Origin of the sequence: Oscillatoria salina IIICB1 (assembly GCF_020144665.1) — a bacterium.
Lineage (GTDB): Bacteria > Cyanobacteriota > Cyanobacteriia > Cyanobacteriales > SIO1D9 > IIICB1.
In genome coordinates, this window is the sequence record NZ_JAAHBQ010000035.1 from 1 (window position 1) to 57,671 (window position 57,671).

Sequence of the window (57,671 nt, forward strand, 5' to 3'; positions counted from 1 at the left end):
GACAACAACTAGGATTAAAAGGAAAAGAGCAACTATTAGGAGATATTCAAGATGGAAAATTAATTCTCCAACCTGTATCTGAACAAGCAAAAATTATTGAAGAAAATGGCTTATTAGTTGTTGAATCAGAATCAATCGACAACTTAGAAAATATTATCGAACAATTACGAGAAGAACATCTCGACCAATTCTTGTCGTGGTAAAAGTTTTATTTGATACTTACTTATTCTGTTCTCACTCGCATATTTGTAATACCAATTTACTTTAGCTGCACTAAATGAAATTGTGTAGAGACGTTGCATTTTAGTCTCTACAGATGTTCTGTAGCATTCAACCCTAATTACTCTTCGCAAACAAACTACATCAAACCATACTCAAACGACCTCTTTGGGCTTATCATGTTGCCTGACCTTATTTTTAGTAAAATAAACTATGGCACTACCTAACGGCATTGCCTCCGGCGATACAACGCAGAATTCCACTATTCTCTGGACTCGTAGCGATCGCCTCGGCGAAGTTTCCTTTGAATATTCTACCGACCCCAACTTCGCTACCATCATTGGCACAGCAATAGCAAATGTCACCGATACCGACGTTCCTGTCAAGGTAGAACTAACAAATCTTAACCCTGGAACCCAATATTACTACCGCGTTACCGACGCAGACAACATTACCCTCATCGGTGAATTCGATACCGCCGCCGAAATCGGCAACAACGCAGGTTTACGCTTCGGCGTATCGGGAGACTGGCAAGGCGAACTTAGCCCCTACGTCTCAATTCTCAACGTTCGCGATCGCAATTTGGACTTTTTCGTACAAATGGGCGATACCATCGAAGCAGACAGCGAATCTCCCATCTTACCCGGAGTCACCCAAGCCCAAACCTTAGCTGAATTTCGCACCAAACACGAAGAAATCTACTCAGAACGCTATGGCTTAAATCCTTGGGTAGATTTACGCGCCTCTACTACAGTTTACGGCACTTGGGACGACCACGACCTCACCAACGATTTTGCCGGGGGTTCAACTCCGCAACTATCACCCCAGAAACAAGACATTTTCCGGAATGACGCAGGTGCAAATGCCGATTTTGTCAACGATACCCAAGTATTTGACGACGCTTTAGAAGCATTTCAAGACTACAAACCTTTACGAGATGAATTTTACGGCGAAACAGGCGATCCGCGCACAGCAAACGAACAAAAACTTTATCGTTACAACACCTTTGGTAGCGACGCAGCGAGTTATGTTTTAGACGTTCGTTCGTTCCGCGACCAACCCTTACCATTTTTACCAGAAACAGCTTCCGAAGAAGAAATAGAAGCTTATTTACAAGCAGCCTTTGAACCAGGAAGAACCCTTCTCGGAGAAGCCCAAAAAGAACAGTTTAAAAACGACCTTTTAGCTGCCGAAGAATCTGGGATTACCTGGAAATTTGTTATGTCTACTGTCCCGATGCAAAACTTCGGAATTCCCACAGCCGGAGAACGTTGGGAAGGTTTTGCGGCGGAACGAACCGAAATCCTGAGTTTTATCGAAGAAAATGACATTAATAACGTAGTTTTTATTACAGGGGATTTTCACGGTCATGTGGTTAATAATGTCACCTATCAAGAAGAATTTGGCGGCGAACAAATCGAAACTGGCGTATTTGATGTAATGATTGGACCAGTTGGCATACAGCTAACAGTTCCTTTCCTCGAACCGCCGTTTAATGAAACATTTGCGGCACCTTTTGGCGTGGCTACGGTAGGATTTACTCCCGCTTCTTTACTAGCAGAACAAGGTAAATCTAGAGAAGAATATTTAGCTTTAACCGATCGCGATGCACAAAATCAATATGTACGGGAAATCTTAGATTATCGTACCGAAACTTTATTCGGTTACGACCCAATTGGGTTGGAAAATTCACCCATTGATGCGGAGTTATTGCAAGGTTCTTATATCCAAGCACATAATTATGGTTGGACTGAGTTTGAAATTGACCCGCAAACCCAAGCTTTAACTGTAACAACTTACGGAGTTGAACCTTATTCCCAAGCAGAATTAGAAGCAAATCCAGAGACGATTACTTCTCGCGAACCAGAATTATTAAATCAGTTTCAAGTGTTTGCGACTGAGGAAACAGAAACAGTTTTTGGGAGTCCGGAAGCTGATGAATTAGATGCGGCAATTGATGACAATTTTGATGGTAATTTAGACTTAGTTTTTACTGGTGGTGGTGAAGATTTAGTCGATGCGTCGCAAAATGGTACGGGTAGGAGTCGGATTTATAGCGGTAGCGATCGCGATGAGTTAATTGCCGGAAGGCGCGATCGCCTTTTTGGTGGTGAGGGTAACGATATTCTTGATGCTTCTGTGGGTGAAGGGGGAAATCGTCTTTATGGTGGTGTCGGAGATGATGAGTTAGTTGTTAAAGTTAGCGATCGCGCTTTTGCTGGTGAAGGTGACGACACTCTCGAAGCTTCCCTTTCTGAAGGAAATAATCGACTTTACGGTGGTGATGGCGATGACAGCTTTTTCCTCGGTACCGATGATATTTTAGCAGGTGGCGCAGGCGCAGATAAATTCTTCGTCCAAACAGGTGGCGGTAACACTATTACTGGTGGGGAAGACGCAGATCGATTTTGGATCGCTACAAGCGGAACTTTACTCGATCTTAGCGAAGATCCCAACACTATTACTGACTTTGAAGTGGGAACTGATGTCATTGGTTTTGGCGGTGTCTTTGACAATCTTAGTGGTTTCGATGACTTGACTTTTAGCGAAAATAATGGTAATACAACCGTGAGTTTTGGCAACATCAACCTAGCCATTTTAGAGGATGTAACTGCCAACGAACTCAGTGCCGCTAATTTCGTTTTCGACCCAGGTTTAATTGTTTAAATTCCTAATTTTCTAGTTAGAGATGTAGCAATGCTACGTCTCTAAAATTTTGCTAATTTTTCCTAACTTTTTGACTCTACAAAGAAATAAAAAGAGAACTATTTGCAATAGACTGATATCCAGCCAAATTTTATTGATAAAAATTATTATTTAGATATCATCAAACTACAGAATTAGGCAAATTATTATTAATTCTTAACAAGTTAGTTAATTAACAGAACCATAAACAAAATTAAGTATTTTTTTAATTTCAAAATAACTTGTTATTAAACTAACCCTGAAACACTGTTGATGGCAAAAACACAGACGGTAGGTTATTGTCGGTAAATCAAGATCGAACAAATCATCTTGGTAGTTTTTCACAAAAAACTGACTAAACACAGAGGATTTACCGAGCTAAAATCTCCAAAAAATAATTCTACTTGTAACTTTTTTGTCGCCCTAGAATAGTCAGAAAAATCTTATTTCCCGAGATAAAAATATGGTAATTAGCGGCAAAACTTCAGCAGAACAATACGTTGTCAACATCAACGATATCGATCCAGTAACAGGTAAAAATCCCCAATACGATTACATACCTTTACTAACAGTAGGAGACGAAATACCCTTACTAGAAGGAGAACTTGGTAACTTCACCACCAGCGCCACAGAAAATTATGCGATCGCCGGAATTCCAGACGGTTTAGGACATACCCAAATCAACGGACTTAACTACGTCTGGATGAACCATGAAATCTCCTCTGGCGTATACTCTAGTATCACCAGCGATATTACCGTTAATGATGCCAACGGAAATGGCAGAATTGACGCAGGAGAAACCGAAGGTGAAGTCATCAACGGTGCGCGGGTTTCCTTATTTGTTTTCGACGAAAACTGGGACATTGTTGGCGGGAAAAACCTCATCGAAGACGTTGATGTAGACGGAGTTATTTATTCCTTAAATACCGACACTGGTAACTACGAAGATAGCAACGGCAACGTTTTAGAAATGACAGGACACGAGAACTTCTCTCGTTTCTGTTCCGGTTATTTAGCCACCCAAGGTTTTGTAGACGAAAACGGCACTTCTATTCCTCTTTATTTCGCACCAGAAGAAACAGACGACGGTCTAGGAATTGCCGTTTATCCGGATGGAAATGCCAGCCCAATTCTCGGACTTGGAGTATATTCTAAAGAGCAAGTATATGCGGCTTCTGAGTATCGCGCCACCAATTCCGATACTACCGTAATTCTTTCCACGGAAGATTTCAGCAACGGCGAAATCTATATGTATGTCGGCGAACAAACCGCAGCAGATCCTAATGGTTTGAACGACACAACCGACAGTTTGTTTGTACTGCAAGTGGTAGCTCCCGACACTGGGGAAGCTTTCCCTTTGTCGGATATGCCAGAAAACGAAGAATTAATTGCTCGTTGGGTTCCCATTCCCGATGCAATTACCCTCAATCCCGACCCAGAAATTCTCAGCGATTATGTCGATAACGAAGCCGCATATAATAGCGATTTTGATGGAGACGGAACGATCGATGGTCCGGGAGACATCAACAACGATGGAGTCGTCAACGCTTTAGATGTAGTTTCCACTAATTTCCGCCGTCCCGAAGATTTACACGAAGACCCCAATAATCCAGGAACATTTTACTGGGTTAGCACGGGAACCGAGGAAATTGCCGATCCGAGCGATCCTTTTAGGGAAACAGAAGATATCTCGCTAACTGACGATCCTTTTGGTAAATTATTCCGTTTCACGCTTAATCCAGAAGATCCTACTGGTGATGGAACCTTTGAGTTCTTATTAGAAGGCGGACCCGATACTGGAGTCAGCTACGATAACATAGTCGTCGATAACAACGGGAACGTAGTTATTCAGGAAGATCGGACAGCTTTTGGTGCAAATGTCTTATTTGGAGAACCGCCAGTCGGTCGTGAAGGAGAAGAACGCAATGCTCGGATTCTCTCCTACAATATTGCTTTCAATGAAGGTAAACTAGACGACGAAATCACCTTTATTGGCGAACTCAATCAGATCGATCCGGCAGTTGCGACAGATTATGGTGATTGGGAGTCTTCGGGAATTATCGAAATTGACTCTGATGCTTTACCAGGTCGCAGTTCTTACCTCCTTGACGTGCAAGCGCATAGTATTCGGGACGCGATCGCAGAAAATGGTAATATTGTCGGTCGTGGAGACGATGGCGACAGTGTAGAAGATGTTTACTATGATGGCGCTTTCGTTCAAGGCGGTCAGTTGCTTTTAGCTGTACCCACAGAAGAGAGTGAAACAGTTTTCGGTAGTACCGAAGACGATCGAGTAGACGTGGCTGCGGGCGATGCTGATGGTACCAAAGAGTTAATCTTCACAGGTTTGGGTGAAGATCTTGTCGATACTTCTCAAGTTCCTTTTAGCGGTCAAGGTCGTAACCGAGTGTATGCTGGTAGCGATCGCGATGAGTTATTTGCCGGAAGACGCGATCGCCTTTTTGGTGGTGAGGGTAACGATATCCTTGATGCTTCTGTTGGTAGTGGGGGAAACCGTCTCTACGCAGGCGCTGGCGATGACGAACTTTATGCTGGAACAGGAGATCGTCTCTTTGGTGGCGAAGGTGATGACACTCTCGATGCTTCTCTTGGTGGCGGCGATAATCGTCTCTACGGTGAGGAAGGCGACGATACTTTCATCCTCGGAACCGGAGATGTTTTAGTTGGTGGTGACGGCGCTGACAAGTTCTTTGTTAGCGAAGGCGGAGATAATCAAATTACAGGTGGCGAAGGTGCTGACCAATTCTGGATCGCTACTAGCGGTACATTTGCCGACGCTGAAAACGAAATTACCGACTTTGAAGCAGGTTTAGATGTGATTGGTATTGGCGGTACATTCGCAGGTTTGGATAGCTTTGATGATTTTGACCTGAGCGAAGCTGATGGTAACACAACTGTGAGCTTTGGCGATCGCGACTTAGCTACCTTCCTGGGTATCGGTGAAAATGAGCTTAGTGCAGCTAATTTCGTGTTCGATCCCTCTGTGACTGTTTAAATTTCAGTAAACAGCACATTTCCTTATAGTTTAGAGACTGCCTGGGCAGTCCCTAAACTAATTTTATTTTTCACCTAGATCGAGAATCATCTTTTGCTAACTTTATCCAGTATATTTATTTACTTAACTATGTGAAAATAATTACCCAAATAGCCAACCAAGACCAGGAAAACCAAAATCGAGTCAAAAATCTCATTTTTGTTGAGAAAGAAGCAACTGCGACTTGGCGTCAGGGTCAAAAATTAGTTACTCTCTACCAATAGTGAGTGTATTTTGCTACCACTAACAAGCGATCGCGCGAACTTGCTCCGTAATATTTCAAAGTTAGCGAGAAGATATTAAGGAGTGGGAGTAAGCTTAAACACGGACAAATCAAGAATCTTACTCTTACCACAACCGATCATTTTCAGCAAGAGAGGAGAGAAAACTAAATGGCAATTATCAACGGTACTGCTAACGGCGACGAACTATTTGCCGAAAGTACAGGTGACGAATTATTTGGCTTGGGAGGAGACGATACCTTAGATGCCGCAGGCGGTTCCGGCAATAATACCCTGAGAGGAGGTGCAGGTAACGACGAGTTATTTGCAGGGGTAGATGACTTTTTATTTGGCGATGAAGGTGATGATACCCTCGAAGGTAGGTCGGGTTCGGGAGGAAGTCAACTTGATGGAGGAGAAGGTAACGACTTTCTCTTTGCGGATAGCGACGACGAATTAATTGGTGGAGACGGTAACGATCGCCTTTTTGCTGGTTCTGGTGATGCTACACTCACAGGTGGTACGGGTGCTGACCAATTTTGGCTGGCGATCGCCGAATTACCAACTTCTGCTAACATCATTACCGACTTTACCCCAGGTGAAGATGTTTTGGGAATCGCTGGGTTAGAACCAGATTTAGCTGAGTTTGACGACCTGAATATTACTCAAGAAAATGGTAATACTGTCATCTCTACAACTGGTGGGACAGAATTAGCGATCCTCGAAAGTTTCACCGACGAACTCGACGCAACCGACTTTGTTTTCAACAATCAAACGGCTGAAAATCAACCACCTGTAGCTGAAGATGCGACTTTTACCGTCGCCGAAAATAGCGCCGTAGGAACCTCAGTAGGAACAGTAACGGCTGAAGACCCCGATTTACCGCCTGATGCGACTCTCAGCTACGCAATTACCGCCGGAAATCTCGACCCCGACGGAGATGGAACTGCTGCTTTTACAATTGACCCAGATACAGGTGAAATTACCGTCGCTGATGCAGGAGATTTGGACTTCGAGACTACTCCCAACTTCGATCTAGAAGTAACAGTCACCGACCCAGAAAACTTAACCGACACCGCCGACATTACCGTTAATCTTACCAACGTTGTCGAAACAGTTACTCTCGAAAGCCCTAGCGAGAACAATATTTTCAGCTTCGCTGGTGACGAGGAAGATGTGAACCTGAAATTTACTGTTTCCGGTGATGCCGGATTTGTCAACGAAGTTGGTTTATACTTTGTGGACGATGCTGAAGGTACGATCGATGGTATTGCCCCAGGAGAAGCAGGTTATACCCAAGCAGCCTTAGAAAGGTCGCAAACTATTGCTTCCTTACTCGACAATAATTCTAGAGACTTCTTTAACGGAGACATCTTCAGCGAAGCACAATCTCGTATCCTCAACCTAGACAGCGATCGACGCTTTGGCTTCTACCTCGTCCAAAATAGCGATACAGATACCGTTTTAAACGCCCTAGAAGCAGGTACAACACCGCCAAACGTTTATTTTGGTGCCGCCGACAATGCAGACGGCTTCTTGCAGCTAGACGACTTAACTGCTGGCGAATTTACCCTTAATTGGGACGACTCACCCCTCGGAGGTGACGCAGACTTCGACGACGTACAAGTCAGTTTTGAAATAACTAACGAGGAAGTCCCCCTAGGTAGCGATTTACAAGGTACTCTCGATTTAATTGACTTCCGCTCCCAAGCAGGTGAATTACTTAGGACAGATATCGTCGCTTCCCAAGACGCAGCCCTCAACAACCGAGGCGGTTTATATATCGTTCAAGATACCTCTGGTAGCGTCTTAGACCCCGTTACAGGTCAATTAATCGCCCCAGGACAAGCAGGATATCGCGAAGCCGCTTTAGCCAACAGCGCTATCGAATTTGACCGTATCGACCCCGATACAACGATCTTACCTGGAGGTTTCTTATACGCACCTTATTTATTAGCTGGAGGTGACGAAGAAGCTGCTTATTTTGCATTCGCAGAAGCTAACCCAGGTGGTATTGACCATGTCCGCTTACTCGATGACAATACCTTTGGCTTTGAAGATACTGCTGGTGGTGGAGATTTATCTTTCAACGATTTTGTCTTCTCCGTCGATGCTTCAGTAGTTTAGAGGGAAAATCTTCCGGGGATTGGGGAAAAAGGGGATTTTTGCTTCTTTGCTTAATCCAACCTTAATCCCAAATCTCCACTCATCAACCTAAAATATTGGGGACTGGTGATTGGGGATTGGGGACTGGGGACTGGGGACTGGGGACTGGGGACTGGGGACTGGGGACTGGGGACTGGGGACTGGGGACTGGGGACTGGGGACTGGGGACTGGGGACTGGGAAACTGGGGACTGGGGACTGGGGACTGGGAAACTGGGAAACTGGGGACTGGGGACTGGGGGACTGGGGACTGGGAAACTGGGAAACTGGGGACTGGGAAACTGGGGACTGGGGACTGGGAAACTGGGAAACTGATAACTGGTAACTGATAACTGGTAACTGATAACTGGTAACTGATAACTGGTAACTGGTAACTGTTCACTGATAACCCCAATCCCGTTAATAGTGTGAGGAGTAAAAATAATGGCTACAATAACTGGAACTGCTAATAATGATGAATTATTTGCCGAAAACACGGGCGATTTATTACAAGGTTTAGCTGGAGATGATATTTTAGATGCTGCCGGGGGTTCGGGAGATAATACCCTTAGCGGTGGTGTTGGTAACGATGAGTTATTTGCGGGGACAAATGACTTGTTACAAGGTGATGAGGGTGATGATACTCTCGAAGGTAGGTCGGGTTCGGGAGGTAATACCCTTGAAGGTGGGGATGGTGACGATCTTCTCATTGCTGGTAGCGATGATGTTTTAATTGGTGGAGAGGGTAGCGATCGCCTTTTTGCTGGTTCTGGTGATGGCACTCTCACTGGGGGTGCAGGTAACGATCGATTCTGGCTTGCAACTGCGGAATTTCCTTCGTCAAGCAACGTTATTACAGATTTTGATTCAAATGAAGATATCTTGGGTATCGCTGGTTTAGAGCCAGATGTGACGAGTTTTGCTGACTTGGATATTACTCAAGAAAATGGCGATACTATTATTAGTGTTGATGGTGTTGAACTCGCTACTTTAGAAAATTTTACCGGACAATTAACCGCAGATGATTTTGTCTTTGGAAATGAAGAACCAAATGAGGAAAATAATCCTCCCGAAATTGAAGATGCGAGTTTCTTTATTTCTCCTGATGCAGAAGAAGGGACAGTTATAGGAACAGTAATCGCAACCGACCCCGATAACGACGAACTTACTTACGAAATTACGCAAAATACTGACCCCGATGGAGATGGAGAAAATACTTTTACAATTGATGCTGACACAGGGGAAATTACGCTTCTCGATCCTGGCGATCTGAGTATTAATCCTAACAGTAATTTAGAGTTAGAAGTAACTGTAACTGACCCTGACGGTGCTGACGATACAGCGACGGTGACAATTACCACTTCGACAGCACCTCAACCCAGTAATGCAATTACTTTAACACCAATTGGCACTTACGCCACGGGAATTTTCGACGAAGGTGCAGCCGAAATTCCTGCTTATGACCCAGAAACACAAAGATTATTTGTTGTCAATGCTAATAGCGCCACAGTTGATATTATTGACATCAGTAATCCGAGTAATCCCAACTCAAATCCCCTCGAAGAAACGCAAGAAGTACCACCAATTGCTGATACTCCTGCAACCGGGGATGTAGTTGCGACAATTAACGAAAATAACGTCCTCAAAGTAACAGGAATTTATCAGAATTTATCTAGCGATTTATTCTTTGTGGGTGGAGAAGATGCGCTAGGAAATCCCGAAAGTGCAATTCACATTCACTTAGGAGAAGCGGGGGAAAATGGACCAATTGTTTTTAACTTAAATATTGCAGATAACGAAGACGGTTCAGGTACATTTAGCGGAGAATTTGAATTAACCAACGAACAAGTAGAACTATTCCGCGAAGGTGGTTACTACGTTAATTTACACACAGAAAACAATCAAAGCGGAGAACTGCGATCGCAACTAACTCAGTTCTCAATTGATGTTACCTCTTTTGGTGCAGTCGCGAATAGCGTCGCGGTACAAAATGGTATTGTGGCTGTAGCGGTAGAAGCTGAGGATAAAACTGAACCAGGAACGGTAGTTTTCTTAGATACCGATGGAAATTTCCTCAACTCGGTGACAGTGGGTGCATTACCAGATATGCTCACCTTTGACCCCACGGGAACCAGGGTATTAGTAGCTAACGAAGGTGAACCTAACGATGACTATAGCATCGACCCCGAAGGTTCAGTAAGCATCATCGACATTTCCGGTGGTGTGGAAAATCTGACTCAAGCAAATGTGATTACTGCTGACTTTGGTGATTTTAACGACCAAAAACAAGCTTTAATCGAGAAAGGAGTCCGGATTTTTGGACCAGACGCTACCGTAGCCCAAGACTTAGAACCAGAATACATCGCAGTTAGCGAAGATGGTAGCACCGCCTACGTTTCCCTGCAAGAAAATAATGCCTTAGCAGTAATTGAAGTAGCAAGCGGTGAAGTTCTCGAAATTGTCCCTCTGGGATATAAAGATTACAGTAAAGGACAACCGAGTTTAGAAACCTTCGCTTTTGATAACTTACCCACACTGGGAACAACCTTAGATGGGGAATTTATTGACTTAAGCGGATTTTCCGGCTTATATTATCTTGGCGAAGATAACGAAGGTAACTTAGAATTTATTACAGTCGGCGATCGCGGACCCGATGCAGGAACCGCAGATGTAAATAATGATGGTCAAGAGGAACGAATCTTCTTACTCCCAGACTATCAGCCTCGCGTCGTTCAATTTACACTAGACCGAGACACCGAAGAAATTACCATTACCGACCAAATTTTCCTCACCCGCGAAGATGGAACCACACCAATTACAGGTTTACCCAACATTCCCGGTGTAGACGAAATCCCAGCCGACCTTGACGGTAATTTACTTGATTATGACCCATTCGGAGCCGACTTAGAAGGTATTTTAGTCGATCCGGCTGGCAATTACTGGATGGTAGACGAATATCGTCCCGCAATCTATCAATTCGACGAAAATGGTGTACTTTTAAATCGCTACATCCCCCAAGAAACAACAGGTGGAGAAGAAATAAGCGAAGTCTTCGTTTTCGGTGACAGTCTTTCCGATACCGGAAATTTAGCCGATTATCTAACCAGCATTGGTGGAGAAGTTCCCCCAAATTACACCAACGGACGTATTTCTAACGGACCAATCTGGATCGATCTTCTCGCATCAGAATTAGATATCCCCGACGAAGATATTACTAATTATGCCGTTGTCGGAGCAACCACAGGACGAATTAGCACTGATTTCACCGATGGAACTCCCAACTTAGAATACGGTTTACTCGACCAAATTGACGACTTTGTAGCAGAAGTTGGTACAGGTGCAGATCCAAATGCTTTATATTTTATGTGGATTGGTGCTAACGATTTGTTAGGACTACCATTTAATCCGACTGTTGACCCAGAAGTCGCAATAACTCAAAGTGTAGATAATATCGAAAATGCGATCGCAACTCTGACCGCAAATGGCGCAGAAAATATTATCCTAGCTTTAACCCCCAACACCGGACGCTTACCATTCGCAGCGCAAAATAACATTACCACCGAGTTAGCTCAATTGAGTGTTGCTTTCAACACCGAACTAACCGCAGAATTCGCAGACAACGAACAAGTCACCCTCATCGACTTATTCATCCCCATCGAAAACGTCGCTGCTAACCCCGCAGCTTTCGGCTTTTCTAATATAACCGACCCCCTCTTTTTCACCGAAAATCCCACCTCTCCCCCCGAAGAATACTTTTTCTGGGATAACGTTCACTTTACAACTCAAGGTCACGCAGTTTACGCCGATCTTTTTCAGCAAACACTAGCAAACTTGGGATTTGGTGATTACGGAAGCGAAACTTTACCCCCAGAATACGCTAATCGTCGGGAAAATCGGGGTTTTGAAGCAGTAGCATTAGACACGGATGACAACATTCTCTATGCTTTCATTCAAACACCTTTAGCCAATCCCGATCGCGCAACTTCTGACGAATCTCAGGTAATTCGCATCCTCGGTATCGATCCTACCAATGGAAATCCGGTAGGTGAATACGTTTACCTCCTCGAAGACCCAGAATTTCGCCCAGGCGGTCGAGTTGATAAAATAGGTGATGCTGTCTATGCTGGTGACGATACTTTCTTCGTCATCGAACGAGATGCAGATTTTACCGAGACAGCGAAGAAGTTTGTCTTTGAAATTGACCTTGAAGGTGCAACTAATGTTCTGGGAATGGAGTTTGAGAATGGAGAAACCCTCGAACAACAAACTCCCGATGAGTTAGCAGAGTTGGGAATTAACCCAGTTAATAAGGTAAAAGTCACCAATTTACCGAGTCTCGGTTATTTACCCAGCGACAAACCAGAAGGATTAGCATTATTAAGCGATGGTACTCTTGCTGTTCTCAACGATAACGATTTTGGTCAAGTTGAAGGAACCGAAGCAATTGAACTCGGTTTGATTTCCTTCCCCTTGGGAAATACTCTCGATGTCAGTGACGAAGATGGGGAAATTAACCTCGCTAATTATCCAATTTTCGGGATGGTACAACCCGATGGAATCGATACTTTTGCAATTGGGGGACAAACTTACATCATTACTGCGAACGAAGGTGACGCTCGCGATTATGATACTTTTAGCGAAGAAGCACGAGTAGCGGATTTAGTTTTAGACCCCGAAGCGTTTCCTAATGCGGCTGAATTACAGCAAGATGAAGTATTAGGACGATTACAAGTTACCACCGAATTAGGAGATATTGACGATGATGGTGACTATGACGAACTGTATGCTTTTGGTGGGCGATCGTTTTCAATTTTCGACGAATTTGGTAACTTAGTCTTTGATAGTGGTGATGATTTTGAGCAAATTATCGCCCAACAGTTACCGGAATTTTTTAATAGCGATAACGACAATAACGACTCGTTTGACAGTCGCAGCGACGCAAAAGGACCCGAACCTGAAGGAGTAGTTACTGGAGAAATTGAGGGTCGCACTTTTGCGTTTATTGGTTTGGAACGAGTTGGTGGGGTAATGGTTTATGAAGTTACCGACCCACAACAGCCGGAATTCGTCCAGTATATCAATAACCGTGACTTTAGTGTTGATGCAGAAGCATTTACTGCTGGCGATTTGGGACCCGAAGGTTTACTATTTATTTCTGCTGAAGATAGTCCCAATGGTGAACCTTTGTTAGTTGTCGCTAACGAAATTAGCGGTACAACTACGGTATATGAAATTGCTGTGGATGGGGAAGGAAATCAACCCCCAGTTATTACTGAAACAAACTTCACAGTTGCCGAAAATAGCGCTGTTGGTACAGTTGTGGGAACAGTAACCGCAACTGACCCTGATGTTGATGATACTTTAACTTATGAGATTACCGACGGAAATCTTGACCCCGACGGTGATGGAGTAGATGCTTTTGCAATTGATGCAGATACGGGGGAAATTACCGTAGCTGACGCTGACGACCTTGATTTTGAAACCACACCTAACTTTGAATTAGAAGTAAGCGTCACCGATGTAGGAGGTTTAAGCGATACTGGTGAAATTGACATCAATTTAACTAATGTAGTCGAACCAGTTACGCTAAACTCACCTAGCACTAATAATATCTTTAGCTTTGCTGGGGATGAGGAAGAGGTTAATTTAGAGTTTACTGTTTCTAGCGAAGCCGGATTTGTCAACGAAGTCGGTTTATACTTGGTAGACGACGCGAATGGTACAATTAATGGGATTGCACCAGGAGAAGAGGGTTATTTAGAAGCAGCGATCGCATCCTCCCAAACCATCGCATCGTTACTCTCCAAAAACTCCCAAGACTTCTTCAACGGAGACATCTTCAGCGAAACACAATCTCGCATCCTCAATTTAGATAGCGACCAACGTTTCGGTTTCTACCTCGTCCAGAACAGTAGCACCGATGAGGTGATTAATGCTCTAGAAGCCGGAACAACGCCTCCAGATGTCTTTTTTGGCGCGATCGAGGATTCAGACAGCTTCCTGCGCCTAGAAGAGTTAACAGAGGGGACATTTGGTTTGTCCTGGGATGATATTCCTGATGGTGGTGATAATGACTTCGATGACGTAGAAGTAAGTTTTGCGGTCACTGATGAAGAAGTACCATTAGGTAGCAATCTGCAAGGTAATGTCGATTTAATTGACTTACGCGATCGCGCAGGTGAATTAGTCACCGCAGATATAGTCGCTTCCCAAGATGCAGCCTTGAATAACCGAGGTGGATTGTATATAGTTCAAGATACCTCTGGGGCTGTTTTAGACCCGATTACAGGTGAATTAATTAACCCAGACGAAGCAGGTTACAGCGAAGCGGCGATCGCTAATAGTGTAGTAGAGTTTGACCGTTTCGATCCCGAAGCGCTAACCTTACCAGGAGGATTCCTTTTTGCACCATACTTATTAGCAGGAGGTAGCGAAGAATCAGCTTATTTCGCTTTTGCTGAAGCTAATCCCGATGGTATTGACCACGCACGCTTACTCGATGACAATACCTTTGGGTTTGAAGATACTTTTGGTGGTGGAGATTTCTCGTTTAACGATTTTGTCTTCGCTGTCGATTTATCTGTAGTTGCTTAAATAGGGACTAGGGACTGGGGACTGGGGACTGGGGACTGGGTAACTGGGGACTGGGTAACTGGTGAGTGGGTTATCAGTTATTACATTCAACAGTTAAAACCTTATGAGTCGATGTTTCCCAATCACCAATTCCCAATCCCCAGTTAGCAGTTAGCAGTTACCAGTTACCAATAGATATTGGAGACAAAAGCAATTAGGGAATAAATTGTTCACTGGTCACTGTTCCCTGGTCACTGTTCACTGGTCACTGTTCCCAATCCCCATTCCACAATATCCCAGGTTGTAGAAAATGTTACTAGAATGCTCTTGTCACTGTGGTGCCGTAAAGTACAAAGTACGCAGTTATCATCCTTATCCATTTATGCAATGTTACTGCGAGATTTGCCGCAAAACATCAGGTTCGGGTGGTTATGGAATTAATTTAGCAGGCGATATTCGGACTCTGGAAGTAGAAGGTGAAGAAAATATTACAATTTATCGGGCTAAATTTCAAAATCCCGAAGATCCCGAACCGCAGCAAAGCAACTTAGAACGTCGTTTTTGTAAGCATTGCGGATCTTGTTTGTGGGTGTATAGTCCAGATTATCCAGAATTAATGCACCCGTTTGCGTCGGCTGTAGACACCGAACTACCCAAACCGCCACAGCATACTTATATGATGCTTGATTTTGCTCCTAGTTGGGTAGAAATCCCCGAAAACAGCAGCGATCGCTATCATCAAAGATATCCTGAAGAATCTCTGGCTGAGTGGCATGAAAGAATGGGTTTAGTAGACAATTAGTTAGGTATTGGGGACTGGGTAACTGGGGAGGTGGGTTCAGTTATCAGTGAAAAGTAAACAGTTTATCCTTTTTGTCCTTTCCCTTTTCCCCCTCTTGCTTGCTTGTCTCCAATCTCTACTCTCTACTGATAACTGATAACTGTTCACTGAAATCCCCAATCCCAAACAAGTTAAACTGGGAAATGGTGTGTAGTTGCTGAAGTTAGTTAAGACTGTTAGCAAATTATCTAACGGCGGTATGTGAGAGCGATTGAGTAAAGATGACTCCTATTTTTAAGGTTGGTGACAAAGTAATAAATGCGCATGAAGTTGTCCCTTTACTAGCTGACTATCAACTCCTCCCCCAGCTAATTAGGGAAATAGTCATCGATCAGGCGATCGCGGAGGTAGAATGTACTCCTCAAGAGATCCAATCGGTTTATCAACAATTTTTTCAACAAAATCAACTTACCCCAGCAAATTTACCAGTTTGGTTACAACAAAATAAAATCTCGAAAGAGCAACTTGAAAGTAAACTGTTACGAAAATTAAAGCTAGAAAAATTCAAGCGTCTGACTTGGAGCAATAAAATAGAATCTTACTTTCTCAAAAGAAAAGGACAACTCGATCGCGTGGTATATTCTTTAATCAGGACGCAAAATCCGGGTATCGCTCAAGAACTGTATTTTCGGATTGCGGAAGGAGAAAAAAGTTTCGCCGAACTAGCTCAACAATATTCAGAAGGTTCGGAAGCACAAACTGGTGGTTTAATCGGACCTGTGGAAATTAATACTCCTCACGTGAAGATAGCACAAATGCTCAATTCGGGTAAGCCAGGACAACTTTGGCCCCCGACGCGAGTGGGAGAATGGTTAGTAATTGTTAGGTTAGAAAAATTGTTGCCGGCACAATTAGACGAACCAATGAGACAAAAGTTGCTCAATGAGCTATTTGAGGGCTGGCTATCAGAACAAGTTCAACAAAAAGTGTCTTTTCCACCGTTTAATGGGCAAAATGAAGAAGAGATTGCTAACCAAAGCAGTTAATTAAGCAAAAAAATTGCTGTTTTGTTGACGCATAAATTAACAGTGATGTCTACAAAACAAGGAAACAGGTGTAACTGCTACAGTTGAATTTTAATCGCCCATTAACTTGACTGAGGAAAAAATCTGGTGAAACCCAATGACCTATACGAAAACCAGTATTAAAGAGTTTTTAGCTGGCGTAGAGCCTTTTAACTTACTCAATCCTAACGATCTGACGAAGCTGTCAGAAAAATTGCAGCCTTTGCGTTATCGCATGGGTCAGACAATTTTACTTCGAGAGAGAATGCCTTCGCAAATCGCGCTCGTTTATGAAGGACAGGTACGTCTGTTGGGATACGATCCGCGCACTCAAATGCCAGTAACGCTTAAATTAATGGAACCTGGAGAAATTATTGGCTGGGTAAGTTTGCTGCGGGGAGTTCCTTGCGAAACAGCGATCGCCTCGAATGAATCGATTTGTTTGAGTCTAAATACGAATGATTTTTTGCGGCTGATTGAGCGACACAAAGAGTTTCGCGCCTATTTTCAGGAAAAATGCAGCCCTCTGGAAATTTTTGAGTTACTTGGTGCAGAATTAGACCGACAAGCGTTAGGCGATCGCGATTTAAAAAATTTAACTCGTGATGTCTATCCAGAAGCTAAAGTTGTTTATCTTCCTCCCGGAAGGACGAAAGTATCTCAATTAGAAGACAAACTTTGGTTTGTTAGTGGTGGGGGAACTGTGGAAAATTTCCCTCCTAACAGCCGCTTACTTTTTAACAGTTTGGACGAGCAGATTGTCGTGAAAAACAGTCCGGCTCGTTTAGTTAGTGTTCCGATTGAAGCCCTCGACGACGAGACAGAAGAGGTAGATTTACAACCGCTCGATCTTCAGGATGATAATGATTTCACTGAGGAAATAGCCGATTATCCAGATGAAATAGCTGCTGCTCCCGCCGAACCGCTCCCAGGACAAGATTCTGGTAAAGACGATAATCGCAATCGGAAATACCCGATTATCCGAGGGAGAAAAAACCTGGGTACGGCGGTGGCTTGTTTCCAAATGTTGGCACAACATTTTGGGATGCCTTTTCGCAAAGATGTGATTCGGCGCGTAATTGGCGAACAAATAAATCGTCAGGGTAGTGTCGCGTTACCTTTTTGTGGTGCAGTAGCTGAGTTGATGGGGTTGAATGCTCAGTTAATCAAAATCCCGACTTCTTCAATAACGAAGATTCGCGTTCCCGCACTTGTCCGGATTGGTACGCAAGAAGAAGATAAAACCCTAGCGGTGATCTACGAAGTTAGCGATAAGGCGATCGTGATGGGTATTCCTCAAGCGGGTATCCGTCGCCGCAAACCAGCCCAAATGCGGGAACTTTTGGGCGATGAAGCTGAAGTATTGTTGATCCAAGAAACGAAGGAAACGCCGAAACAACGTTTTGGTTTGCAGTGGTTTGTCCCTTCGCTGATTCGTTATCGTTGGGTGTTGATGGAAGTATTTATTGCTTCCTTTTTCGTGCAGCTATTTGCCCTGGTCAATCCTTTGATGATTCAGGTGATCATTGATAAGGTGATCGTGCAAAATAGTCCCGATACTCTCCATGTCTTGGGTGTTTTCCTACTGGCGATCGCGGTTTTTGAAGCCTTTTTGAGTAGTTTACGCACCTACTTGTTTGTCGATACTACGAACCGCATCGACATGGCTTTGGGTTCGGAAATTATCGACCATTTACTGCGGCTACCTTTACGTTATTTTGAAAAGCGACCTGTGGGCGAACTTTCTTCGCGGGTTAACGAATTGGAAAATATTCGTAAGTTTCTCACGGGTACGGCGCTGACTGTGGTTTTGGATGCAGTGTTTTCCGTGGTTTACATTGCGGTAATGGTCATCTACAGTCCGCTTTTAACCCTGGTTGCTTTAGCTACTGTTCCTTTCTTTATCTTACTAACTTTGATTTTCTCGCCGATTGTCCGCAAACAATTGCGGGTTAAGGCGGAAAAGAATGCTCAAACTCAATCTCACTTGGTCGAGGTATTATCGGGTATTCAAACCGTTAAGGCACAAAATATCGAGCTAAAAACTCGTTGGACTTGGCAGGAACGTTATGCTAGCTATGTTTCGGCTGGTTTTAAAACTGTGGTAACATCTACAGGCGCAGGGGCGGGAAGTAATTTCCTCAATAAGCTGGCGGCATTGTTGGTGCTGTGGGTAGGTGCTAATTTGGTACTTTCGGGCGAGTTGACTTTAGGACAGTTGATCGCTTTCCGGATTATTTCTAGTTATGTGACTTCGCCACTGTTACGTTTGGCGCAAATTTGGCAGAATTTCCAAGAAACAGCTTTGTCTTTAGAACGTTTGAGCGATATTATCGATACTCCTCAAGAAGCTGATAAAACTGACCGCCAAAATATTCCCATGCCCGCGATTAAAGGTGGGGTGAAGTACGAAAATCTTTCTTTCCGCTTTAAACACAATGGTCCGTTGCAGCTTAATAACGTCAGTGTGGAAATTCAGCCAGGGCAATTTGTGGGCATTGTCGGACAAAGTGGTGCTGGTAAGAGTACGTTAACTAAATTGCTGGTTCGGCTTTATGATGCGGAAGCAGGCAGAATTCTGGTTGATGGCTATGATGTGGCTAAGGTAGAACTATATTCTCTCCGGCGACAAATTGGGGTGGTTCCTCAAGATACTTTGTTGTTTGACGGGACGGTGCAAGAAAATATCGCTTTAACTAATCCCGATGCAACTCCAGATGAGATTATTGAAGCTGCTACAGTTGCCGCAGCCCACGAGTTTATTATGGGTCTTCCGGCGGGCTATAACACCAGAGTTGGGGAACGAGGTTCGAGTTTGTCAGGTGGACAACGACAACGGATTGCGATCGCCCGGACTGTTTTGCAGCGCCCCCGAATGTTAGTCTTGGATGAGGCAACTTCTGCCCTGGATTATCAAACTGAACAAGAAGTCTGTACTAATTTGGCGGCAGCATTTAAAGATACTACGGTTTTCTTTATCACTCACCGTTTGGGTACGATTAGAAATGCTGATGTCATTTTGATGATGGATGCTGGGACGATCGCTGAAAAAGGTACTCACGATGAATTGATGGCGCTTAAAGGTCGTTATTATCATCTGTTTATGCAGCAAGAGTCTCAGGTGTAACAGTTAGCAGTTGACAGTGACCAGTGACCAGTTGTCAGCAATTGATGTCGTAGTGCGATCGCCGCAGATAAGTTGAGTTAACACCAAGTGCGATCGCTAGCCATCTGCAAAGATTTTTCTAACCGAGGAAAAACTAAAAGTTCGGTAATTTACTCTCAAGTATTGGAAGTAAAAAGTAGAGGCGCGAAAAAATAAAATTATTATCCAACACCAGCAACAGATCTCGAGAGAGCAATTAAGATAATAAACAGAGAGCAAAGAAATTCTCTTCCTCCAGGAGAGAGAAACTATCGGTGAATAAGTAAAATATCTTCTGCTGCATTTGCTCTTAAACGCGCCAACTACCTTCCATAGCAAGCTCGCGACCAAGAATTTCTTCCGCATCCGCTAGATAAGATTCAGATTATGACTCAAGCTAAGAGAAATCAACCCAACGGCAATCAAAGTACCGTAAATCGCTCTGGACTGCTGAGACAAGGAGCTTCAGCTCAAGACTCCCAAGCACTAGTTCGTTCCCCAGGTAGTGCGATCCAAAATCACTATTTCGAGCAACCAGTAGTGCTGAAACAGTCACCAATGTGGTCGCGGGCGATCGTTTGGACGATTATGGGGGTAGCCACTTTCGGTATCGGTTGGGCTAGTATTGCCAAAATTGAGCAGGTTGTGCCCGCTACAGGTCAGCTTAAACCAACTGGAGCAGTTCAAGAAATTCAAGCCCCAGTAAATGGTAAAGTAACAGAAGTTTATGTTGAAGATGGGGATGTAGTCGAAGCAGGCGAAGTGTTGATGGTCTTCGACTCTACCGCGACCAAAGCCGAATTAGATTCTCAGAAGAAAATTCGCGACTCTTTAACCAAAGAAAATAAATTTTATCGCACTTTGATGGGACAGTCACCATCAAAAGCAGCGATCGAAGCAGCTATTTTACAATTGGATCTCCCCAATGAAGTTGCTTTTATTGCGAGAGAACGCAGTACGCTCCTTGAAGAAAATCAACTGTATCGGATTCAAATTGGCGGTGCAGCCAGTAGTGCTGATTTTGGGATTGATGAATTAGAGCGTTTGCGAGCAGCCAGAGAAGAAGCGCGATCGCGCGAACAAGCAGCCCAGTTGGAAGTCGAACAACTACGCAAGCAACTCGATGAAAACCGGGTTCAGTTAGCTCACGCTCAAACTCAACTCCAAACCGAGCAAGATATTCTCAATGATATTATGCCTTTGGTGCAAGAAGGCGGAATTGCTCGTCTGCAAGGAACCAGACAACAGCAACAAGTCCAAGAAAGACAGGCTGAGGTAGCCCGACTCCAAGAAGAACAACTGCGCTTACAACGCGCGATCGACCAAGGAAGAGAACGTTTAGTTAATACTAAAGCGGCGGCTGACAAAGATGTCCTCGATCGCATCGCAGCTAACAAAAATCGCATCGCTGAAATTGATAGTCAGTTAACAAGAGTTGTGGTCGAAAACGAAAAACGAATCGCTCAACTAGACGCACAAATTTCTCAATCAGAGGTAACTCTCGACTATCAAGAAATTAAAGCTCCTGTGGATGGAGTTGTCTTTGATTTGCAAGCAGGACCAGGCTACGTTCCCAGTCCCAGCAAAACCGAACCTTTGCTGAAAATTGTTCCCAACGACAACCTAGTCGCCGAAGTCTATATTACTAACCGCGATATTGGTTTTGTCGAAAAAGGTATGATAACTGATATCAGAATTAGCTCATTTCCTTTCAGCGAGTTTGGTGACATCAAAGGACAATTAACTTGGATCGGTTCCGATGCTTTACCTCCTGATGAAAATTATCGTTTCTTCCGTTTTCCTGCTACTGTCGAACTCAACAATCAATCTTTGGTGCTTGATAGTGGAAAAGAACTTCCTTTACAGTCGGGTATGGAAGTCAGTGTCAATATTAAAGTTAAAGAAGACCGCACAGTTTTGAGTTTATTCACTGAATTATTTACGAATAAGATTGAAAGCCTCAAGCAAGTGCGTTAAATTGGATCGAGTTGAGATAATTTTCCCACCACAGTTAGTTACCTTAGTGGTGGGATTAAACATTTTTATGTTTAGGAAAATAATGAATGAACCAGAAGTAGCTTATCAGCAAGCGTTAGAAATTTTAACTCAAAAAGGACTTCAACGTGAGTTCATTGAAAATGCCTCGCTCAAAATTAATCATGCTCGGCAATTGAGCGAAATAGGTAGAGAAAAAAAACCGAGCAAAATCCTGGAAATAGGAATCTTTGTCGGTGTTTCGTCAGCGATTCTAGGACTATGCTTACCAGAAACACATATTGTCTCAATTGACCCCGGACTTCCTGTTGAAATACAAGATATTTTAGCTGTCAGAAAATTTGATATTCAGGAAAAACGAACTAATTTGTCTTTCGTCTTAGAGTTACTGAATGATTTAAAAATTGCCGATAGATTTACTCTAACAAAAGGCTTTTTCTCTTGTTGTTTTCCCAATCAAGAAGATAGAGAAAAAGTTGTCAATTATGGAATTAAACTTGACGAATATCAGCTTGTCGGCAAACAGATTTGCGAACAGTATCAACCTTTCGATTTGGTATTTTTAGATGCAGATCATCGAACCTCAGCAGTTGCAAGCGACCTGAAATTAGTTTATCCTTATTTAGCTTCTGGAGGGAAAATTATTTTACATGATGTAGGTTTAGATTATTGGGGAAAACAGGTAAGAATGGGTGTAGAAGAGTTTTTAGCAGAAAATTCTCACGTTAAGTTTGAAATCGAAGGTGAGATAGGTTATCTTTATGAAGAAGATATTTGATAGCTCAAAAAAGTTTCGTGATTGTTGTCAATTTTGACTGACAATATTTAATTAATATTTCCTTGATGTTCGCATTTAAAACCTCTTTCGCGCCATGCTTGTATATTGACATTTTCTAATTTCTTCACTTGAGAACATTCTGGTTGAATAAATGGACTGATTATTGCCCAAAAAAAGCTACGAGTCACATCTAAACTAGTTTTAATTATTGATTCATTATTACCAGGAATTCCTTCTTCTGTAACTATATCTGCTTCTACCCAAATACCACGAGCGCCAAAATGAATTCTTGCCATCCATAAAGCCCTAGGTAAATGAGTTTCAGAAGTAATTAATTTAACTTTTTTAACTCCCCAATTATGTAAAATAGGTACGCTGTAATAAAAATTTCCGAAAGTATTTCTCGCACAATTTTCTAACCAAACTTGTTCTTTTGGTGCTTGCTCTCGAGCGAAAATTAACCAGATGCAGGGGTCGGGAGAACCAGCAGAAATTAAGATTGGTATATTGGGGTTTTCTTTCGCTATTTCAGTGAGATAAATTTCGCGGCGGATACTACCTCCAAGTTCAAAAAATGCACCCACTGGGGCTGAAGCTGCGGCTTGTAATTGAAGTGCGATCGCCAAACTCCATCCTAAGAAAAATAGCCCGACGCTGCTTAAAATAGCCCGACGCAAGATTTGCCATTTTTTCTTACCCTCCCTAGTCTGCCGATTTTTTTTCATAAAAAATAATTAAAATTTAGTTTTTCTCGATCGAGATTGAATACTTCTGTCAAGCTAGCACGTAAATCACTGTTCCGAGTAATTACTGTTTTTTGGGCAACGGCTTTTTCTTATAATATAGACTTTTTTGACAAAAAGACACGAATAGTTATCTGTAAGGATTTTTACTGGATTATTAAAATTTTTGTTTTTAGAGGTAATCCAGAATACAATTTAATAATAATTAAATCAAATTAGAGCTACGTTGTCTTACGTTGAAAAGCTAAAACTGGACTGAGTGATTTCCACTGGATAGTGATAATTTTAAATCAGTAGTCTGACGAATTTACATTTCTTAATAAATTTTTGAATACTGGAGATATCCAAGCAAAACATTCAGGAACAAACGTTAGAAGTAGTGATGAATAAGCAATCAATCGCCAACTTAACTTTTACCACCGCTAGTTTAATCGTTATCGGGGCGATCGCCACTCCCACAGCAGCCGTAGCCCAAATCACTAATTTAGTCGATTCTGCGCTAGAAGCTACTGTAGGAGAAGGTGCTAAAGCAGAAGCTGAAGAAACCACGGAAACTGATGTCGAGAATGTAGGTGGTGCTTCAACTGACTCTCAAACCAACGCTGAAGTTAACGATCTCACAGATGCTGATTTATCTTCCCTAACCGATCTTGAGAATTTGGTCGAAAAAGATGGCGAACTTGAGGTTAAGGTAGAAATTGACGAAGAAGGCGTAAAAGTTGAAGCGGATGCTGACTTAGAAGTCGAAGTTAACGATCTTGCCAAAGTAGGCATTTGTTTAGACGGTAGTGGCTCGATCGCTAGTCCTGACGGTAGTAGTTTAGCCGATTGTAGCCAAGAACCAGAAGTACAATCAGTTCCAGAGCCAACAGCGATCGCGTCTTTCCTTCTCTTTGGAGGTTATTTACTTTCCCGTCGTCGCTGTCACCACAAGTAGGGGACTGGGGATTAGCAGTTACCAGTTAGCAGTTAGCAGTTAGCAGTTACCAGTTATCAGTTTATCTCCTAAGTCTCCCCCGTCCTTACAAGGGAATGTTTTTTAGATTGGGGTGATTTGGAGCGTGGAAAGTGAGGGAAATTAGGGAAGTTGGGAAGCAAAAACTCCTGAAATTTCGCCCTTCATTTTCTGTGCGATCGCACCAATGTTGAAAAGCATACACTTGTAAGTTTCCCCAGTCTCCCTAGTCTCCAATCTCTATGAATAACTGATAACTGTTCACTGTTCACTGTTCACTGAAACCCCCCTTCCCAAAAATTGTAACAAAGCTTTAATACCAATCCCGTGCAGGTTGCGCTAAAGTAGCAATCGTACTCAGCACACCAAGCAAACAACCCGCAATGAGTCCAGCCCGGAAAGCATCTACAAAAATGGTAGCGAAAGCAAGTAGCAGCAGTCCTCATGAGGACTATCGCAAGCTGGATCTAGATAAGCTTACGCCGATGTTACAGCATTATGTAGAGGTGAAGGAAGAGTATCCGAATGCTTTGCTGCTGTATCGCGTAGGTGATTTTTTCGAGTGCTTTTTTCAAGATGCAGTAACGATCGCCCAAGTTTTGGAATTAGCGCTTACTTCTAAGGAAGGGGGTAAAGAAATTGGACGAGTGCGGATGACAGGCGTACCGCATCATGCTTTAGATAGATATACGACGATGTTAGTCGAAAAAGGTTACGCGATCGTCATTTGCGATCAAGTGGAAGATGCAGCAACGGCGGCGGCTGAAGGGAGAATGGTACGTCGGGAGATTCAAAAGTTATTAACTCCGGGTACATTAACTGACGATCGAATGCTTTCCCCACGACGGAATAATTTTTTAGCGGCGGTAGTAATTGCCGGAGATCGTTGGGGTTTAGCTTATGCAGATATTTCCACTGGGGAATTTTTTACGACTCAAGGACAAGATTTAGATCCCTTAGCTAACGAGTTGTTACGTTTGCAACCATCAGAGATTTTAATTCCGACCAATGCGCCAGATGTGGGTGCTTTGTTACGTCCAGGAGAGCGATCGCCGAGCATACCAGATAGTTTACCAGATTCATTTTGTTATTCGTTGCGATCGCAAAAACATTTTACCCAAGTTGAAGCCAGAGAAAGATTATTAGCCAAATTCAACGTGCGATCGCTCGAAGGCATGGGTTGCGCAAATAAAATTTTCAGCATTCGCGCGGCAGGTGGCTTATTAGAATATCTCGAAGATACTCAAAAAGCTTTTCAAGTTCCCCTGCAACCTTTACGCACTTATGCCTTAGCCGATTATCTCATTCTCGATCGCCAAACTATACGCAACCTCGAAATTATTCAAACAGTTCGCGATGGCACTTTTTACGGTTCCCTTTTATGGGCGCTAGAGCGCACTTCTACTGCAATGGGAGGTAGGGCTTTACGACGTTGGTTACTCCAACCTTTAATCGAGATTAAAGGTATTAACGCCCGTCAAGATACGATTGAAGAATTAGTTTCTCAAACTTCCCTTCGTCAAGATTTGCGTCAGTTACTTAGAGAAATATACGACATTGAACGCCTCGCGGGAAGAGTAGGTTCGGGATCGGCGAATGCGCGAGAATTATTAAACTTGGCTAATTCTTTGGTCAAATTAACCGAACTAGTCGAATTAGCTTCTCGTGGTGTTTCTCCTTATTTAAGAGCATTGCAACGTATTCCTCCCGAATTAGAACAACTCGGACATCATGTAATTGCTCATTTAGTTGATGAACTTCCTCAACACTTGAAAGATGGCGGTATAATTCGCGAAGGAATTAGTTCAAAACTTGATGCACGACGCAAAGAACTAGAAGCAGACCAAAAATGGATTGCCGAACTGGAAGTACAAGAAAGAGAACGTACTGGTATTCCTAAACTAAAAGTAGGCTATAACAAAACCTTTGGCTACTATATTAGTATGCCTCGTTCCAAAGCAGAAGACGCGCCAGAAAATTATACCCGCAAGCAAACTTTAACCAACGAAGAAAGATATATTACTTCGGAATTAAAAGAAAGAGAAACGCGCATTTTAACCGCTAAAGAGGACTTAAATCAAATCGAATACGAGATTTTTGCGGCATTGAGGGCGGAAGTAGCGGAAGCAGCTCAAAAAATTCGTAACGCAGCCAAAGCAGTTGCCGCGATTGACGTACTTGCAGGGTTATCAGAAGTCGCAGTATATCAAGTTTATTGTCGCCCGGAAATGACCCCAGGACGAGAAATTGCGATTATCGATGGCAGACATCCGGTAGTCGAACAATCTCTCGGTACGGGAATGTTTGTTCCTAATTCTACGGAAATGGGTCGAGTAAATAACGATCGACCAGATTTAGTGATTCTCACCGGACCAAATGCAAGTGGCAAAAGTTGTTATTTGCGTCAGGTAGGATTAATTCAGTTAATGGCGCAAATTGGCAGTTTTGTCCCCGCGACAGCAGCTAAATTGGGAGTATGCGATCGCATTTTTACTCGTGTGGGTGCGGTGGACGATTTGGCTACTGGTCAATCTACTTTTATGGTAGAAATGAATGAAACCGCCAATATTCTCAATCATGCTACACCGAAATCTTTAGTTTTACTCGATGAAATTGGACGGGGAACGGCAACTTTTGACGGACTTTCGATTGCTTGGGCGGTGGCAGAATATCTGGCTAATGAAATTACCGCCCGGACAATTTTTGCTACTCACTATCACGAGTTAAATGAGTTGGCTTCGATTTTAGAAAATGTGGCTAATTATCAGGTGACGGTGAAAGAATTACCGAATGAAATTGTCTTTTTGCATCAAGTTCGTCCCGGTGGTGCAGATCGTTCTTATGGTATTGAAGCAGGGCGTTTGGCTGGTTTGCCGAGTTCGGTGATTAAACGTGCTAAACAAGTGATGAAACAAATTGAACAACATAGTAAAATTGCTTTGGGGTTGCGATCGGGGATTGAGGAAAATGAGTTTTGAGTTGGTTTTAGTTATGGGTAGAAGGTTATTTTCTCGCGTCAAGACGCAGAGACGCAAAGAGAAGCGCGAAGGATGGTTATCTTGGTTGGGGGTGGGGTGTTTTTTGACTGTTTTGTTTTGGGGTGGTGTGAGTGAGGGACGGGAGTTTACTGAGGCTGAAATTGAGTCTTTAATTCGACAGTTACCGGCAACTAGGGAAGAGTTGAATGATTCGCTGCAAGGGCGAAGATTGGAGGATTTGATTCGGGAAAAATCTCCTTTGTTTTACTATTTTTTGCAGTTACAACAACCCCAAGAAAGAAATTTGCAACAGGAAAGTGAAGCTCAAATTCGGGAACTTTTAGAACGTCCAACCTCTCTCCAACAGCAAATTTTACAGCAACAAATTGAGGAAATTGAAAGAAATCGCGGTAATTCTTCGGAGTCGCTAGTATTTTTTTAGCGCTATCTCTAATTAACAAATATTGGCGATCGATTCATTAATTGAAGATCTAAATTTCTCAGGTTATTCCTGAAATTCCTCTTACATAAGTTCGGCTGCTTTCTTGGTCATACATACCCAGATTTACCAGTATTTGTACGCTAAAAGTACCTTCTAGATCGGGCTCGATATCGCCTTCAAAGTGATTTACGAACCAGATTAAAAAATTAGTAAATTATCCGATTGGGGTTGAGGAATTTTTCCCTTTCTGCCCCTCTGTTGTTTGCAATACTCGACTGGCATTAAGAATCGCTAATAAAGCCACTCCTACATCAGCAAATACGGCTTCCCAGAGGCTTGCTACTCCGATCGCGCCCAGACCAATAAAAACGATTTTCACTCCTAAAGCGATGATAATGTTTTGCCAGACAATTCTCAGAGTTCGGCGGGAAATGGCGATCGCTTCTGCTACTTTCGAGGGTGCATCGGTCATAATAACTACGTCGGCGGTTTCAATGGCTGCGTCTGAACCTAATCCGCCCATTGCAATTCCGACATCAGCACGAGCAATTACTGGTGCGTCGTTGATGCCATCGCCAACAAATACTACTTTATGGTGAGTCTGGTTTACTTTTCTGACGATCTCCTCTAAAGCATTCACCTTATCCTCTGGTAAAAGTTCGGCTTGATAGCGATCGATTTTGAGTTCGCGAGCAATCTTTTCTGCTATGGGCTGACTGTCTCCTGTGAGCATTACGGTTTGAATTTGCTGTTGATGTAGTGCTTGAATCGCTTTGAGAGCATCTTTTTTCAGTTCATCGGCAATCATAATTCGCCCACTGTATTCACCATCGATCGCTAAGTGAGCGACGGTACCATCTACGACACAAACATCGTGGGGAATTTCTTCTCGACGTAGTAGGCGATCGTTTCCTGCGAGTACAACTCTACCGTCAACTTGGGCGCGAATACCGTGTCCGGCAATTTCTTGATAATTTTTTAATTGAGAAGCATCAATCGGTTTTCCGTAGGCTTGTCGAATCGACTGGGCTACGGGATGATTTGACCCAGATTCGGCTTTGGCAGCTAATTCTAACAGTTGCTCTTGACTCAAACCATTATGGGAAATAATCTCAGTGACTCGAAAGTTACCTTCGGTAAGCGTCCCTGTTTTATCGAAGACGACGGTTTTTACTTGAGTTAGAGCATCCAAAAAGGTGGAGCCTTTAATCAAAATACCTCGCTTGGCTGCTCCACCAATACCGCCAAAGTAACCTAGAGGAATACTAATGACTAAGCCACAGGGACAAGAAATTACCAACAGCACCAAGGCTCGATAAGTCCAGGTATTTGCTGTTGCTCCTGAAATCAGCAAGGGTGGTAACAGGGCAACTGCTAGGGAAAGAAAGACGACGATGGGTGTATAGTAACGGGCAAAGCGGGTAATAAACTTTTCGGTGTCGGCTTTTTTGCTTCTGGCGTTTTCTACTAACTCTAAAATTTTGGCAATGGATGACTCGCCAAAAAGCTTGGTAACGCGAATGGTTAGCCCTCCCGACTGGGCGATCGTTCCGGCTAAGACGATATCTCCGGTTACGACTGTACGAGGTACTGATTCTCCTGTTAAGGCGGAAGTATCTAGTTGCGAACTTCCTTCGATAATCTCTCCGTCGAGGGGGATTTTCTCGCCTGGACGTACCCGAATTATCTCCCCAATCTTAACTCGATCGGGGGAAACGGTTTTGATCTCGCCGTTAACTAAAAGGTTGGCAGTATCGGGACGCACTTCTAGTAAGGCTCGAATCGAACGACGCGATCGCCCTACGGCTAAACCCTGTACCAATTCTCCTATTTGAAAAAACAGCATTACGGCTACGGCTTCTGGTAGTTCGTGAATGGCGATCGCGCCGATGGTAGCAATGGTCATCAGAAAGTTCTCGTCAAAGATGCGACCTCGCAATATATTCCGCCCCGCAGTGGTTAATACTCCCCAACCACATAGTAAGTAAGCAGGAATCAGCACAGCATATTCGGCAAGAGAAAAGGGAGTATTATGTAAAGGATCGTGAAATATCACTCCGATTAATAAAAGTGGTGTGGCGATCGCGATCGGTCTTAATTCACGCCACCAGTTAAATTCACTCGCGTCGTGACTGTTACCGCAACACTCATCATGGTGAGTTTCAACCTCACAAACAGCTTCGAGGGAATGCCCAGAGTTACTGCGATCGCCACACTCATTATGGGTTGTTACTTCAGATACGGGTTCGGGGGAATGCTCGTTACAGCATCCTTGATGATGATGGTGTTCTGCCATAGCAATACCTACTGTGAGAAACTTCTGAATATCTGAAAGATTATTCAGATGAAAGATTATTCAAATTATAGAGTAAGTAGCTGTGCAAAACAAATTATTTGTTTTCCCTTGACTGTAAAGTCTGACTAAATTCTCTCAAAGCTACAGAAGAACCGACTTGCCAAGCGCGATCGACATATTGAGTAACAATTTCTTTGACCGAAAAATCGAGAAAAATAAGACTGGTATCGGTTTCTACATAGCTGTTATCGGTAAAACGATAGATGTGTAACTCATTAGCTTTGTAAATCCAGACTTCGGGAATTGCTAGAGAAATGTAATCTTCGATGCGAGTAAAAGATGTAACATCGATCTCAATTGCTAAATCGGGTGGCGGATCGATACTCATATCTAGCTTACGTTTTCCCAGTATTGCTTGATAATTCTCGATATAAAAACAAGCATCGGGTTCTAATCCCGGTTCTTTCCCATACCTTAGTGTTATCGGGTGAAAGCTATCCCAATCTCGGTCTTGATGACGTAGTAGTGCTTTGACTAAATCGACAATAACATCAATTTCTTTGCCATGTTCGGGTAAGGGACTCATCAGTAATATGTGGTTATCCCGGAAACGAAGACGGGGAATAGCGCGATCGCCTAACCGTTCTAAAAGTTGTTCGTAATCGGCTATAGTACCAGGAAACTGTAATCTTGTTCCTGCGGGAAGATCGATTTTATCTGGGGTGATAGTCGGTAACATCTTTTTGAGATTTAATTTTATCCTTCATCGAGGTGGTCGGCTACTTCTCGATAGAGAGTCACAATATGGTCGTCAGCAAGACTATAATAGACGTTGCGACCTTGACGACGATATTTGACGAGCTTTTGCGATCGCAACACTCTTAGCTGATGAGATACCGCCGATTCGCCCATTTTGACGCTCGCTGCTAAGTCGCAAACACAAAGCTCTTGCTGCGCTAAAGCTGAAAGCAATTTTAGCCGATGAGGGTCAGAGAGAACGCTAAAAAATTCTGCCATTTGTTGCGCCTTTTCGGTTGCTAGAACCTTACGTTGAACCTGCCACACATTATCTAGATGAACTAAAGATTCTTCACAGCCAGGAGCATCAGAAGATAAAGGAGTTTGTTTATTTAAGGAACTAGAGTCAGCCATGCGAAATTAGTTTTTAGACTTGACTCTATGATACTAAGAATCATTACCATTTGAATAGTCGTTCAGATAATGGGATGTTTAACCCGATCTTAATATCGAGCTAATTTTGCGCCTTTTTTGCCTGTGGTGAGCCAAATTAGCGCCCTAGCTCCGTCGCGGACGCATTTGCTAACTGGTTCTGTTTTTTTCTCTGAAGGTACAGAAATCGGTTTGAGGACTATGCCTCGACTTCCGAAGACGATTTCGCCAATGACGCGGGCGCGACGCATATGATAGTCGGAGGTAACGAGGTAAACACTATCTATATTTTCTGCTTGCAATTCGTCCACTAATGTGGTAAAGTTCGTAACTGTATCGAGAGCGCTACGGTCGATGTGGAGACGCGATCGCTCAATCCCCGCATTGTTAAAAATTCTTTCCGCATACCAGTGAGGACTACCACCAGACACCCAAATATGTAACTCTGGATCTTGTTGAGCTAATTTGGCGGCAAACCGTTCTCTTTCTTCAGCTCCACCTAGCACAAAAACTGCTTCAGGTTTGACGATATAACTCATTACTTCTCGATAGCCAAACCACAAAGAAACAGCAATTATTGGTAACAACCAGACACCCAGACGAAAGCGATTTCGCTGACGATTACGAAAAAGATTTTTTTGCTTGTGAGAACCAATTTTTAACAACATGAATAAGATACTTTTTCTGGTTGTTTTGGAAAAAATAGACAAGTAAGTTTAAACTCCTCGCCTTAGTTTACCGCTAAAAACAGTAAAAAGTAACCAGGATTTCACCCTTATTTAAGGTTATTTTCAACGGGACTGGCCGGATTTGAACCGGCGACCTAGCGCTTCAGATTTGTGTGAGTTTCCTCACTCTCCGGACTATTCCTTCACCCTAGGTATTTTACCTTTAGGTGGTAGCCGTTATGTTGTAGGAGGTTTGTATTTTATAAAGCATACTAGGATGGATATAAGGTCGCAAAAAGTCAAGAAATTTTTTTCCTTCTTTTGTCCCCATTCGCAAACGGTAAGTTTCTTTCGCTTTACTTAGTCCCCATCTAAATCCCCATAAGTCAGAAAAATAAGTAACAATCAGCTCATTTTCTAACTTAGATAGATAAGTATTTAGGGTAACTTCGAGAGCGTGAATTTTACCGTTTTTCTTCTTAAAGGACTTGGAACCTTTATCCATGAACCATATTGCTATTCCTTGGGGAGTTAAGAGATTCAGGAAATTTCTCGTAATTGTTAGATTTTTTCCTGGATATAACTTTTTAATCAACACCCTGGTTAAAGGAATTAACTTTGGTTCAATCCGAAAAAGAACTTTGCCTTTTTTCGTTTTCCATTGAGAAATACTAACTGGTTTGAGGGTAATTTGTTCGAGAAGATGCTGCTTAAAAATTAAGTAATCTTCTTGATTTTCACTGTGTTCGATAAAGAAGTTATTCTCACGAATTTTTCCTGTACCCAACAACATTCCAGCTAGTACGCCTCGTTGCTCTACTTTTGATGAGACATTGTAGTCCATCATGCGATCGCTCTCTACAACCAGTCTCTGCACCTTCCAGACGATATTGGAAATATCGCTTGGCTTGGCTCAAGATTACCTTATCTGTTACTAGACAGACTTAGGCTTCCTTGACTTTGACTACATTCATGCGTGAAGTTTCCCTCACGATGCCCGATCTTTCAGGAGGCGCTTGCTCTATCCAACTGAGCCACAGCCCCAAAATTGATCCTTAAATATCATAGCAGTTATCGTTAACAGTTGGGGACTGGGAAGAGGGGGAAGACAAGGAGGAGGGGGAAGACAAGGAGGAGGGGGAAGACAAGGAGGAAGTGGATGGTAAACTGCTAATTGTTCACTGACTACTGATAACTGATAACTGGTAACTGTTCACTGTTCACTGAACCCAGTCCCTAATCACCAACTACCATGAATCCAGGGTTCTTGCCAAGGGATGCCGCCGCCAACTTCTAAACCTGAGAGAGAACTGGTAGCATGGAGAATAATTTTACCGTGGCGATCGCGTAACTCTAGCTTTAATTTTCCTTTCATCGTGTCTTGACAGCAAAAAATTAAGCCTTTTTCTGTCGGTGCGCGTAGAGGTGTTCCCGGTAAATCGGTAGTTGCGGTTAATTCTACTTCATACCAGAGGTTACGCGCTTGCATTGACCATCTACCCCAAGGCTGAATTTGCCAACTTACCTGAGAATTCCAAGGGACGAATTCGTAAAATTTGCCTTGATGGTGAAAGCAAATTAGCGCTACTTCTTCCATCCACCATAATAAGCCACGTTTGCCACCACCTGCGGTTAAAGCTAAGTCAGGTTCGTTGTCAAAGCTGTTACAGTTAACCCAAAACCACTTTTGGGGGAAAGAACGACCCCAATTTTTTTCACTATAAGCCGGAACTTTAGTAAACTCGTAACGTTGACCATTCCAGTCAATCCAACCTGTAGCTAAACCATGCGCGAGCATAATTTGCCAACCTGGTTCAAAAATTGGCAAAAATGAGAGCCAACCTGCGGTAGCTTGTTGAGGAAGTTTGGGATCGCCCCAACCATAAACAGGTTCAATTTCATAATACCAGCGACAGTAGCGATCGCTACTCGGATCGTGAATAAATCCTTGGTGGAATTTTGCTGTAGCTTGATAACCTTCTTTTATGTGACACTCAAAATCTCCGCGATCGAGTAAACTTGCAGGTGCAGCTAAATCAGTTTTTCCCCAATGTCCTAATCCTAAGCGATCTTGCAGCGCCCAGAAACCATTTACATCCGGGAAAGTACGACAGAGATATTCATCATTTGGTCCGAGTATTTGCGCTGCACCACCGCTATGAGGTTTACCACCAATCGGATCGTCGATAGAATACATAAATCCGAAAGTTTCACCTACTTTTGGGAGAGTAACCCGATAATACCAACCTTCAAAAAAACGTGCGTCACTACCATCCCAATGATAGCCGCTATGAGGTGTTTGCAGAGTATCAGTCATGAAATTCAACGCTTTACTTATCAATGCTATCTTAGTTCAGTTGACTTAGTTTGCAGTAATTCCTCTTTAGTTATTGGTGTTCTTCTCAACGTATCTAACGAAACTACAAACTCACCTGTTTTTAGTTTGATATTTAGAGCATCAATAACTGATTTTACAGCTAAAAAACTAGCATTTTCATAATCTGTTTCTTCATATTCTCGAATTTTTTCTGCTGATATTCCTGATAATTCACCAAGTTCTTCGCAACTAAGTTTAGCCGCTAGGCGAGCTTTAATACAAATTTCGGCTAAACAGTCAATATCGCTAATTTTTAAAACAATTGGCTGACTTTGACTGTGAGATCTTAGAAATTCATACTCATTAATTTCTTGTTTTAATCTTAATAGCTGACTTTGAAACGAATTATATAATAATTCCCAACCTTCAGGATCGTTTTTTCTCTTATCTTCGTCTCTGTCTAAACCAGCTAAAGATTGTTGAAACTTGTCAATCCAATCAAGAGTATTTTTATACTGTTGCTCATTTTTAATCATCATCCTCTCAGACAAATCTCATCCAGCCTGAATTAACTTATCTTTCAGTAGTTTACCTAAAATCGAGATGCCCCGCTCAATTACTTCTGGTGAATGAGAAAAATTGATTCGCATTGCGTTATAACCCCCTTGTCCAGGAAAAAATGAATTTCCTGGTGAAACAAGTACATTTTGCGCCAAGGCTTCTCGGTAAACGTCCAATAAAGGCAACTTTTCCGGTAGCTGCACCCATAAGAAAATACCGCCTTCGGGAACTGTCCAAGTAGCTTCGTCAGGAAAATAACGTTCTAAAGCTGCTAACATTTGATTGCGATTTTGCAAATTACTTGCTTGTAAACGTTTCAAGTGACGGCGATAATGACCAGATCCTAAATATTCGCTGACTATAGCTTGGGAAACAGTAGAAACGTGCAAATCGTGGAGTAATTTTTGTTCTAATAAATTGGCATAATTTTGCCCAGTAGCTACCATATAGCCGACTCTTAATCCAGGCATTAATGTCTTAGAAAATGTCCCCACATAAATCACTGTATCTTCGCGATCTAGTGCTTTTATTGGTGCTGGTGGGGGCTCGAAACTTAAACCTTCATAAGCATTATCTTCTAAGATTAAACATTCATATTCTTCTGCTAAAGCTAGCAGTTGGCGCCGATGAGAAGTTGAGGTAGTTAATCCAGTAGGATTTTGTAAGGTACTGACAGTATAAATTAACTTTGGTCGATGACTGCGAAGATATTGTTCGAGAAATTCTAAATTCATTCCTTCCCCAGTGATGGGAATACCTATAATTCTGGCGCCAATATCTTCTAAAATTGCTAAAGCACCGTGATAGCCGGGACTTTCAACTATTACCCAATCTCCCGGTTTAACGTAGTAACGAAAGATTAAAGATAAGCCTTGCGCGGAACCATTGGTAATAATTAAATTACCTGGTGAAACGGCTAATCCTTGCTGAACTAACATTTGGGCAATTTGTTCGCGCAAACGACATTGTCCGTGAGCTAAACCATAGTTAAAAAGTGTATCAGAGACTTGTTTCATTGCTCGTCGGGCGATACGCTGAAGGTCATCTAAATCTGATTTGATCGGTAAACCGCCGCTTAAGTCAATGATTTCTGCGGGATGACAAACTGCGCGGGTAGAAGCTTGATATTGAGCGATAAAGGAACTATTTCGCTGTTTAGCAACGATCGCGTCTTGTTTCGGTGCAAAATTTGATTCTCGTTTCGGTGAGGTGGCTGTTTCCGAGTTGACAAAATAACCTGCACCGGGACGTGCGTGAATTAAACCGTCAGCTTCCAAAACGCCGTAAGCTTCAATTACAGTCAGTTTATTGACTTGGGTACTATTCGCTAAAGAACGAATCGAAGGTAAACGATCGCCAGGTTTTAATGCTCCTGACTCGATTAAGCGATGCAGGCGATCGCGTATCTGCAAGTATACGGGTTTGGTCGCACAACGGTCTAGGGGAATTCTCACAATTTCGTCCTCCCTGGCACTAATTGCCAGTGTAGTCTTTCACTGGGCTAATTACCTAGTACAGTTTTGCTAATTTTTACTAGTACAGTTTCACTTTTCGGCAACTGTACTACTCAAACTGAGGAAATCTGTACCTTCTCAGTTATCTATTTCTCGGTCATAGTAAAAATAGTTCCATATTTTAGCGCGCAAAGACGCATTCCGTAAGGGTAGACGCAAAGAAAGAGGTGTAAGACGATGAGAAATGGCGCTATTCGAGCTACAGTTACGCCAAAAGATGTTAATTTGGGGTTTTTGTTCGAGAAAATTTGGCAAGTTGTTGCTAAAGATATTGTTTGGGAATACCTCCTCAATATTACGGTACGAAGTTCTGAGCCGCGAATTTACGAAAAGCGCGATCGCTACGGAAAGACTTATTGGCAAGTTTACGATCCAGTTACTAATTTCTGTTATTCTTTTGATTCGGAAAATGAAGTCCGAATTTGGTTAGAAAAACGTTACTACAGTAAGTAAAAATTAATTAGTTTACGATGAGATTATGCTGAAATTAGCTTACAAACTCAATTATCAAGAGCGCCGCAATTGCTTTAACTCCAAGTTAATCCAACTCGTCAAACAAGTTTGGCTTTTTAGCCTTTACTACGGCAAGTTTATTTCCACTCGTCCCGAACAAAGAAACAAGATTTAGATTCGAGTATCTTAACTATGTTAACCCGCGATTCCCAATCCAAACCAGGAAAATTTTTCTCTCGCTTTGACAACCTAAAAGCAGCAAAAAAGCCAAAAGATCGACCCCAAATTAAACTACAAGTTTGTGTAGTAACCAAACGAGAAATTTCTGAATTTCGCCGAGGTGAAAAACAAGTATTACAGCTCGGATAAAGTTCGTAGTGAGGGCTTTAGCCCTCATTGAATAAACTCCTAAATATATAGAATATAATCGCCAAAAAGATACAGATGTGCTAAACTAATTCTCAATTTAAATTTACTGAGCATAAACACAAACAAAAAGCCAAACAATGCAACGTAAAAATATTTCTAGCAATACACCTTGGGAAACAATTGTCGGTTACTCAAGAGCAGTGCGTATTGGTTCGACTATTCATGTTTCTGGTACTACTGCAACCGATAACGATGGGAAAATTATCGGTATTAACGATCCTTACGCGCAAACTATTCAAATTATCAAAAATATCGAGACTGCATTAATTAAAGCAGGTGCGAGTTTAAAAGATGTCGTGCGATCGCGTATTTATGTTACAAATATTGACGATTGGGAAAAAATTGGTCAAGCTCATGGTAAGTTTTTCGGTGAAATTCGTCCCGCAACGACGATGGTAGAAGTTAGTCGTTTGATTTCCCCAGAAATTTTAGTAGAGATAGAAGCCGAAGCAATTATTTCCGAGTAAAATACCGAGCATAGATAATGGGTTTAAAATTAGAGAAAGTTATTCCTTGGGGACGCTCTTTTACTGAATATGTCAGAATGTTTAACCTCACTTCTGACGAATTACAAGGTAAAATAATTGATTGTGCGGGAGGTCCAGCTAGCTTTAATGCAGAAATGAATAAAAAAGGATACAAAGTTATTTCCTGCGATCCAGTTTATCAGTTTTCTGCGGAAGAAATTGCTCAAAGAATTGCCGAAACTTATCCAGAGATAATTAGTCAGGTAGCAGCTAACCAAGATAATTATGTCTGGAAAGAAATTAACTCTCCTGATGAGTTAGGAAAAGTCAGAATGGCTGCAATGGAAAAATTTTTAGCTGATTTTCCCGCAGGAGTTGGTGAAGGACGTTATTTAACTAATGCTTTACCTAATTTACCTTTTGAAGAAGATAAATTCGATTTAGCTTTGTGCTCCCATTTTCTCTTTAGTTATTCTGCACAATTATCGCAAGAATTTCATTTAGAAGCGGTAAGAGAAATGTGTCTAGTTGCAAAAGAAGTGCGAATTTTTCCTCTTTTAAATTTATCGGGGGAAATATCTCCTCACCTTTACTATGTTCGAGAAATGTTAGCCAAACAAGGCTATACTTGTCAAATAAAACAGGTTGAATACGAATTCCAACAAGGAGGAAATCAACTTTTGGTTATTAAGTAAGGTGCGATTTGAACACACCTTTATCTAGATTTACATTTTGCCTTTTTCCATTACCTGTTTGAGATGTTCGCGAACTTCCTTAGCGGTAGAAATATCTTGCTCTTGAAGTTTCTTAAATAGTTCTACGCAAGGTTTTGAGTCTTTTGCTTGAGCATCTTGAATATAAGTATCGTAAGCTTTTATTGCTTCCGACTTATTGTGTAAAACGCTTAGTAAGTCGTATTCTAGATCGCTAACTGCTTGATTAGCCATTAATTTTTCCTCCGATATTTTCTGCAATCAATTACAGTGAATTCTCAGGAATTATTCATCTGTCTAAAAGTAGAAGTAGGCATTTTAAACTGTTGAAGCTAGTGACATCCTCCCCCACCATAATCAAAGATTTGGTGGGGGCTTCCAAGAATCACTTCTTGGGTTTCCTGGTTTTTCCCTGACGGGGTTGCGACACTTGCCTAGACTGAATTACTCCAGCCCCCGGTAGCTCGTCTGCACAGGCAGTTTCCTTTCCCATCTGTCCAACGGTACTAATTAACTTAATTCCTCTGTTTCTGATATTTTGACCTGCTGCCACATCCCGATCTGTTTTATATTTACAATGAGGACAATCGTGAATTCTCACACTCAGGTCTTTTTTGACTTCTTCCCCACATTCAGGACACTGCTGAGAAGTCCCTTTTGCGTCAACTGTACTAAAGAACTTTCCACGCTTCCAGCACACATACTTGACAATGCTTCTAAATTGTCCAAACGCAGCGTCGAGCATCTGTTTTCCAAACATTCCTTTAGCAGTAATGCGATAATCCAAGTCTTCCATAAAGACCATATCACCTGCATCACAAAGCGCATGAGCTTGTTTGTAATGAAAGTCTTTCCTCGTGTTGTCGATTTTGTGGTGAAGACGAGCAACTTGAAGACGTTGTTTCTCATAATTCTTAGACCGCTTCTTTTTCCTAGACAACCTACGTTGCAGCAATTTCAGCTTGCTTTGCAGTTGTTTAAAAAATTTAGGCGGCTTGACAAGAACACCGTCACTGGTTGCCAAAAACTTTTCCAACCCTACATCAACCCCGATGGGATGTCCATGAGGCATGGGGTCGGGAACACTGACATCGCACTGCAAAGAGATAGAGGCATACCATTTATCGGCTTTCCTCAAAATCCGTACCTGTTTAACCATAAATCCCGTAGGAATTGGTCTATGCAAATTGATGGGGATTGCTCCAATTTTGGGCAGTTTAACGTGCAAGTTGGTTACTGGATTTTCTTGAAATTGGGGGAATAGCAATGACTTGAATTGACCAAACTTTTTGAAGCGGGGAGCGCCAAATCCTCGTTTCTGGAAATATTCCCATCCCTTGTGCAACTGCTTAATAGTTTGCTGGAGAACTTGAGAAGGAACTTCGCTCAATCTGGGAAATTCTTTCTTAGCCTTGGGCAAATTATTAAGTTGCTGAATTTCGCTCTTGAACTTTAATTCGGGAGAGAGGATGTACTCTTTTTCCAAAGAGCATCTATCTACCAAGCACTTACCAAAAAAAATGGGTTTAAAGCCTCGCTGTTCTACGGCGACTTTGATTGAAAAGAAACTAGAAAGTTAGTACAATAGTTGATAGCAAGTAAAACTAAAATCTACGTGATTCTTCGCTCTAGTAGGTCGAAATCCCGGTAAGTAAGAAACAACGGTTAGATTGGCTCTAACGGCAGTATGACTAAACCACTGCAAGCTTTCTTCAGAGCGAGGAGCGTACTAAACTAGCTGAGTGATGGATGTTTGAAAGCATAAAACTCAAAAAAGTAAGCGCAATATATGCGGCTATATGTCAACATATTGAGCGTCTAGAGGCAACTTGACTGTGCCTGCAAGAGGAAAGAGAACTACTTGTGAATCCCCTCCCTTTAGCAACGCGGAGGGAGGGGAGTAGTCAAGACTGTTACACCAATCTTTTATCTGTCGAAGTGCATAATTGTATGCTCCTCGACAGATATCCATCCACTCAATGAGTTTCTGCTCTTGAGCGGCATCTGGATAGATTCGTATCGATGGGTAAGTGTCAGCATTCTATTATTGTACGGGATTTACTGGTAAGAAACGCACTACTAAATGTTTTGTTTAGGGACATCGAATCCCGTAAAATTAACCTGGGGGAGTCCATGTATCCCAACGCCAAATTAAAAATTATGGCGTGGGTCTTATAGCTCCCCCAAGCCGCTACAAAAAGATAAAAAACCAGCCTATGGTTGCGGCTGGTGTTTTGAGCTTGCTGTGTTGGGAGGAGAAGTCGATATTGAGACAGTGCAGTTCAATGGCAAATTTCGAGACCAAAAAACTGATTTATTGACTTTCTGTAATTAAATGTAACAAACTTTTGGAGATTGTGCAACATTTCTTTACAGATTGGCCATAGCAATACTCATGTACTATATAAAGTTTTGCTTCAGATTGAGAAAAAAGAGTAAAAATGAGTTACAGGAAGAGTTACAGGGATGTTAGCAGTTTCTGCCACTTTCTCTAGCATTGAGCCAAAAAAGTAGAGATACAATTGACTCTTTCCTCTGCCACGTTAGCAAAAAGTGAGTAATCAAGACATAGATTTAATTTCCTGTTATCTGAAAGGATGAGGGAAATGCTATAAAGTGGTTGGTCTAGTTCTGTTTCAATTTGGACATTACGAATTTCTCGAAACGCATACTCAGAAACTGTAGTATTCAATAAACCTCTTTCTTCAACAAATAAGGTTCTAATTGACTTGTCAAAACTCCATACCACTACTTTATTCAATTTTGACAAAGCGAAAAATACAGTAAAAATGATAAAAATCCAAGCAACTAAATGCGCTATCAAACGTTGGTCTGAGTCCACTATAGGTATCAGAAATGTTACTATTCCAATTATTAAGAATAAAACCGTAAATCCCCAGTTTAACAGTGGGTAATGGCGGAGTACAAGCTTTGTTTCTGTATTCAATAAAACTTTCATGAGCTTATTATTTTACAATGTGGAATAGGAGACTGCTGAGGCTGGAGACAAAGATTCTTTGAAATAGAAAATAATTTTAACTGATAACTGATAACTGTTCGCTGATAACTGGTAACTGGCTAAGGTGCTACAGTCCAAATCAGGTAAGCTGCCCAAACTGCTGCGACAACTGCTAAAATTGTGACCCAAATGGGATAACCTGTGCGGATGGTTTGATTATTTTTGGTAATTGTATCCACATCTACCCAAGGGGTACTACTGCGACGCAGCCAACCACAAACGGTTACTTGTTGGTTTACCCAGTCGGTAGGGTTTGGAAAGAAAGGTAAAATTCCGCCAAGAGGTCCGATTTTGCTGTAAAAATGCAATTTAATTAAGCCTGTAGGTGTTTCTAATACTAAGTCTTGTACAAGACGATTACTTAAACCTCGACGACCTAAAAGTTTACCTTGTAAGCGTACTCCTTGACTATCTGGAGGTAGAGAAGTTGTGTCTGCTAATAAGTCTTGTAAGCGAGGATCGGTGCGTGTGGGAGAAAGTTTGATGTCGGGAAAATAGCCGTTAATCCAAATAATAATACTGAGACTAAAGGCGGCTAAAATGCAAGCGTTGAGGAAAGCCCCGGCGTTGTGCAACCAAATTAATTGCCAAATGTTGAGCCAATCGGCGATAATACCAATTAACCAAAAGGTGATGCGTAAAACTATGCCGAAAAAGATACCTGCAAGGAAGGCACTTTGTAAGATTGGTAAGGCACGATAACTGTTTTTGATTTTCTCGAATTTAGCGGTATTATTAGGAGGTGGTGGGGCGATCGCGGGAAGGTTAAATTCGGGTTCGAGTTGCCAAAAGTATGCGTAGCGGCTGAGAAGATAAAGACGATCGCCTGTTAATGCGTGTGAGTTAGTCGTTTTTAACCAGTGACGGTAGGGGTTCGTACATTCCCAAGCGAGAACGGTTTCTAAGGGGGTATAGTGAGGTAAACTGCCGAGGTTGATTCCTTGACGGTAGCCGATGGGCATGACAAGATCGAAACCTTCGAGGAGAAAGCTGGTATAGCCGTATTTTTTGAGATCTTCAGCGATCGCGATCGCCATTTTCACGATTCCCCGACATACTCCATTAGGATTTCCCGTAGTTTCGGCAGCGAAGCGATCGCTATAATAATTTCGCCTTCGGGAAAACCACAATAACGGCAATCGCCACAGCCAATAAATGCCGTAAAATAAAGCTGCGATCGCCGCAAAGATACCTCTAACCAAGGAAATGACAAATTTGGGCAAATTGGGGTAACGATGGCTGAGAAGCTGCGGAAATCTGTCTCCGAGGATGGAAATTTGCCAGTAAATTGTATAAGGAATTTGAATTACTGACAGTACCACAGACATAAAAATAAAGTCTCTGTTGACGATATGGGCTAACTCGGAAGCATAGACAGTGGCAATTTCATCATCATCGAGACGATCTAATAATCCCTGACTGACAACAATTCTCGCAGTTCGAGGTAAGTTACCGTAACACATCGCTAGGGGAATGTCAGTGGGTAATATACCCAGTTTTGGTAGGGGAATCTTCCGCTTGCGACAGTATCTTGGTAACAGTTTCGCTGCTTCCGGACTCTTTGAGGCGAGTTCGGATAATTTGAAAGGCTGGAATTCGTGAAATAGCTGGAAATAGCCATCTAATAGCCAAGGACAAACTATTAACAAAATTACCAGGAAAATGAGTAATGCAGAGGTAGGATCGCGATAGAAAAGTTGAATTGGTTGCAAGTATGGCAAAGCTACCAACCAATCATTAATTAATTCCAAGGCTAGTTCGATTGTGGCACGAAAGACCCAAAAAAAGGCGATCGCCGTAACTGCTTGGACAAACCACAGCCGACGAATTTTCAGGCGTTTCATTGGTTTCCAGCGTTGCGCGCGTTCCTGATTTCGCCACTGACGACCCGCCCGAAACACAGTCGCACCAACGGATTCGGCTTGTTGAATTGGAACCGGAAGCCCAACTTTTTCTTCTATTTGAGCTTGTTGAGATTGAATCTGTTTTGTGTATTCAGCTTCATAACCAAGATTGGCGGCTGCTTCTGCATCTGGATAACGCCGTCGCAAATCAGCGAGAGTTTTCTCAGCCCATCGGTTATCGGGAGAAACTTCACTGAGTTGTTGACAAAACGCGATCGCCTCAGCAATTCTGCCGCTATTAGTATAAGCCACAATCAGCGCTTGTTGAGCGCGAGCAACAACAGCCGGATCGAGTTCCACCGCACAAACAGCTTGAAAATGCGCGATCGCCGTGTCATAATCTCCCTCATTGAGTGCTACTTCTCCCGCTTTGATCGAAGGATCGCCAATAGATGCCATAAACTTCTACCCCACTCTTACCGATCCTAAGATAACCTTTGTTGTCAGTTGAACGAAAAGGCGCGATCGCAGTTGATCTAGCAATACCAGTTATAGTTATGCCAATTTGCTTTAGCTGTACAACATGAAATTGTGTAGAGACGTTGCATTTTAGTCTCTACATAGAATCTAAGGAAAATAAACTACCTTACTCCGGTTGTATTCCCACACCCACAGGTGCAGTCGAATTCAACTTTAACTCCGGATGGTCTGTTTTCACCTGCTGCAAATTCCATTCATTCCGAAATAGCAAAACCGGACGACCCCAATTATCTTTCACTGTCATCGTATTAAACAATCTCCCGACTTTTTTCAAAGCCGACCAACCACCCTCGACCCAACGTGCCAAACTATAAGGTAAAGGTTCCAAGCGAGTTTCTGCACCATATTCACTTAAAAGGCGAAACTGCACGACTTCAAACTGTAATTGTCCCACAGCCGCAATAATTGGATCGCGCTTAAACTCATCAGTGTCGTACATGATTTGCACTGCACCTTCTTCGCGTAATTCTGTAATTCCCTTATGGAATTGTTTGAACTTAGAAGGATTGGGATTTTTCAAATAACCGAATAACTCTGGAGAAAAGCAAGGAATCCCTTCATATTCGAGTTTTTGACCGTTATAAATCGTATCCCCGATCGCAAAAACTCCCGGATTATTCAAACCAATCACATCGCCAGGATAAGCCACCTCAATTGATTCTCGCCCTTGAGCAAATAATTTTTGGGGTCTGGACAAACGTACTGTTTTCCCAGTACGGGCGTGACTAACCGTCATATCCTTTTCAAACTTACCAGTACAAACGCGAATAAACGCCACGCGATCGCGGTGTTTTGGGTCCATATTCGCTTGTAACTTAAAGACAAAACCGCTAAACTCCGGATAAGTTGGCGGCATTTCGCCCAAGGAAGAATTACGCGGTTCGGGTTTCTGGGCGTATTCGAGAAAAGCTTCCAGAAACAGTTTGACCCCAAAATTAGTCATCGCACTCCCAAAGAAAACCGGAGTCATCTTACCCTCATTTACCAAATCGAAATCCAACTCAGGACCAATCTCTTCGAGGATTTCCAACTCTTCTTTAAGTTGATAATAAAGGTCTTGTTCGAGAAGCTGTTCAATTTTGGGGTCGCCCAAATTAACAACCGTATCCTTAGCCGCCCGACTACCATGTGCTTGACGTTCAAAAAGGTGAATTTGATTCAAACGGCGATCGAAAACACCCTTAAAGCGATCGCCCATCCCAATCGGCCAATTCACCGCATAAGTTTGCAGTCCGAGTTCCTGCTCGATCTCATCCAGCAATTCTAACGGTTCCCGTCCCGGACGATCCAACTTATTCACAAAAGTAAAGATCGGCAAACTCCGCATTTGACAAACCTCAAACAACTTACGCGTTTGCGGTTCCAAACCTTTAGCAGCATCGATCAACATTACCGCATTATCCGCCGCCGCCAAAGTTCGATAAGTATCTTCACTAAAATCTTGGTGTCCCGGAGTATCCAGCAAATTAATTTGGAAACCTTGATAGTCAAACTGCAATACCGTCGAAGTAATCGAGATACCGCGCTGTTTTTCCATCTCCATCCAGTCAGAAGTCGCTTTACGCTGTTCTCGTCGCGCTTTCACCGCACCTGCTTGGTGAATTGCTCCCCCATAAAGTAAAAGTTTTTCAGTTAGCGTCGTCTTACCCGCGTCGGGGTGAGAAATAATCGCAAAATTCCGTCTTTGAGCAACGGCGTTTTCTAGTTCAGTTTGAGTGTCAATAATCATTACGAATGTTCTCGATCGGTAAATTCACGTAAGATACTTGGGATTTGCCCGTGCTTGTGACTAAATTGAAGGTACATCATCTTTGATTTTTACTCAATATAATAGAAGTTCCTAGCTGTATGGGTAACTGAGCGATCGCTGTTTTCTTGATTTCCTGATGTTATAACGGTGAAAGGCTTACCAACTTCAACAGGGTGCAGTCAATTTCATTTGTCTGTTACCAGCCTTTTTGTATATCTTGCTACCAAAATTTACTAATGCGGGTATTATTAGATCTTCTTTTCGCAACTACAAACTTTATGCCTCATGGTAGTTGCTACCTCTGGAAAACAAGTTTAGTGAGACTTCACGTTATTAGCGACGGGTTAATCGCCCTTTCTTATTTCTCTATTCCCTTAACTTTGCTTTATTTTATCATCAAGCGTCGCGATCTTCGTTTTCATAGCATTTTTATCCTCTTTGCTCTTTTTATTATCGCTTGCGGTAGCGGGCATCTCTTAGATATTTGGACAATTTGGTATCCAAATTATTGGCTATCAGGTTTTGTCAAAGCGATTATTGCCTTAATTTCTGTAGTTACTGCCTTGGAGTTAATCGTTTTACTCCCCCGAGCTTTGAAATTACCAAGTCCCGCCCAAATGCAGTCAACTAATGAGCGATTTAAAGCTGAAATTAGAGATAGAAAGCAAGTAGAAGAACAACTGAGAAAAGCCCTGCAAATACTCAGTTTCCATGTAGAAAATTCACCTCTTGTCGTCATTGAATGGGATAACAATTTTCAAGTAAAACGTTGGTCAAAACGAGCTACTGAAATCTTTGGTTGGCAGCCAGAAGAAATAATCGGCAAATATCCCACTGACTGGGATTTTATTGTTCCCGAAGATCTTGACCAGGTTGCTCTAATTATGAGTAAATTAGTTGACGGTAGTCAAAATAACAACCTTTGTCGCAACCGTAATTATACTAAAGATGGTAAAGTAATTTATTGCGAATGGTACAATTCCGGCTTGTTAGATGAATCAGGAAATTTAGTTTCTATTTTTTCTTTAGTCCTCGATATTACCGAAAAAGAGATTGCTGTTAGAGAAATAAAAAATCAAGAAGAAAGATTACGAGCAATCGTTGAAAATATGCCTGTAATGATGGATGCTTTTGATTCCGAAGGTAACATTATTGTTTGGAACCGAGAATGTGAAAAAGTAACCGGTTATTTAGCAGAAGAAATTATCGGTAATCCCGAAGCAATGAGCAAACTTTATCCCAATCCGGAATATCGGGCTTTGATGAAACAAAAATGGAGAGAACGGGGTAATAATTACCGCGATTGGCAATGGCAAATTACCTGTAAAGATGGCACAATAAAGACAATTGCTTGGTCGAATATTTCCGAGCAATTTGCTATTCCGGGTTGGCAATCTTGGGGGACGGGAATAGATATTACTGAGCGCGAGCAGACAAAAACATTACTCGAACAAGAAAAACAATCTTTGCGAGCAATTTTAAATAATGCTCCTATTTGGATTTGGCGGACAAACTTGCAGGGCAAAATGCAGTTTATTAACAAAACTTTTTGCGACAATGTAGGTATATCTGAATCTCAATTTTTGGCAGCTAATCATTATCAAGAAGTTTTGGGTGAAGCCGAATCTGCTAATTGTTTGAGATCGGATGCAGCTTGTTTAAAGCAAGATAAAATTCATATTTCTGAAGAGTGTTTACCCTTTGTTGATGGCAAAATGCACAACTTGGAGGTACTGAAAGCAAAAATTAAAGATAGTCAAGAAGAAATTACTGGTATAATTGGGTTAGCTGTTGATATTACTGACAGGAAAGAAGCCCAACGAAAATTAGAATTGTCGGAAGCACGTTATCGAGAAATTGCTGATAAAGAAAAGTTACTTAATTCGGTAATTAATCAAATTCGCCAGTCTCTCGACCTTAACTTTATCCTAGAAACAACTGTCAATCAAGCTTGGAGACTATTACGCTTAGATGCTTGTTTATTTATTTGGTACAGACAAGAAAAGGGACAATATGTTTGGGAAGTTGTTAACCAAGCTAAAAAGCGCCAACTTCCTCATTATTTAGGAAAATTTCCCATCCCGAAACTGGATTTTTGGAGAGAAGAAATCGAGGGACAGAAAATTATTGCGATCGAAAAAATATCAGCCTTAAAAAATCCAGAAATGCGCGAGTTATTTGAGTCTCAGGGCTACAAAAAAAATCTCTTGCTACCAATTTTAACTAGAGCGGGTAAAAGAGGTTTTATTGTCGGCATTTGTGTGAACGAACAACGAAATTGGCAAGAAAACGAGATCGAACTGTTAAAAGCATTAGCTACACCAGTAGCGATCGCGATCGACCAAGCTGAACTTTACCACGAAAGCTGCGAAAATGCTCGCCAAGCGGAAACAAAAGCAACAGAACTACAAAAAACTTTGCATAAATTGCAACGTACCCAAGCCCAGCTTATTCAAAGCGAAAAAATGTCTTCCCTCGGACAGATGGTAGCTGGAGTTGCTCACGAAATCAACAATCCAGTCAACTTTATCTACGGCAATATCGACCATGCTTTAGTATATTCTCAAGATTTACTGCATTTAGTGGAACTTTATACAAATTATTATCCTGAACCAGTCGCTGAAATAAAAAAAAGAACCGCCGAAATAGATTGTGATTTTATCAAAGAAGATTTACCCAAATTGCTAGAATCGATGCAAATGGGAGCAGATCGCATCCGGAAAATTGTACTTTCGTTGCGTAATTTTTCTCGATTAGATGAAGCAAAAATTAAAGCAGTTGATATTCACGAAGGTATTGATAACAGTCTACTAATTTTGCAAAATCGTCTGAAAAAAAGTTTAGGAAATAGTCAAATCGAAGTCAAAAAAGAATATGGGAACTTGCCGTTAGTAGAGTGTTATCCTGGAGAACTAAATCAAGTCTTTATGAATTTGCTCAGTAATGCGATTGATGCTTTAGAAGAAAAGTTTGCTTCTCATCAGGTATTAACCCCTGAGTCGCAACCATCAGATCTCACTTTATCTGTCGAACAACCAACTATTTCTCTTCGTACGGGAACTGACGATCGCTGGGCGATCGTCAGGATCGGCGATAATGGTAAAGGAATGAGTACAGAAGTGAGTTCTAAACTGTTCGATCCTTTCTTTACCACTAAACCCGTTGGGAAAGGGACGGGTTTAGGTTTATCAATTAGCTATCAAATTATTGTCGAACATCACGGTGGGGATCTTCAATGTATTTCCGAGCTAGGAAAAGGGGCTGAATTGATCGTCAAAATTCCTCTCAAACAGCAGACGCGGAAAAGCGCGTCTGTATAAATCTTAGCGTTGAGCGGACAATGCACCAGGTTGAACAGTAATAGTAACTAAATTGCGCGATCGCTGCACTTCTAACTCCAAATTACCGCCTACCTGAGTTCTACTCACGGCTTTTTGGACATCTTCGCCATCAGTGACTTTTTGACCATCAATTCTGACAATAATATCACCTGCACGCAGTCCTGCTCGGGCGGCGGGAGAATTAGCGACAACCCGGGCAATTAAAACTCCTTCGTCATCTGAGTTTACGCTAAAACCAGCATTAGGATTGCGGTTAATTTGTTCTTTAATTTCTGGGGTCAAACTGACCATTTCAATGCCGAGGTAAGGATGTTCGACTTTACCTGTAGCAATCAATTGTCCCGCAATATCTTGGGCGGCATTGATGGGAATCGCAAAACCTAATCCTTGCGCTCCCCCGATAATAGCAGTATTCATCCCAATTACTTCACCTCTAGCATTTAGTAAAGGTCCGCCAGAGTTACCAGGGTTAATCGCTGCATCAGTTTGGATAAACTCAACTCGCTTGTCAGGAACGCCAACTTGGGAACTAGAGCGACCAGTAGCGCTGATAATACCAGTAGTAACAGTATTATCTAAACCGAGAGGATTGCCGATCGCGATCGCCCATTCTCCCGGTTCGAGTCTTTCTGAGTTACCTAGGGAAACTGTCGGGAGATCCTCAGCTTCAATTTTTACCACAGCTACATCGGTGACAGGATCGGTGCCAATTACGTTTCCGGCAAATGTGCGACCATCTTTTAGCACTACTTCTACTGTATCAGCGCCCTCAACAACGTGAGCATTGGTGAGAATGTTACCCTCACTGTCGAGAATGAAACCGCTACCCGTACCTCTTTCTACTCTTTCTCGAGGAATATCAGGTATTTGGGAACCGAAAAAGCGACGGAAAAACGGATCGTTAAAAGCCTCGGGAATTTGAGTAGTAACAGTCTTAGAAGCATTAATTCTCACTACCGCCGGTCCCACTTCTCTCACTACTCTCGCGACAAAATTTGGGTCTTCGGTAATTGGTATTGCCGCGAACGTAGTTCTCGAATCTGCGGGTAATGCTTGGGCGGGAGGTGCGGTCATATTTGCTAGATTACGCGAGGCGAAGTAGCTAGCGGAAGTACCGACACCCGTACCAACTAATAATAACGAGGCATAAGTAAGGGCTTTTTTCAATAAATGTGGTTTGTTCTGATTTTGTTTGTCTAATACCATTTTTCACCAACCATCCAGGTAAAATCTACTTTTGATTATTAGTTTAGGGATCGTCTGTGAAATCTTTGTGTCAAGAGTTTGACAATGTTTTGACACTGGTAAACTGGCGTGCAAAAGCCGATCTAAGTTATTCGGAAAACCGAATCTATTTTAAGACAAAATTGGCTCAGGCTGTCTTTGTTTGTTGTCTGGGGGCTTAAAAGTGTTTGGCTTGATGAGTGAGAGGATCGAATTGAAAGCGTTTGGAAGCAAAGGTTTCCCCGTAGATGTTAAAAGTGACTGTGGGTGTGTCTCCCATTGCTTCCACTGCATGAATTGCTTCAGTGGTAAAACTAATTATATCTCCCGGTTCGAGGATTTGCGCGCCTACTTGAGTAATTTTATCTTGGTGTGTGGCAGTTGGCGATCGCTGCCAAAAAATGTTCTTTTGTTTTCCTTGTAACATCGCGACGACTCCCCATGTGCCATGATTGTGAATCGGCGAGATTGTTCCTGGTAAGATTGTTTCTGTCTGCACTGTCAGGGGAAATCCTAGTTCGTCATACAGCATTAACCAGGAAACGCCTGTTTTTTCGCTAGGTTCGGGAATTTGGGTTTTAATCCAGTAGTTATTCATCACTAGCGATCGCACTAATTTTCGCAATTCTGGTAAGAAATCTTCTTCTTTTGTTCCCTTTACTTCGGCTTCGTTAACCACATCTTCTACTTCTGTTAAAAATCGATACAATCGATACTCGTTTCTTAACAAATCCCATTCTCTCACTGTTTCACAAGCCAGACACTTGCCATCTTCTTTCACTAACCAATCTTTACTTTTCATGTTACTTCTTGCTCATTTTTTTTGAGCCTAAGCTTAATTTATCTGCTTAACTGTTACTTTTTTTACAACTTAAATTTCTCATTTAAGTTATATAGACAAATTGATTTATCTTCTTTAAAAGATTATAAAATTTTTCTTCTTTAGTTGATTTAGAGATTTTAATTTAATCAAGTTTGTCTAACCACTATTCAACCATGAATCAACAACGCCAAGATTTATATCTCAATTTGATCGAAGAATTACTCAGATGTCCTAATGGTCAAGAACCAGAAGTTTTAGACAATCATCAAGATTTACTCGATGCTGAGTTAATAAAAATGATGATGCAAGTAGCGACAATGTTAGCACACGAAAACAATCAAGATGCTGCTAAGTTTTTAATTCATGTTGCTCGTCAATTAGCAAAAAACTTAGGTTTATATCCTCAATTAGAAAATTCTACGCCTGTCAATAGTTAAACAGAGAAAAAGAGCAAAAATAAGCTGATTTGGCTGAGAAAGATCTAATTTAGAGAGGAATTTGAATCACAAATTCAGTTCCCTGTCCAACTTGGGAATTACAGCGTAAAATACCCCCATGACGTTCAGTGACAATTTGATAGGAAATTGCTAACCCCAACCCAGTTCCTTTTCCTACAGCTTTAGTAGTGTAAAAAGGATCGAAAATTTTCACCATTGCCTCGGGTTTAATGCCAATACCATTATCAGCGATCGCGATTCTAACTGAATGTTCAATTGGTAGAGTTTGAGTAGTAATTGTGATGGTACTAGGATTGGCTTTGATTTCATCGGCTGTACGCTGTTTATCTCGCTCATCTAAAGCATCAATAGCATTAGTAAGCAAATTCATAAACACTTGATTTAATTGACCTGCATAGCATTCTACTAAAGGTAATTCGCCATATTCTTTGACGATAATAATTTCGGGATGGTCGGGTTTTGCCTTCAAACGATTTTGTAAAATCATTAAGGTACTGTCGATATTTTCGTGCAAATCGACGGCTTTCTTTTCCGCTTCGTCGAGACGGGAGAAAGTACGCAAAGATTTGACAATTTCTTTGATTCTCATCGCGCCGAATTTCATCGAATTTAATAATTTGGGTAAGTCTTCAGTAAGAAAATCTAAGTCGATATCTTCAATGAGAGCGGCAATTTCTGGAATCGGTTGCGGATAAGCATTTCTAAACGCTGCTACCAATTCTAAAAGTTCGTCAGTGTATTGGTGAGCGTGAACTAAATTACCGTAAATAAAGTTAACTGGGTTATTAATTTCGTGGGCGACTCCGGCAACCATTTGTCCGAGGGAAGACATTTTTTCCGCTTGAATAAGTTGAGTTTGAGTTTGTTGTAATTGGCGCAAAGTTTGTCGAAGTTCGCGACTTTTGAGGAGTGCTTGGCGGGCAGATTCGCGAGAAGATTGATATAGTTCAGCTTGGTTAATCGCGATCGCCAACTGAGAACAAGCCGCTTGTAATAGTTCTACCTCAAAATCTTGCCAGTGACGCGGTGCGCTAGTTTGGGCGCAGCAAACTACACCAACATCGGCTTTGTTTGTCCGCAAAGGTAGTGATAAAATTGCTTGATATCCTAATTGAGTAACTTGCCGAATCTTCGGATCGCTAGCTTCAGCTAAGTTATCAAAGCTGACTACTTCTAAATTGAGAGCTTTTTCAGAGAGAGGATCGTTTTCTTCAACTGAGTAAGAACCGAGAAAACTAGGTAATTCGGGCAATTTAGCTTCTTTCACACAGTCCCAAGTACCATTAGTTCGATACCAGAAAAACTGACAGCGATCGACGTTCAATAGTTGGCGAATTTCTGCTACAGTAGTTTCTAAAATTTTATTCAGGTCGAGAGAATTGCGAATTTGGCTAGCAAGACGATTTAATAAAGCTTCTCTGTCAGCAAGAGTACGATATTTAGCTTCGCTGCGTCGTAACTTGCTTTCTGCAAGTTGGCGATCGGTGACATCGACACCAATACCCCAAATTGCCCAACCGGGAATCGGAAATTCCTGAGAAATATTTGACCAAGCGATCGTTTTAAGAGTGCCATCTTTAGAAGTAATATTTAACTCCCAGTTGCGATAGTTATTACCTAAATTTCCCCATTCCCCGGTGATTAAAGAGCGATAATTATGGTCAGGATACAGAAAATCGATCGCTACGGGATTGCCAATCACTTCCTCCGCACTATAACCCGTTACCCGTTCGCATTCGCGGTTCCAGACGATAATATTGCCATTTTCATCAAAAGCATCCATCATCACAGGCATATTTTGAATAACGGTTCGCAAGCGTTCTTCGCTTTCGCGGAGTGCTTGTTCGGCTTGCTTTCTTTCGGTAATATCCGACCAGTGACCGATAATTTCTAAAGGATTTCCTTGCTCGTCGCAAATTAACTTAATTTCGTCGTGTACCCAGTGATATGTACCATCTGCGTGTAAAAAGCGATATTCCTGGGTATGGTTTCCGACGACAAATAAATCGGATAAACTGCTAAAAATATGAGGAGCATCATCTGGATGAATGTGATTTGCCCAAAAACTAGAATCGCGCAAAAATTCGGCTGGTGGATAGCTCATAACGCTAGTGGAATTCTCGCTGATAAAAGTTGGGGCGAAATCTCCTTCAATTTGACAGCTATAAATCACACCGGGACTGTTAGAAAGGAGATATTGCAATCGCTCTTGCAGTCGTTTCAATTCCAGTTCTGCTCGTTTGCGATCGCTGATGTTCGTCGTTGTCCCAATAATACAATCGGTTTTGCCTTCGCGATCGCGTAAGGAGTTGTAGCTGGTAATCCACCAAGTTTCTTCACCATCGATCGGCAGACATTCTTCGTAAACTACGGCTGTGTTACTCTGAGTGCAGCTAATCATTCTCTGTCGCACGACGATTCCTGTGGCTAAACCGAATAATTCTTCTGGAGTTTTACCTCTACCTTCCGATGCTTTAATACCAGAGGTGCGTTCGCAGGCTGGGTTCCAGTCAACATAGCGAAAGTCACCATCTTCGGTAACTTTAACCACGAAAATCGCTTGTTCCACACCTTCATAGATACTGCGTAAAAATTGTTCTTTTTCTTTTAAGATATTGTCGGCAATTTTGCGATCGCTAATGTCGCGAGTAATTGTTCCTAAAGCAAGAGGCTCCCCACTTTCCGAATCTTTAACTAAAAAGATGTTAAAATCCACTGGAATCGTGGCGCCAGTGAGAAAATGTTGGAAACGAAACTCGTTTTGCCAAAAACCCCCTTCAAACACGGTAGGCAAAATTTCGTTTTCCATGATTTCCCGATCTGCGGGTAAAAAGAAGTCTAGTATGTGCTTAGTTTTACCTTCCTCTAAGTCGTTCAACCCGACTAACTCCAAACCTTTCGCATTAATAAATAATGGTGTTCCTTCCCAAGAAGCCATACCGACAAAATCGCTGCTATTTTCGATCAGAGCAATCAATCTTTGTCGTTCTTGTTCGGCAGCTTTCCGGGCGCTAATATCTTTGAGTGTTCCTACCACCCGCAAGGGCTGATTATTTTCGTCCCATTCAACAACTTTTCCTTGGGAAGCCACCCACAGCCATTTGCCCGATTTATGTTGGGTTCGATATTCTACTGCGTAGGGAAATGAATTATCTTCTAAGTGCTGAGAAAAAGCTTTCAGAACCCGATCGCGATCGCTAGGATGAATCGAACTTTGCCAAACACTAAAATTCATTTTCAGTTCTGTTTCTTCGTAACCTAGTAGCGAAGAATATTGACGATTAATGAAACTTTCTTGGGTAGTTATGTTCAAGTCCCAAAGTCCCAAATTTGTTGCTTCTAAAGCTAAATTTAAACGTTCTTCACTTTTGCATAGGGCAATTTCTGCTTGTTTGCGATCGGTAATAATTTCCGTTAACATCACGATTCCGCCCACTTCGCCGACGCTGTTATACCAAGGGCGAACTTCCCAACATATCCAATCTACACTACCATCAGCACGTACTAAGGTGTCTTCTTCACAACGTTCAACCATACCAGCTAAACAACGTTGATGAATTTCTTTGTCGCGAGTGTCAATTTCGGGAAAGATATCGTAGTGAGAAACGCCAATAATTTCGCGATCTAGGAGATCGTAAGTTTCTAACCAACTGTTACTAACTACTAAATAACGCATTTGACAGTCAAATAGGGCGATCGCTGCGGCAGAATGTGCGATCGGGAACCGCAGTTGTGTTTCTTTTTCCGATAAGGATAAGTAATCTGTAGAGATCGTTACCGAAGAATCGTTAGTTTTGGCAATTTTTTCCCCTATCACTATTAGTGAAATTGGTTGTCCTTTGTCATCCTGCAACAGCGAGAATGTGAATAAAATTCGCCCTTGCAAACAGCACATTTGCACTGCATAACTCTCAATATAGCCTTCTTTTAATTGCCTTAGTTGTTCTCTGTCAAAATTGCACTCTTGGGGAGTGATAATTTCCTCAAAGCTACGCTCGAGTAATTCTTCATGGCTATAACCTACTAATTGACTAAACTTGTTGTTAATCCGGATAAATTGACCTTCTAAGCTCAAATGAGCCATTCCTACAGCAGGTTGCTCAAAAGTGGCGCGGAATAATTCCCGTGTTTCTTGTAATGCCTTTTCTAAGCGCTGGCATTTTGCTTTAAGGGTGGTTATTTGAGAAGTTACCATGAAAGATATATCCAAGCAATAACTTGAGTTTGATGAGTTTTGCTATTTTCTTTCTTTTAGTATAGTGTTCTTTTCTTCACTCACCTAGTCAAACCCGTAATTCTACTGAGTTTTTTCTTTTTATTCTTCAGTAATATGCAATTTTTTGGTTATTTTTTCGTTAAATTTCCGTTTAATTATCGATTATATATTTATCTCTTATTTTCCAGTAAGATTGTTTAAGTTGGTGACGCGATCGCGGGATAGTAGTCCGAATAAGTTTGAACTGAAGTAGGGGTGTAGCCCTTGATTCCATTAGCTACCACACCTAGCAAATTACTCTGAGACATTTGTAGCCCTGACCAAACTTCCTTAAATACTGATTTATCAGTTCTGTCCAATCCTACTACCATCACGATCCCATCAGTATACTTAGCCAGCAGACGCGCATCTACTAAACCTAGCAAAGGTGGCGTATCAAAAATTACTAAATCAAACTTTTCTTGCCAATATTGAATTAATTTTTGCATCTTTCGAGCAGCCAGTAAACGAGTAGGATCTGGTGGGATTTTACCAGCAGTTAAAATATAAAAATTATCTTCCCAAGCAGTTTGTTGAATAACATCTTGTGCCGAAATATCTTGAGCAATTACCTGAGAAAGACCCCAAACATTAGATATTTCTGCCATTATATGTACTTGAGGGCGGCGCAGATCGGCATCTACTAATAATACTTTTTGTCCCATTGCGGCTGCCGCCTGTGCTAAATTAAAACTAATCGTCGATTTACCTTCCATTGGCACTGACGAACTCACAACTAAAGAATGAATTTTGGCATCGCTACTGAGAAATTGAATATTAGTGTTTAAAGAACGAAATGCTTCTGAAAAAGCCGATACTTGATAGCGTCCCCGAGAAGAATTTTTTTCGCTGGTTCCTGGCGATTCTTCTATTTTTTTTTGAAAAGGAATTGTTCCTAAAATTGGTAAATTAGTAGTCTTGTGTAATTCTTCTGGTGAGTGAAAAACACGATCGAGTTTTTCGGCTACTAAAGCTGCACCTCCACCCGCAAGTAAACCAGCGATCGCTGCAATCAACAAACTACGACTTTTTGAGGGAGAAACATTTTTTTGTGGTGATTTTACTTCGTCTAGTAATTGCCAAGGTAACGCTTCTTGTGCTTGTTGAATGCGTAAATTTTCCCGTAATAACAAAAAGCGTTGTAAATTCTCAGCTTTGAGTTTTAAGTTTCTTTGCAAATCGGTATGTTTTCGGTCTAATTCTGCTAGCTTATCTAGAGAATTTCGCAACTCTAATTCTGTCTTCGCCAAATTTTCTTCTCTGACTTTAAGCAACAAAATTTTATTATTTGTTTCTACCAAACTTTGAGTAAGTTGTAACCGCAGGGGATTAGGAGAAGCCGCTAAAAATTGGACTTCACTGTCAACATTATCGCTTCCTAAAACCGCTCTGGCTTCCGCCGCCAGCAAAGGTAATAAATTTTGCTTTTGTTCTTGCAATTTTTGGATAAGCGGGCTGATTTCGGTAAATCTTGCTGATTCCAAGGCAATTTGTTGCTCGATCTGCTGCAAGCGATCGAGTAATTCTTGATAGCGAGGAGCCGCACTTAAAGCCGAAATTGTAACTGCTTGGTCTAAATCTAATTCTAATTGCGCTTGCAAATTTGTCGCCAAAGATTCCATTTCAGCTAATTGGGTTTGATTTTCTTCTTTGGCTACCGCGAGATTATTTAAAGTGCTAGATAATGTTTGTGCTTGAGCGCTAGGTTCGATAAAATTATTTTCCTGACGGAATTTTTGCAGTTCGGCTTGCAGTTGGTTAACTTCTTCTTGCAACTTCGGCAATTGAACATTGACAAATTCTAACCCTTGCTGGAGACTTCCTTGTTGTTTTTGCCAAGAGTAAGCAATATAACCTTCAGCAACCTGTTCTAAAACAAATTTAATTTTTTCTGGGTCAGAATTCTGATAACTAATCTCTAAAATTTTGGTATTATTGACCTGACTAATTTTTAAATTTTGTGCTAGAGAATTGTAGTTTATTTCGGGATATTTTTGTTTAATTGCCTCAGAAATAGGCGACAGAACCTGATTACTCCAAAGGACTTGGAT

39 protein-coding genes (1 of these 39 running past the window's edge) are annotated in these 57,671 nt (G+C 41.9%); 20 read left to right on the top strand and 19 right to left on the bottom strand.

Going from position 1 to position 57,671, the window contains the following annotated elements:
• The 10 genes from G3T18_RS11970 to G3T18_RS12020 all read left to right on the top strand — a co-directional run.
• A partial coding sequence (locus G3T18_RS11970; RefSeq protein ID WP_224410789.1) for a hypothetical protein occupies positions 1-203 on the top strand: 203 nt, incomplete at its 5' end.
• 229 nt (positions 204-432) lie between these two features.
• The gene (locus tag G3T18_RS11975; protein WP_224410790.1) at positions 433-2,886 is read left to right on the top strand and encodes an alkaline phosphatase D family protein; all 2,454 of its coding nucleotides are present in this window, start codon (positions 433-435) and stop codon (positions 2,884-2,886) included.
• A 481-nt stretch (positions 2,887-3,367) separates the two neighbouring features.
• Positions 3,368-5,920, top strand: a complete 2,553-nt coding sequence (locus G3T18_RS11980) for an alkaline phosphatase PhoX (protein WP_224410791.1) — start codon at positions 3,368-3,370, stop codon at positions 5,918-5,920.
• Positions 5,921-6,351: 431 nt separating this feature from the next.
• On the top strand, positions 6,352-8,307 hold the full coding sequence (locus tag G3T18_RS11990) for a cadherin domain-containing protein (RefSeq protein ID WP_318013958.1): 1,956 nt from the start codon (positions 6,352-6,354) through the stop codon (positions 8,305-8,307).
• 461 nt (positions 8,308-8,768) lie between these two features.
• Positions 8,769-14,918 carry a choice-of-anchor I family protein gene (locus tag G3T18_RS11995; RefSeq protein ID WP_224410792.1) on the top strand — a complete coding sequence of 2,050 codons (6,150 nt, stop codon included), beginning with the start codon at positions 8,769-8,771 and terminating at the stop codon, positions 14,916-14,918.
• A gap of 289 nt (positions 14,919-15,207) precedes the next feature.
• On the top strand, positions 15,208-15,699 hold the full coding sequence (locus G3T18_RS12000) for a GFA family protein (protein ID WP_224410793.1): 492 nt from the start codon (positions 15,208-15,210) through the stop codon (positions 15,697-15,699).
• A 260-nt stretch (positions 15,700-15,959) separates the two neighbouring features.
• A complete protein-coding gene (locus G3T18_RS12005; protein WP_224410794.1) occupies positions 15,960-16,724 on the top strand; it encodes a peptidylprolyl isomerase in 765 nt (254 codons plus the stop codon).
• A 136-nt stretch (positions 16,725-16,860) separates the two neighbouring features.
• The gene (locus G3T18_RS12010; protein ID WP_224410795.1) at positions 16,861-19,869 is read left to right on the top strand and encodes a peptidase domain-containing ABC transporter; all 3,009 of its coding nucleotides are present in this window, start codon (positions 16,861-16,863) and stop codon (positions 19,867-19,869) included.
• A gap of 405 nt (positions 19,870-20,274) precedes the next feature.
• Positions 20,275-21,864 carry an HlyD family efflux transporter periplasmic adaptor subunit gene (locus tag G3T18_RS12015; RefSeq protein WP_224410796.1) on the top strand — a complete coding sequence of 530 codons (1,590 nt, stop codon included), beginning with the start codon at positions 20,275-20,277 and terminating at the stop codon, positions 21,862-21,864.
• Positions 21,865-21,946: 82 nt separating this feature from the next.
• Complete coding sequence (locus tag G3T18_RS12020; RefSeq protein WP_224410797.1) at positions 21,947-22,660, top strand: class I SAM-dependent methyltransferase; 714 nt, start codon at positions 21,947-21,949, stop codon at positions 22,658-22,660.
• A 47-nt stretch (positions 22,661-22,707) separates the two neighbouring features.
• Here the strand turns inward: G3T18_RS12020 and G3T18_RS12025 are convergent, their stop codons facing one another.
• Positions 22,708-23,385 carry a YdcF family protein gene (locus tag G3T18_RS12025; RefSeq protein WP_224410798.1) on the bottom strand — a complete coding sequence of 226 codons (678 nt, stop codon included), beginning with the start codon at positions 23,383-23,385 and terminating at the stop codon, positions 22,708-22,710.
• A 400-nt stretch (positions 23,386-23,785) separates the two neighbouring features.
• On the opposite strand from G3T18_RS12025, the gene G3T18_RS12030 reads away from it, so the two are divergent.
• The 3 genes from G3T18_RS12030 (at position 23,786) to G3T18_RS12040 (ending at position 27,778) form a co-directional block, all read left to right on the top strand.
• Entirely contained in the window at positions 23,786-24,340 is a 555-nt protein-coding gene (locus G3T18_RS12030) for a PEP-CTERM sorting domain-containing protein (protein WP_224410799.1), read from the top strand.
• 431 nt (positions 24,341-24,771) lie between these two features.
• Positions 24,772-27,336 (top strand): DNA mismatch repair protein MutS, encoded by a 2,565-nt coding sequence (mutS, locus tag G3T18_RS12035; RefSeq protein ID WP_224410828.1) that lies wholly within the window; start codon positions 24,772-24,774, stop codon positions 27,334-27,336.
• A complete protein-coding gene (locus G3T18_RS12040) occupies positions 27,326-27,778 on the top strand; it encodes a hypothetical protein (RefSeq protein WP_224410800.1) in 453 nt (150 codons plus the stop codon). The genes mutS and G3T18_RS12040 overlap by 11 nt, the downstream gene beginning before the upstream one ends.
• 214 nt (positions 27,779-27,992) lie before the next feature.
• Here G3T18_RS12040 and G3T18_RS12045 read toward each other — a convergent pair whose 3' ends face one another.
• The 8 genes from G3T18_RS12045 to pdxR all read right to left on the bottom strand — a co-directional run bounded on the left by G3T18_RS12045 (position 27,993) and on the right by pdxR (position 36,244).
• Positions 27,993-30,074, bottom strand: a complete 2,082-nt coding sequence (locus tag G3T18_RS12045) for a heavy metal translocating P-type ATPase (RefSeq protein ID WP_224410801.1) — start codon at positions 30,072-30,074, stop codon at positions 27,993-27,995.
• A gap of 94 nt (positions 30,075-30,168) precedes the next feature.
• Complete coding sequence (locus tag G3T18_RS12050; RefSeq protein WP_224410802.1) at positions 30,169-30,813, bottom strand: Uma2 family endonuclease; 645 nt, start codon at positions 30,811-30,813, stop codon at positions 30,169-30,171.
• A gap of 17 nt (positions 30,814-30,830) precedes the next feature.
• Positions 30,831-31,226: an ArsR/SmtB family transcription factor gene (locus G3T18_RS12055; protein WP_224410803.1), complete on the bottom strand. Its 396-nt coding sequence runs from the start codon at positions 31,224-31,226 to the stop codon at positions 30,831-30,833.
• An 89-nt stretch (positions 31,227-31,315) separates the two neighbouring features.
• Complete coding sequence (locus G3T18_RS12060) at positions 31,316-31,912, bottom strand: YdcF family protein (RefSeq protein WP_224410804.1); 597 nt, start codon at positions 31,910-31,912, stop codon at positions 31,316-31,318.
• A gap of 223 nt (positions 31,913-32,135) precedes the next feature.
• On the bottom strand, positions 32,136-32,789 hold the full coding sequence (locus G3T18_RS12065; RefSeq protein ID WP_224410805.1) for a DNA endonuclease: 654 nt from the start codon (positions 32,787-32,789) through the stop codon (positions 32,136-32,138).
• A gap of 363 nt (positions 32,790-33,152) precedes the next feature.
• Positions 33,153-34,229 (bottom strand): tocopherol cyclase family protein, encoded by a 1,077-nt coding sequence (locus tag G3T18_RS12070; RefSeq protein WP_224410806.1) that lies wholly within the window; start codon positions 34,227-34,229, stop codon positions 33,153-33,155.
• Between the two features lie 26 nt (positions 34,230-34,255).
• Positions 34,256-34,768 (bottom strand): DNA-binding protein, encoded by a 513-nt coding sequence (locus G3T18_RS12075; RefSeq protein WP_224410807.1) that lies wholly within the window; start codon positions 34,766-34,768, stop codon positions 34,256-34,258.
• A gap of 15 nt (positions 34,769-34,783) precedes the next feature.
• Entirely contained in the window at positions 34,784-36,244 is a 1,461-nt protein-coding gene (pdxR, locus tag G3T18_RS12080) for a MocR-like pyridoxine biosynthesis transcription factor PdxR (RefSeq protein ID WP_224410808.1), read from the bottom strand.
• A gap of 237 nt (positions 36,245-36,481) precedes the next feature.
• Here pdxR and G3T18_RS12085 point away from each other — a divergent pair, with 237 nt between their 5' ends.
• From G3T18_RS12085 to G3T18_RS12105, 5 genes are all read left to right on the top strand, one after another.
• On the top strand, positions 36,482-36,757 hold the full coding sequence (locus tag G3T18_RS12085; RefSeq protein WP_224410809.1) for a hypothetical protein: 276 nt from the start codon (positions 36,482-36,484) through the stop codon (positions 36,755-36,757).
• 25 nt (positions 36,758-36,782) lie between these two features.
• A complete protein-coding gene (locus tag G3T18_RS12090) occupies positions 36,783-36,932 on the top strand; it encodes a hypothetical protein (RefSeq protein ID WP_224410810.1) in 150 nt (49 codons plus the stop codon).
• A 17-nt stretch (positions 36,933-36,949) separates the two neighbouring features.
• Positions 36,950-37,126: a hypothetical protein gene (locus tag G3T18_RS12095; RefSeq protein ID WP_224410811.1), complete on the top strand. Its 177-nt coding sequence runs from the start codon at positions 36,950-36,952 to the stop codon at positions 37,124-37,126.
• A 137-nt stretch (positions 37,127-37,263) separates the two neighbouring features.
• Entirely contained in the window at positions 37,264-37,653 is a 390-nt protein-coding gene (locus G3T18_RS12100) for a RidA family protein (protein WP_224410812.1), read from the top strand.
• Positions 37,654-37,670: 17 nt separating this feature from the next.
• Positions 37,671-38,348, top strand: a complete 678-nt coding sequence (locus G3T18_RS12105) for an SAM-dependent methyltransferase (RefSeq protein WP_224410813.1) — start codon at positions 37,671-37,673, stop codon at positions 38,346-38,348.
• A 30-nt stretch (positions 38,349-38,378) separates the two neighbouring features.
• Here the strand turns inward: G3T18_RS12105 and G3T18_RS12110 are convergent, their stop codons facing one another.
• From G3T18_RS12110 to G3T18_RS12135, 6 genes are all read right to left on the bottom strand, one after another.
• Positions 38,379-38,600 carry a hypothetical protein gene (locus G3T18_RS12110; RefSeq protein WP_224410814.1) on the bottom strand — a complete coding sequence of 74 codons (222 nt, stop codon included), beginning with the start codon at positions 38,598-38,600 and terminating at the stop codon, positions 38,379-38,381.
• Positions 38,601-38,751: 151 nt separating this feature from the next.
• The gene (locus G3T18_RS12115; RefSeq protein WP_263480384.1) at positions 38,752-39,870 is read right to left on the bottom strand and encodes an RNA-guided endonuclease InsQ/TnpB family protein; all 1,119 of its coding nucleotides are present in this window, start codon (positions 39,868-39,870) and stop codon (positions 38,752-38,754) included.
• Positions 39,871-40,161: 291 nt separating this feature from the next.
• Positions 40,162-40,386 carry a helix-turn-helix domain-containing protein gene (locus G3T18_RS25760; protein WP_224410830.1) on the bottom strand — a complete coding sequence of 75 codons (225 nt, stop codon included), beginning with the start codon at positions 40,384-40,386 and terminating at the stop codon, positions 40,162-40,164.
• 471 nt (positions 40,387-40,857) lie between these two features.
• Entirely contained in the window at positions 40,858-41,325 is a 468-nt protein-coding gene (locus tag G3T18_RS12125; RefSeq protein WP_224410815.1) for a hypothetical protein, read from the bottom strand.
• 119 nt (positions 41,326-41,444) lie between these two features.
• Positions 41,445-43,688, bottom strand: a complete 2,244-nt coding sequence (locus G3T18_RS12130) for a M48 family metalloprotease (RefSeq protein WP_224410816.1) — start codon at positions 43,686-43,688, stop codon at positions 41,445-41,447.
• A 187-nt stretch (positions 43,689-43,875) separates the two neighbouring features.
• Positions 43,876-45,498, bottom strand: a complete 1,623-nt coding sequence (locus G3T18_RS12135) for a peptide chain release factor 3 (protein ID WP_224410817.1) — start codon at positions 45,496-45,498, stop codon at positions 43,876-43,878.
• Positions 45,499-45,755: 257 nt separating this feature from the next.
• Here G3T18_RS12135 and G3T18_RS12140 point away from each other — a divergent pair, with 257 nt between their 5' ends.
• Positions 45,756-48,839 carry a PAS domain-containing sensor histidine kinase gene (locus tag G3T18_RS12140; protein ID WP_224410818.1) on the top strand — a complete coding sequence of 1,028 codons (3,084 nt, stop codon included), beginning with the start codon at positions 45,756-45,758 and terminating at the stop codon, positions 48,837-48,839.
• A 3-nt stretch (positions 48,840-48,842) separates the two neighbouring features.
• On the opposite strand, the gene G3T18_RS12145 is transcribed toward G3T18_RS12140, so the two are convergent.
• On the bottom strand, positions 48,843-50,066 hold the full coding sequence (locus G3T18_RS12145) for an HhoA/HhoB/HtrA family serine endopeptidase (RefSeq protein WP_224410819.1): 1,224 nt from the start codon (positions 50,064-50,066) through the stop codon (positions 48,843-48,845).
• Positions 50,067-50,262: 196 nt separating this feature from the next.
• Entirely contained in the window at positions 50,263-50,886 is a 624-nt protein-coding gene (locus G3T18_RS12150) for a cysteine dioxygenase family protein (RefSeq protein ID WP_224410820.1), read from the bottom strand.
• Positions 50,887-51,080: 194 nt separating this feature from the next.
• Between G3T18_RS12150 and G3T18_RS12155 the strand changes: the two genes are divergently transcribed.
• Entirely contained in the window at positions 51,081-51,344 is a 264-nt protein-coding gene (locus tag G3T18_RS12155) for a hypothetical protein (RefSeq protein ID WP_224410821.1), read from the top strand.
• Positions 51,345-51,393: 49 nt separating this feature from the next.
• On the opposite strand, the gene G3T18_RS12160 is transcribed toward G3T18_RS12155, so the two are convergent.
• Together G3T18_RS12160 and G3T18_RS12165 are read right to left on the bottom strand one after the other, a co-directional pair.
• Positions 51,394-55,560 carry a PAS domain S-box protein gene (locus tag G3T18_RS12160; protein ID WP_224410822.1) on the bottom strand — a complete coding sequence of 1,389 codons (4,167 nt, stop codon included), beginning with the start codon at positions 55,558-55,560 and terminating at the stop codon, positions 51,394-51,396.
• 218 nt (positions 55,561-55,778) lie between these two features.
• Positions 55,779-57,671, bottom strand: the 3' portion of a protein-coding gene (locus tag G3T18_RS12165; protein WP_224410823.1) for a GumC family protein. Its footprint extends 330 nt past the window's final position; only the last 1,893 of its 2,223 coding nucleotides appear in the window; its start codon lies off the right edge, out of view — the gene reads right to left on this strand; it ends in the stop codon at positions 55,779-55,781.

What these genes read in the sequence shown, in the direction of transcription:
- G3T18_RS11975 (WP_224410790.1), top strand. Translation starts at nt 433, where the DNA reads ATGGCACTACCTAACGGCATTGCCTCCGGCGATACAACGCAGAATTCC.
- G3T18_RS11980 (WP_224410791.1), top strand. Translation starts at nt 3,368, where the DNA reads ATGGTAATTAGCGGCAAAACTTCAGCAGAACAATACGTTGTCAACATC.
- G3T18_RS11990 (WP_318013958.1), top strand. Translation starts at nt 6,352, where the DNA reads ATGGCAATTATCAACGGTACTGCTAACGGCGACGAACTATTTGCCGAA.
- G3T18_RS11995 (WP_224410792.1), top strand. Translation starts at nt 8,769, where the DNA reads ATGGCTACAATAACTGGAACTGCTAATAATGATGAATTATTTGCCGAA.
- G3T18_RS12000 (WP_224410793.1), top strand. Translation starts at nt 15,208, where the DNA reads ATGTTACTAGAATGCTCTTGTCACTGTGGTGCCGTAAAGTACAAAGTA.
- G3T18_RS12005 (WP_224410794.1), top strand. Translation starts at nt 15,960, where the DNA reads ATGACTCCTATTTTTAAGGTTGGTGACAAAGTAATAAATGCGCATGAA.
- G3T18_RS12010 (WP_224410795.1), top strand. Translation starts at nt 16,861, where the DNA reads ATGACCTATACGAAAACCAGTATTAAAGAGTTTTTAGCTGGCGTAGAG.
- G3T18_RS12015 (WP_224410796.1), top strand. Translation starts at nt 20,275, where the DNA reads ATGACTCAAGCTAAGAGAAATCAACCCAACGGCAATCAAAGTACCGTA.
- G3T18_RS12020 (WP_224410797.1), top strand. Translation starts at nt 21,947, where the DNA reads ATGAATGAACCAGAAGTAGCTTATCAGCAAGCGTTAGAAATTTTAACT.
- G3T18_RS12025 (WP_224410798.1), bottom strand. Translation starts at nt 23,385, where the DNA reads ATGAAAAAAAATCGGCAGACTAGGGAGGGTAAGAAAAAATGGCAAATC.
- G3T18_RS12030 (WP_224410799.1), top strand. Translation starts at nt 23,786, where the DNA reads ATGAATAAGCAATCAATCGCCAACTTAACTTTTACCACCGCTAGTTTA.
- mutS (WP_224410828.1), top strand. Translation starts at nt 24,772, where the DNA reads ATGGTAGCGAAAGCAAGTAGCAGCAGTCCTCATGAGGACTATCGCAAG.
- G3T18_RS12040 (WP_224410800.1), top strand. Translation starts at nt 27,326, where the DNA reads ATGAGTTTTGAGTTGGTTTTAGTTATGGGTAGAAGGTTATTTTCTCGC.
- G3T18_RS12045 (WP_224410801.1), bottom strand. Translation starts at nt 30,074, where the DNA reads ATGGCAGAACACCATCATCATCAAGGATGCTGTAACGAGCATTCCCCC.
- G3T18_RS12050 (WP_224410802.1), bottom strand. Translation starts at nt 30,813, where the DNA reads ATGTTACCGACTATCACCCCAGATAAAATCGATCTTCCCGCAGGAACA.
- G3T18_RS12055 (WP_224410803.1), bottom strand. Translation starts at nt 31,226, where the DNA reads ATGGCTGACTCTAGTTCCTTAAATAAACAAACTCCTTTATCTTCTGAT.
- G3T18_RS12060 (WP_224410804.1), bottom strand. Translation starts at nt 31,912, where the DNA reads ATGTTGTTAAAAATTGGTTCTCACAAGCAAAAAAATCTTTTTCGTAAT.
- G3T18_RS12070 (WP_224410806.1), bottom strand. Translation starts at nt 34,229, where the DNA reads ATGACTGATACTCTGCAAACACCTCATAGCGGCTATCATTGGGATGGT.
- G3T18_RS12075 (WP_224410807.1), bottom strand. Translation starts at nt 34,768, where the DNA reads ATGATGATTAAAAATGAGCAACAGTATAAAAATACTCTTGATTGGATT.
- G3T18_RS12085 (WP_224410809.1), top strand. Translation starts at nt 36,482, where the DNA reads ATGAGAAATGGCGCTATTCGAGCTACAGTTACGCCAAAAGATGTTAAT.
- G3T18_RS12090 (WP_224410810.1), top strand. Translation starts at nt 36,783, where the DNA reads ATGCTGAAATTAGCTTACAAACTCAATTATCAAGAGCGCCGCAATTGC.
- G3T18_RS12095 (WP_224410811.1), top strand. Translation starts at nt 36,950, where the DNA reads ATGTTAACCCGCGATTCCCAATCCAAACCAGGAAAATTTTTCTCTCGC.
- G3T18_RS12100 (WP_224410812.1), top strand. Translation starts at nt 37,264, where the DNA reads ATGCAACGTAAAAATATTTCTAGCAATACACCTTGGGAAACAATTGTC.
- G3T18_RS12105 (WP_224410813.1), top strand. Translation starts at nt 37,671, where the DNA reads ATGGGTTTAAAATTAGAGAAAGTTATTCCTTGGGGACGCTCTTTTACT.
- G3T18_RS12110 (WP_224410814.1), bottom strand. Translation starts at nt 38,600, where the DNA reads ATGGCTAATCAAGCAGTTAGCGATCTAGAATACGACTTACTAAGCGTT.
- G3T18_RS12125 (WP_224410815.1), bottom strand. Translation starts at nt 41,325, where the DNA reads ATGAAAGTTTTATTGAATACAGAAACAAAGCTTGTACTCCGCCATTAC.
- G3T18_RS12130 (WP_224410816.1), bottom strand. Translation starts at nt 43,688, where the DNA reads ATGGCATCTATTGGCGATCCTTCGATCAAAGCGGGAGAAGTAGCACTC.
- G3T18_RS12135 (WP_224410817.1), bottom strand. Translation starts at nt 45,498, where the DNA reads ATGATTATTGACACTCAAACTGAACTAGAAAACGCCGTTGCTCAAAGA.
- G3T18_RS12140 (WP_224410818.1), top strand. Translation starts at nt 45,756, where the DNA reads ATGCGGGTATTATTAGATCTTCTTTTCGCAACTACAAACTTTATGCCT.
- G3T18_RS12145 (WP_224410819.1), bottom strand. Translation starts at nt 50,066, where the DNA reads ATGGTATTAGACAAACAAAATCAGAACAAACCACATTTATTGAAAAAA.
- G3T18_RS12150 (WP_224410820.1), bottom strand. Translation starts at nt 50,886, where the DNA reads ATGAAAAGTAAAGATTGGTTAGTGAAAGAAGATGGCAAGTGTCTGGCT.
- G3T18_RS12155 (WP_224410821.1), top strand. Translation starts at nt 51,081, where the DNA reads ATGAATCAACAACGCCAAGATTTATATCTCAATTTGATCGAAGAATTA.
- G3T18_RS12160 (WP_224410822.1), bottom strand. Translation starts at nt 55,560, where the DNA reads ATGGTAACTTCTCAAATAACCACCCTTAAAGCAAAATGCCAGCGCTTA.